Source organism: Psychromarinibacter sp. S121 (genome assembly GCF_049801035.1).
In the GTDB taxonomy this organism is placed as follows: domain Bacteria; phylum Pseudomonadota; class Alphaproteobacteria; order Rhodobacterales; family Rhodobacteraceae; genus Psychromarinibacter.
In genome coordinates, this window is record NZ_JBNAGE010000003.1 from 109895 (window position 1) to 164885 (window position 54991).

A 54991-nucleotide genomic window follows, 5' to 3' on the forward strand; every position below is an offset into this window, starting at 1 on the left:
GATCGACATGGTGCTGGCGGCAGAATAAGTCCGCCGCCAGACAATCGCGCCGGCGTCACTCGATGCCGGTGCGGCGTGCGTCCCAAAGGGTGATGGCGAACAGCACAAGGCCCGCCGCACTCAGCCCGGCGCCCACGTAACCGGAGGCGGGGAAGCCATGGCCGGCGTCCACGGCGCGGGCGGCAAGGAAGGGGCCAAGCGCGTTCGCCGTATTGAACGCCGCGTGATGAAGCGAGGCGGCCAATTGCTGCGCGTCGCCTGCGACATTCATCAGCCGGGTCTGCATCACGGTGGACACGCCGCCGAGGACCCCCATGAACAGGATCACAAGGCCCATCGCCCAGAAGCCGTAGTTCACCGCCAGCGGGAACAGGGTCAAGACGATGATGCCGCCGCCGAACGCGATATAGGCCGTAGCATTCATTGCCTTGTCGGCAAGGTGACCCATCACGAGGTTGAAGATCATCATGCCGAGGCCCGCGATCATCAGCATCAGCGCGACCTCGGTCTCGGACCCGCCCAGCGTCGTTTTCACCGTCGATGCGATGTAGGTGTAAACGGCGAAGAACCCGCCAAAGCCGATGGCGCCGGTCAGCAGCGTCAAAAGCACCTGCCGGTTCTTCAGCGCGCCGAGTTCCTTCAACGGGTCGGCGTTCGGGTCCGCCGGGGTGCGCGGCGCTTTCAGATGAACGGCGACTGCGGTGGCAAGTGACAGCGCGCCCACCAGCACGAAGCCCGCGCGCCATCCGATGTACTGGCTCAGCCAGCTTGCCGCCGGCACGCCCACGGTCGTGGCGATCGTCAGGCCGACGAAGACCTTCGACACCGCCGACGCCCGCTTGTTGCGCGGAACGACGGACGCGGCGACCAAGGCGGCCACGCCGAAGTAGGCGCCATGCGGCAGGCCCGACAGGAAGCGCGAGGCGGTGAACAGGCCAAAGCTGGGCGCCATGGCCGACAGGGTGTTGAACACCGCGAAGGCCAGCATTAGCCAGATCAGCAGCATGCGCTTGCGCATCCGGGCGCCAGCGACGGCCAGAACCGGCGCCCCCACGACGACCCCCAGCGCATAGGCGCTGATCGCGTCGGCGGCGCGCGCTTCGGACACGCCGAGGTCGGCGGCGAAGTTCGGCAAAAGCGCCATCGCGGCGAATTCGGTGGTGCCGATGGCGAAGCCGCCCATCGACAGGGCGAAAAGGACGGCGCGGGGCGAAATGACCCGTTCGACGCCAACCGGTTGCGTGCCGGCGACGGCGACTGTCTGATCGGTCATAGTGACCTGCTTTCCGAGCTTGGGGGACCGGAAGATCCCGTGTTTCGCATCTCCCTGACGAAAGAGCTATCTGGGGCACAGCTTTGGGGCAAGCATGCGATCAGCATGGAAATTGGATGGCCGCCATGCACGGATTGCATGGCGCGCTGACGGGCGTGGGAAGTCAGAGCTTGCGGAACACCATGACCAGTCCCCGGTCGTCCTTGTGCGGGTGGTCCGCGCCCTCGTAGATCGCGATCTCGCGGAAGGTGACGGGCGTGATCGCGCCCTGCGCCACAAGCGTCGCCAGCGCCGAACCGAAGCCCATGCCATCCAGCACCGCCGGGATGGTGCCGCAGGCGAACAGCGCCCCCGCGCGGGTAACGCGCAGCAATTCGGGCAGGCAGACCGGCCCGACGTGGCCATGGGTGAAGGTCCCGCAGGACACCACGCCGCCATAGACCCCGTCCGGCATCTGAAGCGTTTGCGTCAGGTCGCCAAGGATGCGGCGGCGGTAGAGGCCCTTCGCCTCGGCGCGGGCCAACATCTCGGGCGCGATGTCGATGCCGTCTACCGTCAGGTCGCGCAGGTGCTCGGCGACAAGCCCGGTCCCGGCGCCGATGTCCAGAACGGGCTGGTTCTCGCGCATGTCCGACAGGAAGATGTGGGCGATCTCGCGCGGCGCGACATAGCCCCAGCCCTCGCCAAAGCTGTCGTCGTAGCTGGCCGCCCAGTTCCCGTACAGACGCTTTGCATCCTCGGGGCCGTCAATTTCATAGGCTTTGTCTAGGTCGTAGTCGGTTGGCATGGCGACGGTCTCCCTGTGCTGCCATTGGCTTAGCCGCGCCATGTGAAGCTTCTGCGACGGTAGGGGCCCGTACCTGCCGATCTTGCGTCCGTCCGCCACCCGCCTAACATGAGCGCCGAATCCGATGGGTCGTGGAGGCGGTGCGATGAGCGATGAACATGACAAGTTCCAAGGGCGTGTGAGCGGCCCTCAGTTCGAACCGCGCGAGAAGGATGGCCTGTTCATCCGGCTGGTCTTCATGATCCTGATCTGGGTGATGCTGTCGCTGGCCAGCACGGTGCTTGGCGTTGCGACGGTGATCCAGTTCGTCGTGATGGTGATCAACAAGGGCGAGCCGAACCCGCGTCTGGCCGAGTTCGGCGAGTCGCTGGGCATCTGGATCGCCAAGGCCGCGCGCTATCAGACAGCGGCAAGCGACGTGAAGCCCTGGCCCTGGACCGAGTTGGACTGAGACCAGTGGCCGACACGCTGATCGAGGCGCGGGTGACCGGCAAGGTGCAGGGTGTCTGGTTCCGCGCCTGGACACGGGAACAGGCCGTCGCGCTGGGCCTGCGGGGCTGGGTCAGGAACGAGCCCGACGGAGCGGTTCGCGCGCTGCTGGTCGGACCCGAGGCAACCGTCAAAAGAATGGTCGACCTGTTGCACCAAGGCCCGGACCGCGCCCGGGTGGACGCGGTGGAAACCCGCAGCGCCACGATCGCCGCCGACGGAGAGTCCGCCGGCGGTTTCGAGATCCGCCGTTAGTTCCGCTTTTTCGAGCCGCTGTTCTTCGACTGCCCGCCCGTAGAGAACGGATCGTCCGAGAACGGATCGCCGGCCGTTTCATCTTCAAGCCGCGGCGCGACGCGCGATTGCTCGCGCTGGCAGTTCTCGACCTCGTCCCACGCCCGGCGCGATCCGGTCAGCTTCAGATTGTCGATTTCGGCGCCGTTGTAAGAGATAGACATATTCAGCGCGGCCTGGAATTCGTTGATGAATTCCATCTTGGTCGACTGCGCGTGCAGATAGACGGTCTCGCCCGGATTGAACTGAAGCCCGGTGGCCGAAACGTCCCAGACAGGCCGGCTGCCGAACCGGATTTGCAGGTCATACGCCTGTTCGTCCCGCAGCGAGGTCCATTTGTCGTTGCCAATCAGAAAATAGAAATTGTCCTTCTCGGGATTGCGGCCGATGCGAAGCACGGTGCCGCCGTTCCAGGATGCCAATGCGTAGCAGCCATTGCCGATGGTCGCGTCGACCGAGATGTCCCAGTCGCCCACCGACTTCCACAGGGTTCCGTCCTGCGCGTGGGTGGGGCCGGCGAAAGCGGCCAAAGCCAGGCCGAGGGCAAGGGTCAAGTCTTTGACGAACATGGATGAAGCCTCCGAAAATGCACTTGCAGCGATTTTCGCATGACCCTCTGTGTTCAGGCAAGTCAGGTTGTCCGGAATTTGAACGGGATTCGGTATATCCCGGCTCTCTTTATGCGAGTGTCAGGGGCATCGGCGCGGGCTTGATCTGGGTCAACGAAACATTCTTTTCCGTGAATGCATGTTCGCGCCCGAGACTGAAACGCAGGATGGAGGCCAGGATGCTCAGGCTGGCGATGACCTTGTTCTCGATGATCGCGACAACGCTGATGGGGACCTTCGTGGTGGTGGCGCTTGTCACCGGATACGACACGCTTGTTCCGCTGGTCACGGCGGCGGCGCTGGGTCTGGTGGTGTCGGTGCCCGCGTCGTGGCTGATCGCGCGGGGGCTGTCGTCCTAGGCGTCGAACCAAGTGTGCAGGGTTGCCACGAACTCGCGCGGCTTGTCTGCGTGCAGCCAGTGGCCCGCGCCGGGAAGCTTGGCGAAGCGGGCATTGGGGAAGTAGCCCTTGATACGCTCACGATGCTCGGGAAGCACATAGTCGCTTTCGGCGCCGGACAGGAACAATGCGGGGGTTTCCACCTGTCCGTCGATCTGCGGCCAGCCGGTGATGCCCGACATCTCGGCGTCGAGCACGTCGAGATTCAGCCGCCACATCTTCTCTTTCACGTCCAGCGACTGCAGCAGGAACGCGCGGGTGCCCCGGTCGGTAACCTCGGATTGCAGCGCCCGGTCGGCGTCGCTGCGCGTAGAGACGGCTGACAGGTCCACGCCCCGCATCGCGGCGATCAGGTGGCTTTGAGAATGCGTATAGGCCACCGGCGCGATGTCCCCCACCAGCAGCCGGCGCACCAGCTCCGGGCGCGTCAGAGTCAGCACCATCGCCGCCTTGCCGCCCATCGAATGCCCGACGACGTCCGCGTGCCCACCGTGCGCCATGATCACCTCGGCCAGATCGCCCGCCATGTCGTGATAGCTTTGGCTGTCCGCGCGCGGGCTTTGTCCGTGGTTGCGCATGTCGACCGTGATCACCTGTCGCGATTCGGCCATGCGCTTGGCGATCGCGCCCCAGTTCCGCGCCGAGCCGAACAGGCCATGCACGATCAGAAGCGGCGGGTGTTGCGTCGGTGCGCCAGTGAGAACGGTGTTTAGCATGGCCGATCCATAGCGCCGGGGGGCAGGGGTGGAAAGGGCCCGCGGTGGCCGGGTAGTCTTGGGTCTGCTGCACACCGGGGGGTTGGGCAATGAACATGACCGATGGTCTGAACGCGCGGTCCGCCGCGCTGGCGACCTTGTTCGAGAAGAAACTGAAGATCCGTGGCGACGGGCTGGAAGAAAAGCTGCGCCACGGCAAGCGCCGCCTGCCGCACTGGGTGCGGGTCGAGGCGGGCAAGCTTGTGGCGGCGCAGCAGCTCGCCGCGCATCCAAAGCTGGCAGCTCAGGTCGATGCCGACGGGCTGGACGTCGCCGCGACGCGGTGCGAGCGCTGGGCGCGCGGCGTCGACCTGTCGCAACAACGGCGGGACGCGGCGCTGCGGATGGTCGCGGGCATCGCGATGAACCTGCTTATCGTCGCCGGCGCGTTCATCGCGTGGCTGGTCTGGTCCGGCAACCTTTAGGCCCGCGCCCCGTCGTATTCTTCGTCCGTGACGTGCTGTTCCCAGTCGATGTGCTTGCCGTCCAGCGCCTCGTGAATGGCAAGGTGGCACATCGCGGTGTCCGGGCCCGCGCCGTGCCAGTGGCGTTCCCCGGGCGGAATCCAGATCGTGTCGCCGGGGCGGATCACCTGGATCTTCTCGCCTTCGGTCTGAAACAGGCCCGACCCCGACACGACGTGCAGCGTCTGGCCCAGCGGATGCGTGTGCCAAGCGGTGCGGGCGCGCGGTTCGAAGGTGACATAGGCCGCCCGGACGCGGGCCGGTTCCGGCGCGTCTACGATGGGATCCTGCCGCACGCGGCCAGTGAAGTATTCGGCGGGAGGCGTGATCGAGGCGCGGGCGCCGGTGGGGGTGAGTTCCATGGGTGTCTCCTTTGTTGCGGGGCAGGAGAACACGCGCATGGCGGGCTTGCCAAGCCCGCGCGACGTTCAGTCGGGTTGCGTCGCGGTGTCGAGAAGGTCTTCGGGCGTCAGTGCACGGGTCCGCAGATGGTGGCGCAGCGTGTGCGCCACTGACAGCGCATCGTCCAATGCATCGTGGGCACGGCGGCCAGGCACCTCGATGCCGTGCCAATCCGCCAGCTCGTTGCTTTGGGTGGTCGTCACCGCCTCGGGCGGCATTCCCGTCTTCAACAAAAGCTGCGCCGCATTGCCGAAGCGGTTCGCGGGGAACGGCGGGGCGATCCCCGCGACGAAGCAGCTGATGCCGATGGCCGTCAGTTCATCCTTGCCCCACGCCCACATCGGGGCCTCGTGGACGAAACCCGTGAAGCGATGCAGCGCTTCCGTCAGGGGAAGACCTTCGGCGGCGAGGGTCTCGGGCGTGATGCCGGTCAGATCGGTGAAATAGGGGTCGAGGCTGCAAGGCGCGCCAAAGCGGTCCAGCGGCGCCACGAAGACCCTCAGTGTGTCGAGCACCGGAAAGTCGTCATCCAGCCCCAGCCGCACCGCGCCGATCTGCGCCAGCAGCGGGTCGGGATCGTGCGGACCACACCAATTGCGCCGCATGGCGCCTTCTGCCGTCAGGAACTCGCAGTCGTAGATGACGGCCGCGGGGCGGTCCATGGCGGGTCCTCCCCGGAAACGGAAAACCCCCGCGCGTTAGGCGCGGGGGTTCGGAGTGTCAGAGAGTCGGGTAGATCGGGAACTTGCGGCACAGCGCGGTGACTTCTGCCTTCACCTTGTCCTCGACCTCGGCGTTGCCGTCCTCGCCATTCGCGGCCAGCCCGTCGATCACCTCGACGATCCAATCGGCGATCTGGCGGAACTCCGGCTCGCCGAAACCGCGGGTGGTCCCGGCGGGGGTGCCCAGACGGATGCCCGAGGTCACGAAGGGCTTCTCCGGGTCGAAGGGCACGCCGTTCTTGTTGCAGGTGATGTGCGCGCGGCCCAGCGCGGCCTCGGCGGCCTTGCCGGTGACGCCCTTGGGACGCAGGTCGGCCAGCATCAGGTGGTTGTCGGTGCCGCCCGACACGATGTCGATGCCGCCCTTCATCAGCTGGTCGGCCATTGCACGCGCGTTGGCCTTCACCTGCGCGGCATAGTCCTTGAACTCGGGGCGCAGCGCCTCGGCAAAGGCGACGGCCTTGCCCGCGATGGCGTGCATCAGCGGCCCGCCCTGCAGACCGGGGAACACGGCCGAGTTGATCTTCTTCGCGATCGCCTCGTCATTGGTCAGGATCAGGCCGCCGCGCGGACCACGCAGCGATTTGTGCGTGGTCGAGGTGACGACGTGGGCGTGCGGAACCGGCGAGGCATGGACGCCACCGGCCACGAGGCCCGCGATATGCGCCATGTCCACGTGCAGGTAGGCGCCGACCTCGTCCGCGATGGCGCGGAACGCGGCCCAGTCCCACTCGCGCGAATAGGCGGTGCCGCCGGCGAGGATCAGCTTCGGCTTGTGCTCCAGCGCCTTGGCGCGGATCTCGTCCATGTCCAGCAGGTTGTCCTGCTGGCGGACGCCGTAGGACACGACGTTGAACCACTTGCCGGACATGTTGACCGGCGAACCGTGGGTCAGGTGGCCGCCCGAGTTCAGGTCGAGCCCCATGAAGGTGTCGCCCGGCTGAAGCAGCGCCAGGAACACGGCCTGGTTCATCTGCGAACCCGAGTTCGGCTGCACGTTGGCAAAGCCCGCGCCGAACAGTTCCTTGGCGCGCTCGATGGCCAGCGTCTCGGCCACGTCGACATACTGGCAGCCGCCGTAATAGCGCTTGCCCGGATAGCCTTCGGCGTACTTGTTGGTCATGATCGAGCCCTGCGCCTGCAGGACGGCCAGCGAGACGATGTTCTCGGAGGCGATCAGTTCGATCTCGTCCTGCTGACGACCCAGTTCGTCCTGGATGGCGCCGAACAGTTCGGGGTCGCGGTCAGAGAGGTTTTCGGTGAAGAAGCCGGAATCGCGGTGTGGCGCGTTCATGGGTACTTTCCCTTCGGGCAGCCTTGGATTTGCCCGGCCTCTTACCGCACCGCGGCCCCGGTATGAAGCCCCCTAAACGACGCGCCGTGTCGCTTGCGCGGCATCGGGCGGTTTTCCTTGTGTTTTCTTTCCTCGCTTGCAATCTGACCCAAGGAGCGCGCCGATGCAGAAGATCGCCTTCGTGGCAAACGATACCGAGGTCGCCCGGACGGCCCTGACCGAACTGGCGGGGCGCTACGGGTCCGCAAAGCTGGAAGAGGCAGACGTGATCGTCGCGCTGGGCGGCGACGGTTTCATGCTTCAAACCTTGCACGGCACCATGCATCTGGATGTCCCGGTCTACGGAATGAACCGGGGCACCGTGGGCTTTCTGATGAACGGCTACAGCGACGACAACCTGATCGAGCGCTTGGAACAGGCCGAGGAAACCGTGATCCACCCGCTTCACATGAAGGCGGAAACGCCAGAGGGGCGGATTCACGAAGCGCTTGCGATAAACGAGGTATCGCTGCTGCGCGCGGGTCCGCAGGCGGCGAAGCTGCGCATCACCGTCGACACGCGGGTCCGGATGGAAGAACTGGTCTGCGACGGCGCGCTGGTGTCGACCCCGGCCGGTTCGACGGCCTACAACTACTCGGCCCACGGACCCATCCTGCCGATCGGGTCCGACGTGCTGGCGCTGACGGCCATCGCGCCGTTCCGGCCCCGCCGTTGGCGCGGTGCGCTGCTGCCGATGACAGCGGCGGTCCGTTTCGACGTTCTGGAGCCCGAGAAGCGTCCGGTTATGGCCGATGCCGACAGCCGTGCGGTCGAGCGGGTGACCTCGGTCGAGATTCGGGCGGATCGCTCGGTCCGCCACCGGCTGATGTTCGATCCCGGCCACGGACTTGAGGAACGACTGATCAGCGAACAATTCGTCTGACCGTTGGCCGCGCGGCTAACGCAGAGTAAGTTTGTTTCGCCGGTTACTTCAAACATGTAATGTTTCTGCGGCTTTTCTAAGCGGGTTTTGTTTCTGCGGGGCAAGGGATGGTCTGGTTTTCCAGACTTGCCCGCCAGATCAAAGCTTTCGGACCTGTATGCAAATCAGGGGAAGTCCTTGATGTAGTATAAATCTTGATTATTGGTGCGATAAGAAGGAATGAGCGATTTTTCACAGCATTAATTTTAGGTATCGTTGTAAACTGCGAAAGGATCCTCAAGTTTAATTCACAAGATATCAATTTATCGTCAGTTTTTCTGATTTGTTATTTATCTACGTTCGGTTGTTTTTCATCAATTTTTCTGGAAAGTCACAACTTTTGGGTGTGTGATGGCCAAGTAGTACTTGCCGCGTTGTTGTCTTGATAGCGCATACTAGCGTCAATTTTCTGCCATCGGCCCGCAGTAACTTGCTGCTGCCAATGCGCCGGAACTAGGGTAGTCCCAGTAAGGAGTGGCTCATGTTGGAAACACCGGAAAGCCGTACAGTGATGATGCTGTACGAACTTCAGCGGGAAGTGCGCGAGATGCGCCGCGAGATGAAGGTTCGCTTCGATGCGATGGAGGCCCGGCTTGCCGGGGCGGAAGCCCGTCTTGCAGGTCTGACCGGCGACAGCGCCGATCCCCATCCGACAGTGCTTCCGAAAGAACACTGAACCACGCCGGCGCCCCCGGATCGCTCCGGAGGCCGCCGTTGTTCCTTCTTCAGCTGGCGACTGCCAGCGGGTATCCAAGATCGCCGACCGCGACGCGGATCTCGTCCAGGATCGCGGGATCGTCGATGGTGGCGGGCATCTTGAAATCCTGACCGTCCGCGATCTTCACCATCGTCGCCCGCAGGATCTTTCCCGATCGTGTCTTCGGCAGCCGGTCGACCACCGTCACCAGCTTGAACGCGGCCACCGGTCCGATCTTGTCGCGCACCAGCTTAACGCATTCCTTCGCGATCTCGTCATGGGGCCGGTTCACACCGGTGGTCAGGCAGACAAAGCCCATCGGCAGCTGACCTTTCAGCGCATCCGTGACACCGATCACCGCGCATTCCGCGACGTCGGGGTGCGAGGCCAGAACCTCTTCCATTCCGCCCGTCGACAGGCGGTGTCCGGCCACGTTGATCACGTCATCGGTGCGGGCCATGATCCACAGATAGCCGTCCTCGTCCTTCATCCCCGCGTCGCCGGTCTCGTAATAGCCGGGGAAGTGGGACAGGTAGGATTTCTTGAACCGCTCGGGCGCGTTCCACAGGGTCGGAAGCGTGCCCGGCGGCAACGGCAGCTTGACCGCGATGGCGCCCAGAGTGCCCGGCGCGACCTCGTGGCCCTCGTCATCCAGGATGCGGATGTCATATCCCGGCATCGCAACGGTCGGAGAGCCGATCTTGACCGGTAGCGCCTCGATCCCTGCCGGGTTGCCGGCGATGGTCCAGCCGGTCTCGGTCTGCCACCAGTGGTCGTATACCGGCTTGCCGGTCATTTGCTGCGTCCACTCGATCGTGTCGGGATCGGCGCGCTCGCCCGCAAGGTAGATCGCGCGCAGGTGCGACAGGTCGTACTTCTTGATGAACTCGCCCTTCGGGTCCTCGCGTTTCACGGCGCGGAAGGCGGTGGGGGCGGTGAAGAAGCTGCGTACCTTGTGCTCCGAGATCACCCGCCAGAACGTACCGGCGTCAGGGGTGCCGATCGGTTTGCCTTCAAAGACGATAGTGGTGTTGCCGTGGACCAGCGGACCATAGCAGATATAGCTGTGACCCACGACCCAGCCGACGTCGGACGCGGCCCAGAACACGTCACCGGGATCGACGTTGTAGATGTTCTTCATCGTCCAGTTCAAAGCCACAAGGTGCCCGGCGGTCGGTCGGACAACCCCTTTCGGCTGGCCTGTCGTTCCCGAGGTATAGAGGATGTAGGCCGGGTGGTTGCCCTCGACCGGCACGCATTCGGCGGGTTCGACACCGAACTGGAACCCGTGCCAGTTCACGTCACGGCCTTCCTCCAGATGCGCCACTTCCTGCTCGCGCTGGAAGATCACGCAGAACTCCGGCTGGTGCTCGGACAGGGCAAGCGCGCCGTCCAGCAAGGGCTTGTAGTGAACGATCCGCCCCGGCTCGATCCCGCAGGAGGCGGCGATGATGCACTTGGGCTTGCAGTCGTCGACCCGCACCGCAAGCTCGTTCGCGGCAAAGCCGCCGAACACGACCGAATGGACCGCGCCGATCCGCGCGCAGGCCAGCATCGCCTCCAGCGCCTCGGGGATCATCGGCATGTAGATGATGACGCGGTCGCCCTTTTCGACGCCCTTGGCCCGAAGCGCACCCGCCAACTGCGCCACGCGGTTGCGCAGGTTCACGTAGGTGATGCGGCGGGTGACGCCCGAAACGGGGCTGTCTTGGATGATCGCGACCTGATCGCCGCGTCCGGCTTCGACATGACGGTCGACCGCGTTCCAGCAGGCATTGACCTTGGCATCCGCGAACCACTCGTAGAAATGGTCGCCCCGGTCGAACAACGCCTGCTTTGGCGGCTCGACCCAGTCGATGGCCTCGGCCTGTTTCAGCCAGTAGCCCTCTGGGTCATCCTGCCACGACTTGTAGACGTCCGCGTATGCCATTGTATGCATCCTCCTCGCTCCTGACCGGGAAATTACTCGGGGGAAAGGCGTTCGGGCAAGCCGCGTGACTGCGCTATCCGGTCACTGTTGGCGATAACGTGCCCGTGAACAGGCGCATGGCCAATCGGGCGGTCTGATCACGAGTTGTGTTTCAGCGCGGATGTGAATTGCAGACTCGCGGAAAAAGGCGCTGAGATTCTCGCGTGGCGGGCAATTACGCCGCGCCATTCACCAAGGATGAACGCCCATGGGCGACAAGAAACCCGCGCCGAAGAAGGCTGGCGGGACGAAGCCGAAGTAACCCCGAAACAGCGTGAAAAAGGCCCGCGCCGCCCCATCCCGGACGGCGCGGTTTTGTCTCTGGCAACACCGGCAGTCCCGCCCGCACCGTCGGCCCTACGGCATCAGCGGCCAGATCAGCGGAATCAGGGCAGAGGCCAGCAGGCCGACGCTCAGGTTCAGCGGTATGCCCACTTTCAGGAAGTCCGTGAACCGATAGCCGCCGGGGCCGTAGACCATCATGTTGGTCTGATAGCCGATGGGCGTGGCGAAGCTTGCCGAGGCGGCGACCATCACCGCCACCACCAACGGCCGCGCGTCGAAGCCCATGGCGTCGGCCAGAGCGATGGCGATGGGCGTGACGACCACGGCGACCGCGTTGTTCGATACCAATTCAGTCAGCACCGAGGTTAGAAGGTACACCGCCCAGATCACGAAGAACGGCGGCAACTGTGTCAAAGCCGGTGCGATGGCGCGCACGATCAGTTCGACCGCCCCCGTCGCCTCTAGCGCCGCGCCGATGGCCAGCATCGAGAAGATCAGCGCCAGCAACCGCCCGTCGACAAAGCCGAAGGCCTCGTCCGCGTCGATGCATCGGGTGATCAGCACGGTCGCCACGGCGATCACCGCCAACATCAGGATCGGCGCCACGCCAAGGGCGGCCAGCACGACGATCAGCAGCAGCGCACCGACGGCAATGGGGGCATGGCTGCGGCGGAAGCCACGGGCGGCGGGGCGGGTGACATCGACAAGGTCCATGTCCTGCGCCAGCCGCTGAATATCCTCGGCCGCGCCTTCCAGCAGCAGCGTGTCGCCCACGTGGACGACAAGGTCGTCCAGCTGCCGCCCGATGTTCTGGTTCCGGCGATGGACGGCCAGCGGGTACACACCGTAGCGACGCCGCAGGCGCAGGTCGCCCAGACGCCGGCCGACCATGCGGCAGCCCGGCGTGATCAGCACCTCGACCGTCTGCGTCTCGACCGCCGAAATCTGATCAACGCGCTTCAAAGACTTGTTCCGCTGGAGGCTGAGAAGTTCGGTCATCTGCGTCCGCAGGACAACCCGGTCGCCCACCTGCAACTCGACCCCGTCAAGGTTGCGGCGCAGGGACTCGTCGCCGCGGATCACGTCGATCAGACGCACGCCGTCCCGCTTGAACAGTTGGACGCCCAGCACCTCGCGGCCGATCAGGTTGCTGTCGGGCGGGATCACCGCCTCGGTAAAGAACTTCATCCGCGACCGGCCGGTCGACAGCATGTCGGCCATGCTGTCCCGCGCGGGCAGCAGGCGCGGAGCGATGACCCGCAGATACAGCGCGCCCCATGCGACGAGGGCCAGACCCAGCGGCGTCACCTCGAAGATGGTGAAGGGGGCAAGGCCGTAGCTGCGCGCGACACCGTCCACCAGCAGGTTCGTCGAGGTTCCGATCAGCGTCAGCGTCCCGCCAAGGATCGCGCCGTAACTCAGCGGGATCAGCAGTTTCGATGCCGGCATGTCCAGCTTGTGCGCCAGTTGCACGAAGACCGGGATCATGACCACGACGACCGGCGTGTTGTTCACCACCGCCGACGCGGCGACGACGAAGGCCATCAGCATCGCGATGGTGGCCTTGGGATTGGTGGTCACGCGTCTTTGGGCGCTTTGGGTAAACGCCTCCAACGCGCCTGTCCGGACCAGCGCGCCCATCACGATGAACATCGCGGCGATGGTCCACGGGGCAGGGTTGGAAAGCACTTCCAGCCCGCGATCATAGGGCAGAAGGCCCAGCACCAGCATCAGCGCCACGCCCCCGATGGCGACGACTTCGGTCGGAAAGGCCTCGCGGACGAACAGCGCGAACATCAGGGCAACGACGCCTAGCGTCACGAAAGCCTGTGTCTCGGGCGTGAGGAACGGTTGGATCATTCGGCGAGTGTCCGTGTCGGGCCAGTCGGTTGCAAACCGGAACGCATCCTTACGTGCTGCCGCGCCGCGCACAAGCGGCGGCGCCACGATTGCGGGTGTCACTGTGGCTCTGCCGCCGTGGCGTGCAGCCGGTCACCCGGTCGCTCACGCGCTGGGCGTCCCCGGCCCGGACGGGGCAAGGCGGCCGCCCTGGCGCACCATCTCGACCCGTGTGGCCTTGCCAGTCAGGTCGTCGGTCTCGACGTAAAGGCCCGAAACCGTGCCTTCGCCCTCGGCGGGCTTGAAACGGCCACCGGGCATGCCCGTGATGAACCGGCGCAGCGGTTCGGACTTCTCCATCCCTATGACAGAGTTGTAGTCGCCGCACATCCCCGCGTCGGATTGGAAAGCGGTGCCGCCCGGCAGGATCATCGCGTCGCCGGTCGGGACATGGGTATGCGTCCCCACCACGACCGAGGCGCGTCCGTCGCACCAGTGGCCCATCGCCATCTTCTCGGACGTCGCTTCGCAATGGATGTCGACAAGGATCGCCTGCGCCTGACCGCCCAGCGGATGCGCCTTCAGCGTTCTTTCCAGCGCCGAGAACGGATCGTCGAACGGACGCTTCATGAACACCTGTCCCAGCGCCTGCGTCACCAGCACCTTACGGCCGCGTGTCGCTTCGAACACGCGCGCGCCCTGACCCGGAGCGGACTTGGCATAGTTCAACGGGCGGACGATACGCGGCTCGGTCTCGATGAATTGCAGCATGTCGCGCTGGTCGAAGGCATGATCGCCCAGCGTCAGGCAGTCGGCGCCCGCCTCGAGAAGCAGCTTGGCATGCGCGCCGGACAGTCCGACGCCATTGGTCGCGTTCTCGCCGTTGACCACGACGAAATCGAGCGACCACTCGGATCGAAGCCGCGGCAGGTGGGTTGTGATCGCGTCGCGCCCGGAACGGCCCACGACATCGCCAAGGAAGAGAATTCGCATGGGGTGAAGGGGTAGGCCGGGGCGGGGGGCAAGGGCAAGGGGAAAGCGCCGGACAAGGGGCGCCGGTCAGGCGAAGGTCAGCGTCTCTGCCTCGGTCACGATGGCGTCCAGAGGCTGATCCGTTGGTTCCAGCGGCAGGCTGTCGGTTTCCTGCGCGGCCCACGCAAAGCCCACGGCCACAACCGGACCGTTGGCGCGCAGACGTTCCAGCGTCCGGTCGTAAAAGCCGCCGCCATACCCGATCCGCGCGCCGTCACAGGTAAAGGCGACCAGCGGCACGATGACGATCCGGGGGGTCATCGGGCGGGCGTCCGCGGGAACGCGCGCGCCGAAGGGCCCGTCCTGCATCTCGGTCTCGGGTGTCCAAAGGTGAAAGTGCAGCGGCAGGCCCGCGGCCTCGATCACCGGTACGCCGACCTGCGCCGTGCCTGCGTGCAGGGCCATCGCCGGAAGCGGGTCGATCTCGGTCCGCATCGGCATGTAACCGGCCAAGGGCAGGCCCGCGTGCAGAGCGAGATAGGCCGACAGCCGCGCGGCGCCCGCGCTTCGGTCCCCGGTCTCGAAAGCCTGCTTGCGGCGGGCGAATGCGGCTTCGCGCGCCGCGGTTTTCGCCGCCGCAAGATCGCTCACAGCAGGACCACCGCGGCGAGGCCGAGGAAGGCGAAGAAGCCCACCACATCCGTCACCGTCGTCACGAAAGTCCCCGAGGCCAGCGCCGGGTCGATGTTGAGGCGGTCCAGCACCACAGGGATCACCGTCCCGGCCAGCCCTGCGACCACAAGGTTGATCACCATCGCCGCCGCGATGACCGCGCCCAGCAGCGGCGCGTTGAACCACGCCCAGCCGACCACGCCCATGACGACCGCGAAGATCAGCCCGTTCACCGCGCCCACCAGCACCTCGCGCCGGATGACCCGCAGGACGTTCGACCCGGTAAGGTCCTTCGTCGCGATGGCCCGCACCGCGACCGTCAACGACTGGGTGCCCGCGTTGCCGCCCATCGACGCCACGATCGGCATCAGCACCGCCAGCGCCACGTATTGCGCAATGGTGTCCTCGAACAGCGAGATCACCAGCGACGCGATGATCGCCGTCGCGAGGTTCACCGCCAGCCAGGGCGCGCGCCGCCGGGTCGTGGCGACCACCTTGTCCGAAAGGCTCGACTCGTCGCCGACACCGGCGAGACGCAGGATGTCTTCCTGAGCTTCTTCATCCAGAACGATCATCGCATCGTCGATGGTGATCACGCCGACCAGCTTGCCGTCCTCGTCCACCACCGGCGCGGAAATCAGGTGGTACTGGTTGAACGCATAGGCGACGTCGGCCTCTTTCTCGGTGGCCTCGATGGTGCGGAAGGTCTCTTCCGCGATATCCTTCAGCTTCACGTCCCGCTTGTGGGCAAGGATCTTTCCCAGCGTGACGTTGCCCACCGGGTGATAGCGCGGGTCGACCAGCGTCAGGTGATAGAAGTCATCGGGCAGATCGTCGCGCGACCGCAGCCAGTCGATCGCCTCGCCCACGGTCCAGTGCTCGGGGCCGGCCACGACCTCGCGTTGCATCAGACGCCCGGCGGAATATTCCGGGTAGGACAGCGCCTGCTCGACGGCAAGGCGGTCGTTGTCCTCCAGCGCGTCAAGGATCACCTTCTGCTGGTCGTCTTCGAGGTCCTCGATGATATCGACGACGTCGTCCGATTCCAGTTCACGCACCGCCTCGGACAGGACGTCCGGGGACAGAAGTTCCAGCACCTCTTCCCGAATCGACTCGTCGAGTTCCGACAGCGTGTCGCCGTCGATCTCGTGTACGCTCAGGATCGCCGCGCGCTCGCTGCTGTCGACCTGTTCCAGAAGGTCGGCGATGTCGGCGGGGTGCAGCGGCTCCATCAACTCGTTGACGGTTTCCGCATCCTCCGCCTCGGCGGCCTCGAGGATCGCTAGGACCCGCTCTCTGCCCAGACCATAGCGGTCTTCTTCGCGGGGCTCTTCGGTCGCGGTTTCTTCCACCATGGCCTGCCTCTTTTCGCCGTTTCGCCCGTCATATAGAGGGACCGGCGCGGAAAACAGGGGTCAGTTCCGGATTTACGGCGACTGGCGTCACGCCTATCGTCCTCTGCGGCGCGGCGAAGGGGCGAGATATGACGAAACGGCTGATCCTTGGGCAGACCCTGTCTTTCGCGGGCGATCCCTTTCACGAACCTTTGTCCGAAGTCGCGCGGCATGAACGGCGCGGGGCGGTTCTGGTCGAGGATGGCCGGATCGCCGCCATCGGACCGGCGGACGACCTGCGCGCGGCGCATCCGCAGGCCGAAATCACCGACCACGGCGACGCGCTGATCACCGCCGGTTTCGTCGACGCCCATGCGCACTATCCGCAGACCGCGATGATCGCGAGTTGGGGCAAGCGGCTTATCGACTGGCTGAACAGCTACACCTTTCCGGAAGAGATGCGCTTTGCCGACGCGGATTATGCGGCCGAGATCGCCGCGCGCTACTTCGACCTGACGCTGTCCAACGGAACCACCACCGTCTGCAGCTACTGCACCATCCACCCCGAAAGCGTCGATGCCTTCTTTGCCGAGGCCCAACGGCGCGGTCTACGTGCGCTGGCGGGCAAGACCTGCATGGACCGTAACGCGCCCGAAGGCCTGCGTGACACGCCCGCGCGCGCCTATGACGAAAGCAAAGCGCTGCTTAAGACGTGGCACGGCGTTGACCGCCTGAGCTATGTGATCACGCCCCGCTTTTCGCCCACTTCCACCCCCGAACAACTCGAAGCGATGGGCGCGTTGTGGGCAGAGTTCCCGGACTGCCCGATGCAGACCCACCTCAGCGAACAGACCGACGAGATCGCGTGGGTGAAGGACCTGTTCCCCGACGCCCGCGATTACCTCGATACCTACGAGACGTTCGGCCTTTTGGGCGGGCGCGGGCTGTACGGGCACGCCATTCATCTGGAACCGCGCGAACGGGACCGCTTGCGCGAAGTCGATGCAGCGCTGATCCACTGCCCGACATCGAACACCTTCATCGGCTCGGGCATCTTCGACATGGCCGGTTTGATGGCGGCCGGTCAGCGCGTGGGTCTGGCGACGGACACCGGCGGCGGGTCTTCCTTCTCGATGCTGCGGACGATGGCGGCGGCCTACGAGATCGGCCAGCTTAACGGCAGCGCCCTGCATCCGGCACAGCTTTACTGGCTGGCGACGCAAGGCTCGGCGCGCGCGCTGCGGCTGGACGACCGGATCGGCAATCTGGCTCCGGGCATGGACGCCGACCTTGTGGTGCTGGACCTCGCTTCGACCCCCGCCATCGCGCAGCGTGCGGCGCGGGCCGACGACCTGTGGGAGGCGCTGTTCCCGACCATCATGATGGGCGACGACCGTGCGGTTCAGGCGGTCTACGTCGGCGGGGCGCCGGTCGGCACGGCCTGAGCCAAGGGCGCGGCGCATGACCGGCATGCGTGGCCGCCGGCAGGTCGGGCGCTAGGTCCGGGACCGGAAACGGAACCGGAGGCAGACATGGCACGCATTTTCCTGATTGGCGCAACCGGGGGTGTCGGACATCGGCTGGCGCCGATGCTCATCCACGCAGGGCACGAGGTCAGCGGCCTTTACCGCAGTCCCGAGCAGGCGGAGGCGCTGCGCGCCGAAGGCATAGCGCCGGTCGAAGGTGATCTGATGGAGATCGACGCCAAGGCGCTGGGCCGTGCCGTGGCGGGTCATGATGTCATTGTCTTTTCCGCCGGGGCGGCGGGCAGCGGGCTGGACCGAACCGCCGAGATCGACGGGCAGGGTCCGGTCAAGATGATCGAAGCCGCCCGCTCAAACGGCATCCGCCGGCTCTATCTTGTCTCGGCCATGCCCGAAGCCGGGCGCGGGGGCGATGTGAAAGACGGGTTCGAGTTCTACATGCGGACGAAAAAAGAGGCCGACGCCGCGCTGGCGGCCAGCGGGCTCGATTGGGTCATCCTGCGCCCCGGCACGCTGCTGCACGAGGACGGCGACGGCATGGTCTCGCTGGCGCGGGCGGTGACCTATGGCACGGTGAAACGCGGGAACGTGGCGCAGGCGCTGGCCGCGCTGATCGACCGCCCGGAAATCCGGCAAGAGGTGCTGGACCTGACCGACGGCCAAACGCCGCTGGCCGAAGCGGTGGACGCGCTGGTTCGACCGTAGAAGCTGCGGAGACAGGAAAGGGCGACCCTTGCGAGTCGCCCTCCGCGGAACTGCCAGGTTCCTTGTCCGGCTGGCGCCTTTGGCTCCGGCCGGGCTCGCGAGAGGTCAGCCGAACGCCGCGCCGTCCTGACGCCAGACCGAGATCACAGCCGAACGCGGCTTGCCTTCTCCGTCCGGCCACGCGCCGCCCGGGTGCTGGATGCCGACGAACGCCACCTTCAGGTCCGGGCTCCAGGTCAGACCGGTCACCTCGGCGCCGTTCGGGGCGGTCAGGAAGCGGGCGATCTCGCCGGTCTCGGGGTTGCCGACCAGCATCTGGTTGTTGCCCATCCCGGCGAAGTCGCCTTCGTTGCTGTCGTCGCCGTCGGTCTGGATCCACAGCATCCCATCGGTCGAGAAGGCCATGCCGTCGGGCGAGTTGAACATGTTGCCCGGCGTAACGTTCTCGGACCCGCCATAGGCGTTGTCATAGACCTCGGGGTTGCCGGCCATCACGTACAGATCCCACGTGAAGTCGATGGTGCCGTGATCCTCGTTCTCGGGACGCCAACGCACGATCTGGCCGTACTCGTTGGTTTCACGCGGGTTGGCGGCGTTCACTTCCATGCCCTCGTTGCCGCGACGCGAGTTGTTGGTCAGGGCGCAATAGGCTTCGGCCCGCAGCGGGTTGGCAGCGATCCATTCCGGACGGTCCATGCTGGTCGCGCCGACCGCCGAAGCCGCCATGCGCGTGTAAACCAGGATCTCTTCCAGCGGCATGCCGGTGCTTTCCGGCGTCAGGGCCAGCCACTCGCCGGTCATGTCGTCGTTGAACTTCGCGGCGTACAGCGTGCCGTCCGACAGCAGACCTTCGGTCGAGCCGCCTTCGGTCCACGTGCCGTTCGAAACGAACTTGTACATGAACTCGCCACGCTCGTCGTCGCCCATGTAGACCACGATACGGCCGTCGGCGGCCTGCACCATCTCGGCATTCTCGTGCTTGAACCGGCCAAGCGCGGTGTGCTTCACCGGTGTGCTGTCCGGGTCGGTCGGGTCGATCTCGGTCACCCAGCCGTGGCGGTTCGGCTCGTTCGGCTCTTGCGACAGGTCATAGCGCGGGTCGTGGACCTCATAGGCATAGCGGCCCTCGCCGCCGATGCCATAGCGCACGAAATCGGGGCGCTCGTCGTAGGCGCCGGTGGCGCCGAAGTAGCCGTTGAAGTTCTCTTCGCAGGTCAGATACGTGCCCCACAGGGTCTTGCCCGAACCGCAGTTGTTCATCGTGCCCTTGGGCGACATGCCTTCCGGGTCGGCATTGGTCTGCACCAGCGCGGAACCGGCGGCGGGGCCGTCCATGGTCATCAGCGTTTCGTGGGTGATGCGGCGGTTGTAGGGGCTGTCGACCACGACTTCCCAGCCATTGCCCTGATCGGCGATCTCCAGAACCGTGACGCCCTGCATGTTCTTCAGCAGGACAACCTCGTCGGCGTTCTTCGGCATGCCTTCGGAATCGGCGGGCAGGTTGATCTTCGGGTTCACGTATTCCGAGTTGATCGCCAGCAGCACGTGTCCGTCATGGGTGAAGGTTTCCATGCCGTCGGTGTTCTCGCCGAACACCTTGTCCGACATCTCGACCGGCACGCCGGTCTCGGGCGAATAGGCGCCCTCGGCCTCCGAGAACAGCGCGTCACCCCAGCGTACCAGCGGCTTCCATTCGAAACCGGCGGGGACGTGGATGTCGTGGTCGGTGAAGATGCCGATGGGCTCGAAGTTGAAGCCGGCGGCCTGTGCGCGGGCCGAAGTGGCCGAGCCAAGGACGCCCGAGCCGAAGACGGCGGCAGCAGAGCCGAAGGTCAGGGCGCCGCCCAGAAATCCACGGCGGGAGATGGCGCGCTCGACAACGGCGTCGAAATCATTGGTGGCGGGGCGGGGGTCACGGAGTTCGTCGAAATCGTCCCAGGACAGATTGACCGTTTTCCGGATGTCCATGTCGTTCTTCCTCTGGCTGACAGGCTGGATTGGCGCGGCAGGATGGCGCGCGCCGGGCCTGCGTTTCATGCGCCTGTGACGGCCCGGTGACAGCTGCACGACAGCGGAATGAAGTTATGTATGTTATCACATAACGGTGATGGAGGCGGTGGACGGAAGGTGGCAACCTTCCGTCGGCTTCCGTCCGATTCCGGCGGTCCGGTCTGGGTTCAGCCTTCGGCGAGCGCCCGTGCCAGCCGGGTCTGCTTCTCAACAAGGGTCGGCAGGTCGATGGTCACCAGCCCGCCGTCGCGTACGATCTGGCGGCCCTCGACGAACAGGTCCTTCACCCGCGTCGGCCCCGCCAGCAGCAAAGCAGCGGGGTCCCACGAGCCCGCGCTCTCGATGCCCGAAACGTCCCAGACGGCGATGTCGGCGCGATAGCCCTTGCGGATCTGCCCGCATTCGCCGCCGCGCCCCAGCACCTCGGCCCCGCCGCGTGTCGCGATCTCAAGCGCTTCCCGCGCGCTCATCGCGTCCGCTCCGTTCGCCACCCGCTGCAACAGCATCGCGGTGCGCGCTTCGGCCACAAGGTTGCCGCTGTCGTTCGAGGCAGAGCCATCGACCCCCAGACCGACCTTCACGCCCGCATCCCGCATCGCCCGGACCGGCGCGATCCCGGACCCGAGACGGCAATTGGAACAGGGACAATGCGCCACGCCGGTATGGCTGCGCGCGAACAAGTCGATCTCCTTGCCGTCCAGTTTCACGCAATGGGCATGCCACACGTCCGGCCCGGTCCAGCCAAGGTCTTCGGCATACTGCCCCGGACGGCAGCCGAATTTCTCTTCGCTATAGGCAATGTCCTCGACGTTCTCGGCAAGGTGGGTGTGCAGCATCACCTTCTTGTCGCGGGCGAGAATAGCGGTGTCCCGCATCAATTCGCGGCTGACCGAGAAGGGCGAGCAAGGAGCAAGCCCCACGCGCACCATCGACCCGGGCGAGGGGTCGTGGAAGGCGTCCACGACGCGCACCATGTCGGCAAGGATGTTCGGCTCTGCCTCCACCAGCGAATCCGGCGGCAGGCCGCCGAGGCTTTCACCGATCGACATCGCGCCGCGGGTGGGATGGAACCGCATCCCGATCTCCTGCGCGGCGGCGATGGTGTCGTCCAGCCGGGCACCGTTCGGGAACAGGTACAGGTGATCCGAGGTCAGCGTGCAGCCCGAAAGCGCCAGTTCGGCAAGCCCAGCCAGCGCCGAGACGCGCATCTCTTCCGGGCCGAAGCGCGCCCAGATCGGGTACAGCGTTTGCAGCCAGCCGAACAACAGCGCATCCTGCCCGGCGGGAACGGCGCGGGTCAGCGTTTGGTACAGGTGGTGATGCGTGTTCACGAGGCCGGGGGTCACCACGCAGCCCGCCGCCTGCACAAGCTCGCCGTCCGACCGCAGCCCGCTGCCGATCTCGGCAATCACGCCATCGACGATACGAATGTCGCAGTCGGCGAACTCTCCGCGCCGGTCGTCCATGGTCAGGACGGTGCGGGCGTTCTGGATCAGGATTTCCGGCATGCTGGGGTTCCCTTGGACAAGGCGCCCCTCAAAGCTAGCCGATCAGCGCTGCACCTCAACCCCGCGCAGGTACTCCAGCGCCTCGGCGTGGATCTCGCGGTTCGCTGCGGCCAGCACTCGGCCCCCCATGGGGCAGGGGTTGCCGTCCCAGTCTGTGACGATGCCGCCTGCGGCCTCGATCACCGCGATGGGGGCCTGCACGTCGTAGGCGTACAGCCCCGACTCGGCCACCACGTCGATCTGCCCGGCCGCGATCAGCGCATACGCGTAGCAGTCCATGCCATAGCGCGTCAGCCGCGCCGCCTCGCTGAGCTTGTGGAAGGCCGCGCCTTCGGACGGGGTGCCGACTTCGGGGAAGGTGGTGAAAACGATGGCTTCGGACAGCTTCCGCGCCGGGCGGGTCTTCAGCGTGCGGCGCCCCAAGGGCCCGGTCATCCACGCGTCACCCAGCCCGCCCACGAACCGCTCGCCGGTGTAGGGCTGGTCGATCACGCCAAGAACGGGGCCGGACGCGGGGCCGACAGCGATCAGAACGCCCCACGTCGGGGTGCCCGACAGGAAACCGCGCGTGCCGTCGATCGGGTCCAGGACCCACGTCAGCCCGGTCGAGCCTTCCACGGTGCCGTATTCTTCGCCAAGGATGCCGTCATCGGGGCGACGGTCGGCCAGAACGGCGCGCATCGCCTCTTCGGCGGCGCGGTCCGCGACGGTTACAGGGTCGAAACCCACGTCGTCCTTGTTGTCGGCGCCCAGTCCTTCTGCACGAAAATGCGGAAGGATCGCCGCGCGTGCGGCGTCCGCCAGCGCCTCTGCCGTCGCCAGAAGATCGGCACGTAGCGCGCTGTCAGTTATCGTGTCGGGGGCCGTCATGGACTGGATTACCTCGCCGGGGGAATGCCCCCGGCGCGGTAATCGGAATCGAGGCGGGCCGTCAAGCCCGGCTCAGGGCACGTGGCACCTGAAGCTCAGGCGACGTCGCTCATCACACGGGCCAGCTCAAAAAGCCGGCGGCGCTGGTTCTCGGGCATGGCGTAATAGGAGCGCACCAGTTCCAGCGCTTCCTTGTCGGCCAGGATGTCGCCCGGCACGCCGCTTTTCTCTTCGGCGGGCGCATCGACGCTTTCATCGATACCGTCGAAGAAGAAGCGGACATCCACGTCCAGAGCTTCGGCGATGTCCCACAGGCGCGAGGCGCTGATGCGGTTCATGCCCGTCTCGTACTTCTGAATTTGCTGGAACTTGATTCCAACCTTGCTAGCCAGCTGTTGCTGGGTCATGCCGACCAACCAGCGGCGGTGCCGCACGCGCTTGCCGACATGAACATCCACGGGATGCTTCATCGTTGTCTTCCTTACAACTCACAACAGAAACATCAAAATCACGTCGAGCGGGAATCGCACAACCTACCTTTTTGGGTAGTTTGGTCACAAACGATTAGGAAAGCGTGTGAAATGGCTGCAAACATGGGGTGCGCCGGCGCCAGGTTTCAAAACTGTTACGCAATGTGAAGTTGAGGAATCTGCCTGTGGGTATTTCCCGTTTATCAACTGTAGGTTTAGTTACCTAGCGTAAGGTGCGACAGGCTGCCGCAGGGTTAAGTCGATTGGTATCGTTAACGTGGTTAAACGTGCGATAATTTTAGGCAAATGGTCAAACATTACCAGATAAGCGAGTATGGCGGGGTCCCAGGCTTCGCAGAGGGTGAGTCGGGTCAACCTGCGGCGGGCGAGGTGTCGATCCGAATCGCCGCATGCGGACTGAACTTCGCAGATCTCCTGACGATCGAGGGGACTTATCAGGACCGGCCAGAGCCTCCGGTGACGCTTGGCAAGGAATTCTCGGGTACCGTCGAAGCCGCCGGAGAAGGCTGCACGCTTCGGCCCGGAACCCGGGTCGCGGTATATTCGGGGCAGGGCGGTCTGGCCGAGGCAGGCTGTTTTCCCGAAGCGCGCTGCCTTCCGATCCCCGATTTGATGCCCTTCGATGTCGCCGCTGGCTTTCAGGTCGCCTATGGCACCAGCCACGTGGCGCTGGAACGCGCGGCCCTGAAAGCGGGAGAGACGCTGCTGGTCCTTGGCGCGGCGGGGGGCGTGGGCCTGACGGCAGTCGAGATCGGCCGCGCGATGGGCGCCACGGTGATCGCCTGCGCCCGGGGCGCGGACAGGCTGGATGCCGCGCGAGAGGCCGGGGCGCATCACCTCATAGATACCGAAACGCAGGACATCCGAGACACGGTGAAAGGACTTGGCCGGGCGGACGTGGTCTATGACCCGGTCGGCGGCGACCAGTTTCGCGCAGCGTTCCGCGCGGTGAAGCCCGGCGCAAGGATGCTGGCCATCGGTTTCGCCAGCGGCGACGTTCCCCAGATCCCGGCCAACCACCTTATGGTCAAGAACGTCTCGGTGATCGGCGTGAACTGGGGCGGCTTCCTGCAATTCGACCCGAAGACACTGGCCGACAGCCTGCGCACGCTGATCCGCTGGTACGAAGAGGGCAAGCTTCGCCCCAACATCGGCCACCGCCTGCCGTTCGACCAAACGCCGCAAGCGCTGGATCTGCTGCGTGACCGGAAGGCGGTGGGGAAGATTGTCGTCGAAATCGCCTGACGCCTGTCGGCGCCTTACAGCGTGCGATAGCCCTGCCGGATCATCTCCATCAGGTGCCCGACAAAGCCGCCGTTGCTGGCGGTGCCGCCGTACATGTTGATCTTCTGCACGCCCAGTTCGGGAAGCTGCCCGCAGGACGGCAGCTGTTCCAGTTGCTGCGGCTGTGTTCCTTCCAGCATCACCGTCACGGCAAGGTCGGCGGCGACCGTCGCTTCGACAGTACGGTCCGAATCCGACTCCACCGCCTGAATCCAATCGATCTCTGCCGCGTTCAGCCGATCCTGCGTGTCGATGCGGAACGAGCAGTTGCGGCAGTTGGCCAGCGGCAGCGGCGTATGCTTCCACGCCGACCCGCCCGGCGCGCCCATCCAGCGCAACGGCAGTTCCGCCAGCGTCTCGCCGCCGCTGCCCAGGTCCGGCTCGGTCGTCAGGATCACGTCGCACTCCCCGCGCGCGTGCATCCGCTTCAGCCCGGTGGTGAAAAGCGAGATCAGCCGCACTTTCACCCGCGGGTACTCGGCCGAGAAGCGTTGCAGCACCTGCGGGATGACGGGATGGACGATGTCATGCGGCACGCCCAGCGTGACCTCGCCCTCAAAGGCATGATCGGTCAGCCGCGCGAACAGCTCGTCGTTCAGGTCCACCATCCGGCGCGCATAGGCCAGCAGCTGCTCGCCCGCCGCCGTCAGCGAGATCTTCCGGTTCGAGCGGTCCAGCAGTTCCAGCCCCATCAGCTCTTCCAGCCGCTTCAGCTGCATCGACACCGCCGATTGCGTGAGGTTCAAAAACCCGGCGGCGCGGGTGACGCCCCCGGTCTGGGCGACGGCGACGAACGAGCGAAGCACGGAAACGTCGAGGTTGCGCATCATCACAGTCCTTGATGGTTCGGTTCAGAAACATTCGTTTCACTATTGCTTACCCGTCGGCATATATCAAGCTCATGAATGAAAGACGCCGCTGACGCCACAGATATGAAAGGATGCACCCATGACCCAGCATGTCCGCACCCACGCCCACCTGCCCGGACGCACCCGGTTCGCCCGCGCCCGCCATCGTTCGCTTTTGCGCACTGTCCTCGACCTGGCCGCGTTGCGCCGCCAGCGGCTAGAGCTTGGCCGGATGGACGCGCACATGCTTGAAGATATCGGCGTCAGCCGGGAACAGGCGGCGTCCGAAGCCAGCCGCCCTGTCTGGGATGCGCCCGGCTATTGGACGACCTGAGGCAACAATGCTGTGAACGCCATGCCTCCAGACCGGAAAAGCTTGAAAACCCTCGCGACCTTCCCGATATTCCCTTGGAAAGGCGGCCGCGAGGGCCGCTTGCTTTATCCATCTAGGAGGAATTGATGGCTGATTTCCGGACGGCGCGTGGTGTTGCAGGCGTTCGCACCGCCCAGATCGACGAGGGACTGCGCGCCCACATGAACAAGGTCTACGGCACGATGTCCGTTGGCCTTCTGGTTACGGCCGGCGTTGCCTGGGCCGTCGGGTCGAGCGACGCTCTGCTGTCGATCTTCCGGGATCCCGCGACGCTGCAGCCCAACATCCTGGGCTGGGTGGCGATGTTCCTGCCGCTGATCATGGTTTTTGCCTTCGGCGCGATGATCAACCGTCTTTCGGCGGCTGGCGCGCAGCTGTTCTTCTACGTGTTCGCCGCGGCCATGGGCCTGTCGATCGCATGGATCTTCGCCGCCTTCACCGGCATCTCGATCGCGCAGACGTTCCTTGTGACCTCGATCTCCTTCGCGGGCCTGTCCCTATGGGGCTACACCACGAAGAAGGACATCTCGGGCTGGGGGTCGTTCCTGATCATGGGCCTGATCGGCCTGATCGTCGCGTCCATCGTGAACATCTTCCTGGCATCGCCGGCGATCCACTTCGCGATCTCCATCATCGGCGTGCTGATCTTCGCTGCGCTGACGGCGTATGACACGCAGAAGATCAAGAACGACTACATCCAGCACGCACATGCGATGGATCAGGAATGGCTCGGCAAGTCGGCGATCATGGGGGCTCTGAACCTCTATCTCGACTTCATCAACCTGTTCATGTTCCTGCTGCAGTTCCTCGGCAATCGCGAGTAACGCGCGGAACATTCCAGATCGAAGGGCCGGCCATTGCGCCGGCCCTTTTGTTTTCGGGGGAACGGGCAGTGCGTATCCGACGTCCGACACCAGACGCGCGCAAGGCGGTGGGGCGGCGCTTTGGGGCGGTCGGCTAAAGCGTCCGTCGCATCTCGATCGCGGGGAAGGTGATGCCGGGGCGAAGTTCCAGCAGGTATTCGCGGTCGCCGGTGAACCCCAGCGCGCGGTAGAACGGCACGGCGGTCCGCGTCGCGGCGCAATCGAGATGCGCCAGCCCGGCCTCGCGCGCCGTCGTGATGGTCTTCTCAAGGATCGCGCGCCCGATGCCGCGCCGCGTGTGGCGGTCGCTGGTCACGACGTGCCGCACCTCGCCGCTGTGGCGATATCGTTTCCGGGTCCAGCCCCCGGCGCCGACAAGCGCGCCCTCGGCATCCTCGGCGACATAGTAGGTGCCGCAATACAGAAGCTCTGGATTCGCGCGCGCGATCAGCGGCAGGGCGGTGACCATGGTCGACGGCGGATAGTCCCGCGACAGCAGGCGCGGATAGGCGCGCGCCAGCAGCGCGTCCAACGCGCCAAGGTCGCCGGGATGAGCCGGCCGGACGGTCAGGGTCAGGTCCATGACTTCAACATGGGGGCTTTCTGCCAAAAGAAAAAGCCGCGCTTGTGGCGCGGCCTTCATCTGTCGTCAATTGGGGGCAGATTACTTGATCTTGCCTTCCTTGTACTCGACATGCGCACGCGCGACCGGGTCGTATTTCCGCACGGTCATTTTCTCGGTCATGGTGCGCGCGTTTTTCTTGGTCACGTAGAAGTGGCCGGTGCCGGCGGTCGAGTTCAGCCGGATCTTGATCGTGGTGGGCTTTGCCATTTCGTCTTGCTCCGTCGCACGGGCGGTGCATCGCCCGGAGAAAATCTTGAAGCCCGCCTTTTACTGTTTAATCGCCCCGAGTCAACCGGTTTCCCCAGAAGGAAACGCGGCGAAACGGCGGGCGGGCGGTTCTGTATGCGCGGACGGCCTGTAAGCCGGATTCTGTCGTCGGCAGGCGGACCTGCCGGAGATGACCATTCATCTGGAACGCGCGTCGCCGCGCGCCTTCAGCTGCCTACCCGGATCTCTGGGGCAAGGCGCCCTGTCCCCGTTGCCGGGGCGCGAGATCCCTATTCGGCATTGCTCCCGGTGGGGCTTGCCGTGCCGGTCCGGTTGCCCGTCCCGCGGTGGGCTCTTACCCCACCGTTTCACCCTGGCCGCCGGCACGCCGGCGGTGGTCTGTTTTCTGTGGCGCTTTCCCTCGGGTTGCCCCGGCCGGGCGTTACCCGGCACCGTCGCCTTGTGGAGTCCGGACTTTCCTCGACCCCGAAGGGCCGCGGCCATCCGGCCATCCGCGCGGATCGGCACCTAAGCGGCGCCGGGGCCGCCGTCAACAGGGAAGCGGTGCGCAAGGTCGGCCATCGCGCGGCTGTCCTCGGGCGTCAGCGGCCCCTCGGCCCATGGCCGGAACCGCAGTCGGAAGGCGGCAAGCCGCGCCTCGGGGCTCAGGTCAGGCGCATATCCGAAGCTGGTCGCAGCGTCCGTGAAGTCGCCCTCGGCGCCTTCTGCGGGCCAGACCGACAGTCCACCCCGCGCCAGACGCCGCCAGTCGAATCGCGGGCCGGGATCTCCCTTGCGCAGGGGCGCCATGTCGGAATGCCCGATCACCCGCTCGGGCGGGATGCGCCAACGGTCGAGGATGCCGCCCAGCAGCGCCTCAAGCGCCTGCATCTGGGGTTCGGAAAACGGATGCGCGCCGGTGTTGTCCAGCTCGATCCCGATCGAGCGCGAGTTCACGTCCGTCACGTCGCCCCAGCGCCCCGCGCCCGCATGCCAGGCGCGCATGGCCTCGTCGACCAACTGCAGGACCGCGCCATCGTTGCCGATCAGGTAGTGTGCAGAGACCTCGAACTGCGGGTCGCACAGCCGGTCGCGCGCGGCCTTGCAGCTGTCCATGGCGGTGAAATGGATCACCACCATGTCAGGTGTTGCGCCCCCACGCCGGGGGCCGAAATTCGGGGAGGGGTGGTCGATCACCCTGCGGCGCGACGGAACACCGAGGGATCCCAGCCGCAGGCGTAGCCGTCGCCGTCGGGATCGAGGCCCAGCTTGTCCTTCTCCGGCCCGCCATTGGCAAGGAAGTCACGCTGCGCGATGTCGGCCGAAACGTAACCGGCGCAGGCGTTTTCCTTCTTGCCCGAGAACAGCGTGGTGCGGCGATAGACCTGCGTGCCGACCGGGTGCTTGGTCGACAGCGCGTAGGTCACGACGTTCGGCCCCTCGGTCCCGGTGCGGGTCGGCAGAGCGGTCGGGCGCGCGGCTTCGTATTCGGACGCCAGCGCGGCCATGCGGGCTGCGTCGCCTTCGATGCTCACGCGTTCGGACACGGCTGCGAAGTTCTGCTCGTCCGAGATCCCGCCCGACGTGGGCGCCGTGACCGGAGACGCAGGCAGTTCGGACGGGTCGATGACCACGGCGGTGTTGCGCGGCGGCGAAGCGGGCGTCGTGGCGGCAGGCGCCGACGGCGCGCTGTCGGGCGCGCGCGTGTAGGTGTTGTAGTCGCTATAGTCGCCGAAGCCGACACCACGCTTGGGTGTGTCCGGGTTCGAGTCGGGCGTCTCTGCACAGGCCCCGAGAAGGGCCAGTGCTGCCACCGCCAAAAGCGTCTTCTTCATGTCCGTTAGTCCTGCCCGGATCTGTTTGGGCAGGCTTCTACCACCATTTGCCGGGCTTGGAAACATAGCCCGCAGCGCTTTCCAAGGCGTAGGCCGTGTTCAGCAGGTCGGCTTCCTCCCACGGACGGCCGATAAGCTGAAGCCCCAGCGGCAGACCCTGCTTGTCCAGACCGGCGGGCACAGAGATGCCCGGCAGGCCGGCAAGGTTGACGGTCACGGTGAACACGTCGTTCAGGTACATCTGCACCGGATCGGCCTCGGACATCTCGCCCAGCCCGAACGCGGCGGACGGGGTCGCGGGGGTCAGGATCGCGTCGATGCCCTGTGCGAAGACGTCGTCGAAGTCCTTCTTGATCAGCGCGCGGACCTTGCGGGCCCGGTTGTAATAGGCGTCATAGAAGCCCGCCGACAGCACGTAGGTGCCGACCATCACGCGGCGCTGCACCTCGTGGCCGAAGCCCTCGGCGCGGGTCTTCTCGTACATCTCGGTCACGCCGTCGCCCTGCGCCAGCTTGGCGCGGCGGCCAAAGCGGACGCCGTCATAGCGGGCAAGGTTCGAAGACGCCTCGGCGGGCGCGATGACGTAATAGGCGGGCAGCGCGTACTTGGTGTGCGGCAACGAGATGTCGACGATCTCGGCGCCCGCGTCCTTCATCATGGCGGTGCCGTCGGCCCAGAGCTTTTCGATCTCGGCGGGCATGCCCTCCATGCGGTATTCCTTTGGGATACCGATCTTCTTGCCCTTGATGTCGCCGGTCAGCGCCGCCTCGAAGTCGGGCACGGCCAGATCGGCCGAGGTCGAATCCTTGGGGTCGTGGCCGCACATCGCCTGCAGCATGATCGCCGCGTCGCGCACGTCCTTGGTCATCGGGCCGGCCTGATCCAGCGACGAGGCGAAGGCGACGATGCCCCAGCGCGAGCAGCGGCCATAGGTCGGCTTGATTCCGGTGATGCCGGTGAAAGCGGCGGGCTGGCGGATCGAGCCGCCGGTATCGGTGCCGGTCGCGCCAAGGCACAGGTCGGCAGCCACCGCAGCCGCAGAGCCGCCGGACGAGCCGCCGGGGGTCAGCGGCGTGTCGTCATTGCCGCGCCGCCACGGGTTCACCGCATTGCCATAGACAGAGGTTTCGTTCGACGAGCCCATCGCGAACTCGTCCATGTTCAGCTTGCCCAGCATGACCGCGCCCGCGTCGAACAGCTTGTGCGACACGGTGGATTCGTACTCGGGGCGGAAGCCTTCAAGGATGCGGCTCGCCGCCTGGCTGGGAACGCCACGGGTGCAGAACAGGTCCTTGATGCCCAGGGGGATGCCGCACATGGCGGGCGCGTCGCCGCCGCTGATGCGGGCGTCGGCCTTGCGGGCTTGTTCCAGCGCGATCTCGGGCGTCTTGTGGACGAACGCATTCAGCGCGTCCGCCGCCTCGATCTCGGAGATGCAGGCTTCGGTCAGTTCGACCGAGGTCACGTCGCCCGCGCGCAGCTTGTCGCGGGCTTCGGCGATGGTGAGTTTCGTCAGATCGGACATGGCGTTACTCCACCACCTTCGGCACCGCAAAGAACCCCTCGCGCGCGTCGGGCGCGTTGGCGAGCACTTCATCCTGGATGTTGCCGTCGGTCACGACGTCCTCGCGGCGCTTCAGCCGCATCGGCGTGACCGAGACCATGGGCTCGACGCCCTCGACGTCCACCTCGTTCAGCTGTTCGATGAAGCCGAGGATGGTGTTGAATTCCTGCGCGAGCGCGGGAAGCGCGTCGTCTTCCACCTTGATGCGGGCGAGCTTCGCCACGTGGGCCGCCGTAGCCTTGTCGATGGACATGGATCTCTCCGGGATGTGCGTTCGAGACACGCGTTTAGCGTCCGCATGGGCGGGCTGCAAGGGAAGGGCGTGCGTTCGCGCGCCGGGCGGGGCGTTCCGGTGCGAAACATCGGCCTTCCGCGGTGCGGCACTGGCCCCTCGCGGCATCCCGTTCTAGGGTCCGCCGGGGTGCCGCCCGGCCGCCCGCATTCCCCGGAGTCCCGCATGTCGCTTGCCCTGACCATACTTCCGATCGCGCTTGCCATCGCGCTGGGCTGGGCGGCGCGGGCGTCGGGGCTGATCAAGGCGGATCTCTGGCCGGGGATCGAGGCGCTGAGCTTCAAGCTGCTGATCCCGGCGATCCTGATCAACTCTATCGCCAAGACCGACCTGTCGCCCTCGCGGATCGGCGCCTTCGCGATGGCGCTGCTGCTGACCATCGGCATCGCCGGGGTTCTGGTGCTGGTGGCGGGGCGGGTGCTGACCGTGCCGGGGCCGACGCGGTCGACCTATTTTCAGGGGACGATCCGGTACAACGGGTTCATCGGGCTGGCGGCGGCGGACCTGATCATCGGACCCGCCGGCCTGTCGCTGATCGCGGTGTCGATGGCGGTGCTGATCCCCGTCATCAACGTCGCGGTGATCATCGCGATGGCGATCCTTTGCGGTGGCTCGACCGGCCCGCGCAGGCTGCTGCGGTCGGTGCTGACCAATCCGCTGGTTCTTGGCTCTTGCGGCGGTGTCGCGATCAACCTGCTGTTCGGCGGGTTGCCGGTCTGGCTGGACGATCTGACCGAGATCGTCGGTCGCGCCGCGCTGGGCGTCGGACTGCTGGCCGTGGGGGCGGGGATGAGCCTGAACCGGATGATGCACGTATCCGCAAGGGTCGTGGTGGCCTGCCTGCTGCGTCCCTTCGTGGTGACGGCGATCTTCCTGGTCATCGCTGTCGCCCTTGGCCTGTCCTTGAACGAGATGCTGGGCGGCATCCTCGTCTTCTCGGTCCCGGCGGCTGCGAACGGTTACATCGTGGCCCGGCTGATGGGCGGCGACGCCGACACCTACGCGGACATGCTGGCGTGGCAGACGATCCTGTGCCTGTTCGCGATCCCGTTCTACGCCGCCCTGGTGACGTGACGGCGGTAGGTCTCGATCATCCAGCCCAGCATCGCGGCATTCAGGACATGCCACAGGAAATGCGTACCGTGCGGCCACGCGCTGCACACTGCATTGTCAAGGCTGCGCAGGGTGATCGAAACGGCCAGAACGCCCGCGCCAAGACCCAGCCTGCGGGCGGTGACGGGGCTGCGGCCCGCCACCGCCAGCGCGTACAGCGCGATCAACAGCGCGACGGGCCAATACATCGCCGACAGTCGCAAGAACGGCAGTTGCGCGAAGACCCACGTGCCGGCGGCGGCGAAGGGCAGAAACAGCAGCACGCCGAACAGCGAGGCGCCGACGCCGAGGCCCCAGAAACTGCGGTTGGCGGCATAGAGATAGATCAGCACGAAGACGGCGATGGACAGGCTGTCCGCCATGCCGCTCCATGCGGTCGCCAGTATATGCCACGCGCCGGACGACAGGCCGATTGCGGCAAGCACCAAAACCATCAGCCGTGCCGCGGGCATGCGGTCGCGTCCCAGCCGCACCCACATGATCGCGGCCGCCAGCAGGAAGGCGAGGTTCGTGACGGCGTTCAGCGGTTCCGACCACAGGCCGAAATCGGTTCGCTCGCAATAGGCGATGATACGGTCGGTCCAGTTCATACCCTGCCAGCGACGCCCGAAACGCGACGCGGACAGCGCGTCGCAAATTGATCCCCAGACCTACTGTGTGTTTCGCGCGCGAAACATTCAATGGATACCATCGCCTCGACGGCCCGGCGCGCTACCCTGTCGGACGACACGAATCGTCCGCGCACGACGCGTCAGACACACAAGGGAGACGACGATGAAGATCACCTGGCTCGGCCACTCCGGCTTTCGCATCGAGATCGGCAAGCAGATCCTGCTGATCGACCCGTGGTTCGACGGCAACCCCGCGTTCCCGGAGGACAAGAAGGAAGAGGCGATCGTCGGCGCCAGTCACGTGCTGCTGAGCCACGGTCACGGCGACCACTCGGCCAACGCGGTCGGGATCGCGTCCGATCTTGGCATTCCGGTGGTCGGCATGTTCGACCTGATGAGTTTTTGGGAAGCCCGCCACGGCATCCAGACCGTCGGTTTCAACAAGGGCGGCACGGTGGACCTTGGTGACGTGAAGGTCACGATGGTGAACGCGGTGCATTCCTCGTCCATCTCGTCGGACAACGGCCCGATCTATACCGGGTCCGAGGCCGGGTTCATGATCGAAGGCGAAGGCCACGTGATCTATTTCTCGGGCGACACCGACGTGATGGCGGACATGAAGGTCTTCAACGATCTCCACAAACCCGACATCGGCATCCTCGCCTGCGGTGGCCATTTCACCATGGACATGCGCCGGGCGGCCTATGCGGCGCGCGAGTTCTTCGACTTCAAGACGGTGATCCCCTGCCACTACAAGACTTTCCCGCTGTTGGCGCAGTCCGCCGACCCGCTGGTCGAGGCGTTGCCGGGCGTCGATGTGAAGGTGCCGGAAGTGATGGAGTCGATCACCTTCTGATCCCGCCCCGCCGATGGTCCGGTGCGGCATTTCGGTGCCGCCGCCCCTATGGCCGGATGTCCGGCAGGCCCCCGTGCATGGCGCGGGGGCTTGAACGCAAGGGCCCGCAGGGATAGAAGCCAGCGCCAGACCCCGGGACATTACCAAGAGGCATACATGGCCGGCCATTCAAAATGGGCGAACATCCAGCACCGCAAGGGCCGTCAGGACGCCTTGCGGTCGAAGCTGTTTTCCAAGCTGTCGAAAGAGATCACCGTCGCCGCCAAGATGGGCGACCCCGATCCCGACAAGAACCCGCGTCTGCGCCTTGCCGTGAAACAGGCGAAATCGCAGTCGATGCCGAACGACAACATCGACCGCGCGATCAAGAAGGCCGTCGCTGGCGAGGGCGAGGGCTTTGAAGAGATCCGGTACGAGGGCTACGGGCCCGGCGGCGTCGCCGTCATCGTCGAGGCGATGACCGACAACCGCAACCGCACGGCGTCCACAGTCCGGTCGACCTTCGGCAAGAACGGTGGCAACCTTGGCGAGACCGGGTCGGTCGGCTTCATGTTCGAGCGCAAGGGCGAGGTGACCTATCCCGCGTCCGTGGGCGATGCGGACACCGTGATGATGGCCGCGATCGAGGCGGGCGCGGAAGACGTGGAAAGCTCGGACGAGGGCCACATCATCTATTGCGCCGACACCGACCTGAACGAGGTCGCCACCGCGCTTGAGGCCGAGCTTGGGGAATCGGAAGAGACCAAGCTGATCTGGAAGCCCACCACGACCACCGAACTTGACCTTGAGCAGATGCAAAAGCTGATGCGGCTGATCGAGGCGCTGGAAGACGACGATGACGTCCAGCGCGTCACCGCGAACTTCGAGGTCTCGGACGAGGTGATGGAGCAACTCGACGCCTGACCGGCATCCGATTGCGCGAGACTAGAGAGGCGGGCCAGTGGCCCGCCTTTTTCGTTTGCGCAGGCGTGGGCCTGTGTGGGGGCTCTGCCCCCGCCGCTGCGCGGCTCCCCCGAGGTATTTCGAAAGAGAAGAAGCGGGGAAGGGGCGGCGGGCCCGAATAATTCAAAGCACCGATTTTTGGGCAGTTGCGGGCAGGTATCACGGCTTCTCGCATGGCTTGGAAGAAAGGCTTTGACAGAATCGTGACGCTGCGGTCTCAATTAATTCAAATCAAATGACCGGTCAGATCGCATGACTTAATAATCCGGTCCAACAGGGAAACTTTGCGCGCATGGCGCTTTCGGGAACCAATCAGGGGCAGGCCCGCCTGCTGAACCGGCGCACGGTGCTGGAGGCGATCCGCCAGCATGGCCCGATCAGCCGGGCCGAGATCGCGCGGGCGGTGGGTCTGACGACCCAGACCGTCTCGACGATCACGTCCGAGCTGCACGAGCGCGGTTTCCTGATCGAGCGGCCGGGCAAGCCCAAGGGACGCGGGTTCCCGGCGCCCTCGTTCGAGATCGCGCCGGACGGCGGCTTTGCGATCGGTGTCTCGATCTCGCCGCGCGGGCTGGAGGCGGGGCTGATGAACGTTGCCGGCGATCTGGTGACCCGGAAAACCGTCGACGCGCCGCGCCTGACCGCGACCGAGGCCTTCGGGAAGATCACCGACCTGGTGGCGGGGATCGCCAAGGGGCGCGACGAGGACAAGATCCTTGGTGTCGGCATGTCGCTTCCCGGCCCCTTCGGTGTCGACGGGATGAGCTTTGTCGGGTCCACCACGATGGAAGGCTGGACCGAGACCGACATCCGGGACGGGCTGCGGGAGTGCGTGCCTTTCACCGCTTTCGTCGACGGCGACATGTCCGCCGCGGCGCATGGCGAACGGCTGTACGGGCGGGGCACCGAGTTTCGCGATTTTTTCTATCTTTACATGGGCGTCGGCCTTGGCGGCGCGATGATCTTCAACAACCAGGTCATGCGCGGCGCGAACGGCAACGCCTCGGAGGTCGGGCATATCCCGATCGTGCTGAACGGCGAGCCATGTTTCTGCGGCAACCGCGGCTGCCTGGAGCGCTACTTCTCGATGGAAGCCTACGACCGCCGCTCTGCCGAGATCGGCGAGGACGCGTGGCTGGAAGAGGTCGCGCCGATCTTCCGCGCGGCGATCGTCACCATCGAGAACCTTTACGATCCCGAAACCATCGTGCTGGGCGGTCAGGCGCCCGCCGCGCTGCAGGCGCACATCCTGAAGCTGGCCGAGGATCTGCCGGGCTCGCTGGGCGCGCGGTCCGACCGGGTGGTGCCGCGCATCGTGCCGTCGCGGGCGGGCGCGGACGCGGTGATCCGGGGCGCGGCGTCGCTAGCCGTGAGCCGCGTCTTCGCGCCCTCGGGCGACACGCCGACGCCGGCGGGCGGCCAGCCCGCGCCCGACCTTTTCGCCCGCCGCCTCGAGAAAGTGACCCAATGACCGAACCGCTGCTGAAACTCACGGACATCACCCGCCATTTCGGCGCCATCCAGGCGCTGCGCGGCATCGACATGGAGGTCCGGCCGGGCGAGGTCGTGGCTTTGCTGGGCGACAACGGCGCGGGCAAGTCGACGCTGGTCAAGATCATCTCGGGCGGGCTGAAGCCATCGTCGGGGACCGTGTTCTTCGACGGGCAGGAACGGCATTTCGGGTCGCCGTCCGAGGCGAAGGCGGCGGGGATCGAGACGGTTTATCAGGACCTGTCGCTGTGCGTGAACGCCGACGTCGTGGCGAATTTCTTCATGGGCCGCGAGATCACGAAGAAATTCCTCGGCATCCCCGTCCTTCAGGAGAAGGAGATGGAGGCGATCACCGCGAAGGCGATCAAGGAGGCGGGCACCAAGATCCCCTCGCTGCGCACCAATGTCGAACATCTGTCCGGGGGCCAGCGGCAGGCCATCGAGCTGAACCGTTTCGTCCACTTCGGCGGCAAGCTGGTGCTGCTGGACGAGCCCTTCGCGGCGCTGGGCGTCGAACAGACCGCCAAGGGGCTGGAGATGATCCGCAAGGTCGCCGAACGCGGCGTGGGCGTGATCGTCATCACCCACATCATGGCACAGGCCTTCCAGGTCGCCGACCGCATTGTCGTCATCCGCCAGGGCAAGGTGGCGGGCGATATCGAAACCGAAAAAACCACCCCGGAACAGGCTGTCGAGCTGATTACCGGGGGCACCCTGTCTATCGCCGGAGCGGGCAGGGGACACGCATCGACCGATCCGGTTCAACAGGGAAAAGGAAGCTGAGAAGATGAAACTGACACGTCGTTTGTTCCTTGGCGCGACCACGGCCATGGCCTTGGCAAGCAGCGCCTACGCACAGGACAAGGGCACCATCTATTACATGGTCCCGACGCTGCTGGACGAGTTCCAGACCACCTCGGTCGACGCGATCGAAAAGTTCATGGGCGAGGTCGGCTATGAGGTCGTCACGCTGAACGCGGACAACAAGACCGACCTGCAGCAAAGCCAGATGGCCGACACGATCCTGCTGGATCCCGAGGCCATCGTGATCGCTCCGGTCGATTTCAACGCGCTGGTCCCGGCCATCGAGGAAGCCCGCGCCGCGGGCATTCCGGTGATGATCTTCGACCGGCAGATCACCGAGACGATGATCGACTTCACCTCGGTCGCGGGCACCATCGAGATCGGCCACGTCGCCGCGGGCGAGATCAAGCGTCTGCTGACCGAGAAGAACGGCTCTGTCACCGGCACGGTGCTGCAGGTGCTGGGCGATCCGGGCGATCCCTACACGCTGGACATCCAGAAGGGCTTTGAAGAGCTGATGGCCGGTGAGGATGTCGAGATCATCACCCATCCGGCGATGCAGTGGGAAGCCTCGAACGCGGGCACCATCGTGGCCGACGAGCTGCTGGCGACCCCGGACATCGACCTGATCTTCGTCCACGCCGCGCACCTTTCGGTGGCTGCCGTCGCCTCGCTTGAGGCTGCGGGCAAGGCGCCGGGCGATGTCATGGTCGTGTCGTCGAACGGCGCGCCGGTGGGTCTGGACCTGATCCGTCAGGGCTGGCAGCAGGTCGAGGTCGAACAGCCGCTGTTCGCGCAGGCCGCCGCGCTGGCGATGTTCGCCGACAAGATCGTTGCGGGCGAAGAGATCGAGCCGGGCACCTATGACGTGCTGGGTCTGGAATCCACCGTGACGATCGAGGACTGGGGTCCCAACATCAAGATCCCGGGCGCCGCGATCACGCCGGAAAACGTGGACGACCCGACCTTCTGGGGCAACCTTCAGGCTCCTGACGATCCCATCACGCCGGTCGAATAAGCCGGCCTGATGGCACGTGCGCCGGGCCGCGTCTCCCTTCCGCGGCCCGGCGCCTTCCCTTACACGATTTCCGATCCGAAAGGCCGCCCGCGATGACACCCGCGCGACGACGCATGCTCGAGTTCCTGCTCGACAACCTTGTGTGGCTGATGCTGATCGCCGTTCTGGTGATCTTCTCGCTTACCGTTCCCCGCTATTTCCAGTTCGGCATCTTCGCCAATATCCTCGAGCAGTCGACCTACGTCGGTGTGATGGCCATCGGCCTTGCCATCGTGATCATCTCGGGCAACCTCGACCTGTCGGTCGAATCCACGGCCGCCTTGGCGGCGATGATCACGGGGCTATTGTTCGCCTCGTCGGGGATCGGGATGGGGCTGACGCTGGGCCCGTCCTTCATCGCCATTCCGCTGTCGATGCTGATCGCCATGGCGGTGGGGGTCGTCATCGGCTTCATAAACGGCTTCTTCGTGATCAAGGTCGGGATGTCCGCCTTTATCGTGACGCTCGCCTCGTTCATCTGGGTGCGCGGCCTGGTCGTCGCGATCTCGGGCGGGCGTTCGGCGCAATCGCTGGACCCTGCGATCCGCGTGCTGGGGGTCGAGCGTCTGTTCGGCGTGCCGTTGCTGGCGTGGTTCGCGGTGCTGTGTTTCGTGATCTTCTCGCTGATCATGGCGAAAACACCGTTCGGGCGGTACATCACGCTGGTCGGCGGCAACGAGGTCGCGACCTACCGCGCCGGTATCCCGGCGAACAAGATCCTGTGGATGTCCTTCGTGATCGCGGGCGCGCTGGCGGGGCTGGCCGGCTGGCTGCTGGCGATCCGGACTTCGGGCGCGACGGCGAACCTTGGCACGGGGATGCTGTTCAACGCCTTCGCAGCGGTGGTCATCGGGGGCGTGTCGTTGAAGGGCGGCATCGGCAAGCTGCCGGGCGTCTACGCTGGGGTGTTGCTGATCTACTCGATCCACACCGCGATCAACCTGATGCGGCTGCCGGCGCACTGGACGCAGGTGATCCTTGGCCTTCTGGTGCTGGCCGCCGTACTTCTGGATACGCTGAAACTGCGACTGAGGGAGAAGCTGCTATGACGGGCAGGCTGGAGGGACGCGCCGCGCTGGTGATCGGCGGCGCACGCGGGATCGGCGGCGGCATCGCCACCCGGTTCGCGGCAGAGGGTGCGCGGGTGGCCATCGCGGATCTGGAAGATACCGAGGGAGAGGCGCTGGCCGCCGAACTGGGCGGGTTCTACCGGCACACGGACATCTCTGACGCGGACGAGGCGGATGCCGCCGTGGCCGAGGTGGTGGACCGGTTCGGTAAGATCGACATCCTTGTGCAGAACGCGGGGATCTATCCGTGGACGCTGATCGAGGACACCAGCGCAGAGGAATGGCACAAGGTTCTTGGCGTGAACCTTGGCGGCTGCTTTCTGGCGACCAAGGCGGCGGTGAAGCACATGAAGACGCAAGGCTACGGGCGGATCGTGCTGACGTCGTCGATCACCGGGCCGCGCGTGACTTCGCCCGGACACGGCCATTACTCGGCCTCGAAGGCAGGAATCAACGGGTTCATCCGCTCCGCCGCTATCGAGTTCGCGGGCTACGGCGTGACGGTCAACGGGATCGAGCCGGGCAACATCCTGACCGAGGGGATGAAGGCGCACCGCTCGGCCGAGTTCATCAAGGACATGGAAAGCGCCATTCCCGTTGGGCGCATGGGCACCCCCGCCGACATTGCGGCGGCGGCGCTGTTTCTTGCCTCGGAAGAGGCGGAGTTCATCACCGGGACGACCATCGTGGTGGATGGCGGGCAGATCCTGCCCGAGGGCAATGACTTTCGGATGCCGGTGGGGTGACCCTTCCCGGCCAGATCATCAACGCCGCAGGTACGCTGACACGCCTTTCGGGCGCGCCCCTTGCGCCGGGCGTGGCCGAGGCGATGGTGGCCGCCGATGCGGTTTCGGTCGACATGGTGGCCTTTCACGCCTACGCGGGTGAAAAGATCGCGGCGGCGACGGGGGCCGAAAGCGGACTGGCCACGGCGGGTGCGTCAGCGGGGCTGCTGCTGGCCGCCGCCGCCTGTCTGGCGCGGGATGATATCGCCCGCATGAACGCTTTGCCGGGTGGGCGTGGGCCAAGCGAGATCGTCGTCGCGCGGTCGCATCGCAACAGCTATGACCATGCCGCACGGGTGGCCGGGGCCACGCTTGTCGAGGTGGGGCTGCCCGATCCAACGGCCGAGGCCGGGCGCCGCGACGTGGAGCCTTGGGAAGTGGCGGCGGCGCTGGGCCCCGATACGGCGGCCGTCTACTTCACCGCGACGCGCGCGACCTACGACCTGCTGCCCGCCGTGGTCGAGGTGGCGCATGCGCAGGCCGTTCCCGTCATCGTCGATGCGGCGGCCGAATTGCCGCCCGCCGCCAACCTGCACCGTTTCATCGCGGATGGCGCCGACCTTGTGGCGTTCTCGGGCGGCAAGGTGCTGGGCGGACCGGCGGGGACGGGGATGCTGGCGGGACGGCGCGACCTGATCGCCTCGGCGGCGCTGCAGTGCCTTGACCTGGACGTCCACGCTAGCGATTTCGCGCCGCCGCCGGACTTCATCGACATGACCCGCTATGCCGGGCTGCCCCGCCACGGCGTTGGGCGGTCGGCAAAGCTGGGCAAGCACGAGATCGCGGGGCTGCTGGCTGCGCTGGATTGCTTCCTGTCCGAACCGGATGCGGATCGCCACGCGCGGTGGCTGACCGTCTGCGAACGGGTGGCCGGCGCTCTGGGCGGCGCAACCATCGCCCATGCCGACGATACGGACCGCATCCCGGTGGTAGAGCTTGCCTTTCCGGATGCGGCTGCGGCCCGCGTGCGTGACGCGGCACTGAGGGCGCGCGCGCTGCCGGTTCACCTTGGCACCGATCCGTTCCGGCCCTCGGTCCTGTCGATCAACCCGGTCTGTCTGCGCGAGGCGGACATCGGGCCATTGCTGGCGGCGTTGACGGACTGACCGCACCTCAGCCGTAGGCCGCCAGCATCTCTTTCAGATCCTCCAGCGTGTTCGCCTCGCCCACCGGCTTGTCCTCGCGCCAGCGGGACATGCGGGGAAACCGCAGCGCGACGCCAGACTTGTGGCGCGGGCTTTCCTGAATGCCCTCGAAATGGATCTCGAACACGTGGTGCGGTTTCACCGCGCGCACCGGGCCATAGCGTTCCAGCGTATTCTTGCGGACCCAGGCGGTGATGCGGCGGAATTCGGCGTCGGTCAGCCCGGAATAGGCCTTGGTGAAGGGCACCAGCTGGTCGCCGTCCCAGACCGCGAAGGTGAAGTCGGTGAACAGGTTGGCGCGGCGGCCATGACCCTGCTGGGCGTAGATCATCACCGCATCGATCGACAGCGGATCAACCTTCCACTTCCACCAGTCGCCCTTCTTCCGCCCCACCTGATAGGCAGAGGACATGCGTTTCAGCATCAATCCCTCGGCCCCGATCTCGCGCGAGCCTTCGCGGGTGGCGGCCATCGCCGTCCAGTCGGGAACGTCGATGCGGGGCGACAGGCGGATGGGCGCGTCGGCGGGAAGGCCGGCAACAAGGGTTTCCAGCAAGGCGCGGCGGTCGGCCAGAGGACGCTCGCGGATGTCCTCGCCCTGCCATTCCAGCAGGTCGTAGGCTTTCAGGATCACCGGCGCCTCGGTCAACAGCTTCTTCGGCACCGTCTTGCGGCCGATGCGCTTTTGCAGCCGCGCGAAGGGCAGGGGGGCGTCACCTTCCCACGCAAGGATCTCGCCGTCGATCACGGTGCCCTCGGGTACGAAGTCGCGGGCGGCGGCGAGTTCGGGGAAGCGGTCGGTCATCAGTTCCTCGCCCCGCGACCAGACGTGGTGCTGGCCGCCGCGCAGGACAAGCTGGCCCCGGATGCCGTCCCACTTGTGCTCGGCCAGCCAGTCGGTGACGGGGCCAAGGTCTTCGGGCGCGTCCTCCAGCTGGTAGGCGAGGAAAAACGGATAGGGGCGCGACAGGTCCTCGTCCGGGTCGGGTTCCAGCACCAGGCGGCGGTAAGTGGTGCTGTCGGGGGTCCAGTCGCCCATCAGCCGCAGGGCAAGGTCGGGCTCGTCGATGCCGGTCGCCTTCGACAGCGCGCGGGTCATCAGCTTGGCCGATACCCCGACCCGGAAACCACCGGTCAGAAGCTTGTTGAACAGGAACCGCTCGGTCGCGTCGAGCCGATCCCAGGCGTCGCGGACAAGGGCTTTGCGCTCGGGCTCGTCCAGTGTAGGAAGACGGCGGATTTCAGTGATCCAGTGGGTCAGTGAATGGTCCGACTTCTGCCGGTTCGGCGGCAGGACAAGGGCGATGGTCTCGGCAAGGTCGCCGACGATCGGATAAGACTCTTCGAACAACCACAGCGGTATTTTTGCGGACTCTGCCGCCCATTCTCGCAGTATTGTGGCATTCACCGCACGTTTCGGGCGGCGGCCCGACAGCAGCGCAACGGTCCACAGACGGTCGTCCTCGGGGGCTTCGCCGAAGTAATCGGCCAGCGCCTCGACCTTCGCAGTGGTCCGGGTCGTCTGGTCCAGACGGGTGAAAAGGCCGGCGAAACGCTTCATGGCCGGAGTGTCAGAATTGCGGGCGGCATCATGCCTCTTCCTCCTCGGCCCGGTCGAGGCTTTCGCCCTCGAACTCGGTCTCGACCACGGCGGCATCGTAACCCTGTTCCTCCAGCCAGCGGCGGAACACCGAGGTGTAGCCGTGGGTGACGAACACACGCTCGGCCCCGGTTTCGCGGATCGCGGCGTTCAGCCCGTCCCAGTCGGCGTGGTCCGACATCACGAACCCCCGGTCCGCGGCCCGCCGACGGCGCACGCCGCGCAGCCGCATCCAGCCCGAGGCGAAAGCGGTCGATACCGTGCCGAACCTGCGCAGCCACGGTGTGCCCAGTCCCGAGGGTGTCGACAGCACCAGCGCGCCGGGGTGGTCTTTCGGGTTCACCTCTGGCGTCACGCGAATCGTGTCTGGCAGCGCAAGGCCCTGCCCACGCAGCACCTCGTTCACGTTCTCGACCGCGCCATGCGTCAGGATGGGTCCGATAGAGGTGTCGAGCCCCGCCAGGATGCGCTGCGCCTTTCCCAGCGCGTAGGCCGCCAGCACCGGGGTGCGGCCATCCGCGACGGTCGACGCCCACCATCGGTTGATCTCGTCCTCGGTCGTGGCCTGCGGCGCCCATGTGAACACGGGAAGCCCGAAGGTGCATTCGGTGATGAAGGCGTGGCAGCGCACGGGTTCGAACGGCTCGGACAGCCCGTCGGGTTCGGTCTTGTAGTCGCCGGACACGACCCAGACCTCGCCGTCGACCTCGATCCGGATCTGCGCCGAGCCGGGGACATGCCCCGCAGGGTGGAACGACACCTTGGCACCGCCGATGGTCCGCGTCTCTCCGTAACGGATGGTGTCCAGCGTGATCTCGCCCAGCCGGTGCCGGATCACCGGGGCGGCAGCCTCGGTCGCCAGATAGCGGGCGTGGCCGGGGCGGGCGTGGTCAGAGTGGCCATGGGTGATCAGCGCGCGGTCCACGGGACGCCACGGATCGACGTGAAAGTCGCCAGCGGGACAGTAAATGCCCTGAGGGGTGAAGGTCAGCACGGCCATGAAGCGATGATAGCGCGGGCCGCCCGGCTGGCGAGTGCCGGGAAAACGGGACACCTGTAAACCAAATTACACGCAGTTGCCGCAGGTTGCCCCTTTCCTGTGGACAGTTCGCCGGGTCACGGTATGTCAGAGGGAAAGGGGACAGGCGGCGGTATCGAGGATTGCCCGGCTGAAAGGCAATTCCACGCAGCCAAAACGACAGCCACGACGCGCCCCCTTGCGCATCGTGCGAGGGATTGGGAAGGTAAAGCCATGAGTAAGGCCGCTGAACCACGCTATTTCAACGAGATGGAAGCCGGAGGCGCCGTGCGCGGCCCCTATGCCGGTATCCAGGACTGGGTCAACGAGATGCCGGCCGAGCTTCGGTCGCTCAAGCAGCACGAAGCGGAAAACCTGTTCAGGCGCATCGGCATCACCTTCGCGGTCTATGGCGAGGGCGGCGATCCGGACCGCCTGATCCCCTTCGACATGTTCCCCCGGGTCTTCGCGGCGGACGAGTGGCGCAAGCTGGAACGCGGTATCAAACAGCGGGCGCGGGCGCTGAATGCCTTCCTCGGCGATGTTTACGGGCGCGGCGAGATCGTGCGCGCGGGCAAGATCCCCGAGCGGCTGGTCTATACCAACGAGGCCTACGAGAAGGCCGTGGTGGGCATCGTGCCGCCGAAAGGCGTCTACAGTCATATCGTGGGCATCGACCTTGTGCGCGTTGGGCCGGACGAGTTCTACGTGCTGGAGGACAACTGCCGGACGCCATCGGGCGTGTCCTACATGCTGGAAAACCGCGAAATCATGATGCGGATGTTCCCGCAGTTGTTCCAACAGAACCGCATCGCGCCGGTCGATGGCTATGGTCGTGCGCTGAAACGCACGCTGGCTAGCGTCGCGCCCAAGAAATGCGACGGCGACCCGCGCTGCGTGATCCTGACGCCGGGCCATTTCAACAGTGCCTATTACGAGCACTCGTTCCTTGCCGACACGATGGGGCTGGACCTTGTCGAGGGGCAGGATCTGTTCGTCGACGGCGATTTCGTCTGGATGAAGACGACAGAAGGCCCGCAGAAGGTGGACGTGATCTATCGCCGGATCGACGACGCCTTCCTTGATCCGCTGTGCTTCAAACCGGACTCGATGCTGGGTATTCCGGGCCTGATGAACGTGTATCGCTCGGGCGGCGTGACGATCTGCTCGGCACCGGGCGCGGGCGTGGCGGACGACAAGGCGATCTATACCTTCGTGCCCGAGATGGTCCGCTTTTATCTTGGCGAAGAGCCGATCCTGCAGAACGTGCCCACGTGGCAATGCGGCAAGGCGGACGAGTGCAAATACGTGCTTGAGAACCTCAAGGAGCTGGTGGTCAAGGAAGTCCACGGTTCTGGCGGCTATGGCATGCTGGTGGGACCGAAGTCGACCGAAGCCCAGATCGAGGCGTTCCGCGCCAAGATCGAGGCCGACCCCGACAACTATATCGCGCAGCCGACGCTGGCGCTGTCGACCTGTCCGACCTTCGTGGAGGAAGGCGTCGCGCCGCGGCATGTCGATCTGCGGCCCTATTGCCTTGTGGGCGAGGATATCGAGCTTGTGCCCGGCGGTCTGACGCGGGTGGCTTTGACGGAAGGTTCGCTTGTCGTGAACTCCAGCCAGGGTGGCGGGGTGAAGGACACGTGGGTGTTGGCGGAATGATGGGGCGCGCGACCCCCTCCCTGACCCTCTCCCTGGACGGGGGAGGAGAGTGCGTTTCGCCCTGTTGCGCGCGTGTTTCTCTTGAACTTTTGACGACCAACTCGGAGCCCTTCCCATGCTGAGCCGGACCGCGGAAAACCTTTTCTGGATCGGGCGTTACATGGAACGGGCCGAGGCGTCTGCGCGGCTTTTGGACGTGGGCGCGCGCAATGCGCTGCTGCCGAACATCGGCGGCGGTTACCGCAACGAGTGGGAGTCGATCCTAGAGGCCAGCGGCACCCTGCCGGCCTTCAAGGAGAAGTACGGCGACCCGGTGCAGCGCAACGTCGAAAGCCACATGTTCTTCGACAAGGACAACCCGTCCTCGATCCTGTCCTGCATCACCGCCGCGCGCGAGAACGGGCGCATCGTGCGGACCGCGATCACCGGTCAGGTGTGGGACGCGCTGAACACCGCGTTCCAGGAAATCCGCGAGATGCAGCGGACCGAGCGCAGCCAGCTGCCGCTGGCGGATCTTACGGAATGGACGATGCGTACGGCCGCTTTGGTGCGCGGGGCCGCCTCGGTCACGATGCTGCGGAACGACGGCTTTCACTTCATGAAGACCGGCTACGCGCTGGAGCGGGCCGATAACACCGCGCGTTTTCTTGACGTGAAGTACTACGTTCTGTTGCCGGGCGTCAGCTATGTCGGCTCGGGCATCGACAACTACCAGTGGTCGACGCTGCTGCGTGCGCTGAGTTCCTATCGCGCCTTCGGTTTTGCCTATGGCGGCGAGGTGACCGCCGACAAGATCGCGGATTTCCTGATCCTGAACACGCAATGCGCCCGGTCCCTGTTGTCCTGCACGCTGGAGATCAACGACAGCCTCGATTTCCTGGCGCGCGCCTATCACCGCGCCACCGGCGCGCAGCAGGTCGCGCGCGGAATGATGGGCGAGTTGGCGGAAGCACGGGTCGAGGACATCTTCCAGGAAGGGCTGCACGAGTTCCTGACCCGGATCATCGAAGAGATCAACGGGCTTAGCGCTGCGATCCACGCGAGCTATCTGACGGGGAGGGTGGAATGAGACTGAGCGTTTCGCACCGGACGCATTATTCCTTCGGCGAACCGATCGCCGGGGTCGTCCAGAGCCACCGCCTTCAGCCGGCGGATTGCGAGAACCAGCGGATCCTGAACTGGTCGGTGACCGTCGAGGGCGGGTTGGCCGGCGCGGGCTTTCGCGACGGCGCCGGTGACTGGGTCCAGACCGTGACGCTGCGCCGTGCTGTGGCCGGGGTGTCGATCCTTGTGGAGGGACTGGTCGAGACGCAGGACCTGAACGGCGTGCTGACCGGACATTCCGAGAAGGTGCACCCGTCGGTCTATCTGCGCGACACGCGGGCCACCATGCCCAGCATCGCGATCCGCCGCATGGCCGAGGAACTGGCCGCGTCCGAGACCTCGCCGCTGGATCTCGCGCACGGTCTGTCGCGCAAGGTGTCCGAGTTGATCGAGTACCGTCCGGGCGAAACCGACGCCAGCACCTCGGCGACCGAGGCGCTGGAGCTTGGCTATGGCGTCTGCCAGGACCACGCACACGTTCTGATCGCCGCCGCGATCTCGGTCGGGATTCCGGCGCGCTATGTCGCGGGCTACCTGTATTCCGAGGCCGGCGACGAAATGGCCGAGGCCAGCCACGCATGGGCGGAACTGCACCTCGAGGGGCTGGGCTGGGTCGGTTTCGACGCGGCGAACGAATGCTGCCCCGATGGCCGCTATATCCGCCTTGGGTCCGGGTTCGACGCGCTTGACGCTGCGCCCATTCGGGGCGTGGCGCACGGTGAGACGACAGAGCATCTTGACGTGGAAGTGAGCGTCGGCCAAGTGCAGCAGTAGGGTGCGGTCGTCACGGGCGTCCGCCGCGGGGATGTGGAGTTCGGGCGTCTGTCATGACCTATTGCGTAGGGCTGCTTCTGGATGCCGGCATGGTGCTGCTGTCTGACACGCGCACGAATGCCGGGCTGGACAACATCTCGACATATCGAAAGATGTTCACCTTCGAGGAACCGGGCGAACGGGTCGTCGTGATCCTGACCGCCGGGTCTTTGAGCGTCACCCAGACGACGATGGCGCGTCTTCAGGAAGCGGCGGAAGATACCTCGCCCGACGCGCCGCCGTCGATCATGACCGCCGACACGATCCTTCAGGTGGCCTCTGTCGTGGGGGACACGCTGGCCGCCGTCAGTAAGGACATCTCGTCCCGGATGACCCAGAACGCGGATGGCGCGACGGCCAGCATGCTGGTGGCGGGACAGCGCAAGGGCGGCGAGATGCGGCTGTTCCTGATCTATCCCGAAGGAAACTTCATTGAGGCCACGGCCGACACCCCGTTCCTGCAGATCGGCGAGCACAAATACGGCAAGCCGATCCTCGACCGGGTCGTGCGTCCGGAGACCACGCTGTCAGATGCCCGCAAGGCGGTGCTGCTGAGCATGGACTCGACCCTGCGCTCGAACCTGTCGGTCGGGATGCCACTGGACCTCGCGGTGATCGAAAAGGACGACTGCCGCGTCAGCAGCTATCGCCGGATCGAGGCGCAGGACGAAGGCTTTCAGGAAATGTCCAACGCCTGGAGTCAGGCGCTGCGCGACAGTTTCCAGCGGATCGAAATCTGACCCCGCGGACCCCGTTTCGTCAGGGCCCGGTTATCTCGTAGACGATGGTGACGCTCGCGGTGGTGTCGACCTCGCCGGCGGCGATCGGCACGGCAGAGGCGATGGCGGCCTCGCGCATCATGATCGGCCCGCCGCCGCCACCCGATTCGCTAAGCTCGAGAACGTTGCCCAAAGTGACGCCTGCGGCCTCGGCATAGGTCTCGGCCCGCGCACGCGCGTCGGCGACCGCAAGGCGGCGCGCCTCGTCCAGCGCTGGGGCCGGATTCTGCAATGCGAAGCGCAGTTCGCGGAACTCGTTGGCGCCCGCTCCGATGGCGGCGTCCAGAACTTCGCCCATGCCGTCGAGGTCACGGATGCGGACGGTGACCGTGTTCGACGCGCGGAACCCCGTGATCTCGTCGCCGCCGCCCGATACGCTGTTGCGGTTCGACCAGACCGGCGAAAGTGACAGGTCCGACGTCTGCATATCGGTGTCGGCGACACCCGTTTCGGCCAGCAGGGCAAGGACATCTGCGGTCGCGGCGCTGGTTGCGTCCATCGCCTCGGCGGAGGTGTCGCCACGGCTGGTGACGCCAAGCGTCAGCACCGCAAGGTCGGGGATGCCGGACACGACACCGGTGCCAGTCACGGTCAGCCGGTTCGGGGCCGCGTCCTGTGCCATGGCGGCGGTCGCGATGGGAAGGGCGAGGCACAGTGCGGCCACGGCAAGACGGGGCGCGGCAAAGACGGATCGCATTGATAAATTCCTCCCGGTAATTTGACCGGGAAACTGAGCCCCGGGCAGGCCGCGGGCAAGCCCCCGGACGGGTGTTTTACTTCCACTCGGCGGTTTGTTGCTATACATAACCCACTGAAAGGGAGCGCGACTCCCATGCGCTCCCCCGACATATTATAGACTGAAGCATGAAACCCAGTTTCGCCCTGAACCTTACCCATGACGGAATTAGCCTTCTCCACCGCGCGCAGGCGGGATGGCTGAACGTGGGTGACGTGTCTTTGGACGCGCCCGATCTGGTCGATGAGCTGGTCGTCCTTCGGCGCACCGCCTCGGACCTCGAGGCGGCCGGGCTGAGCACGAAGCTTGTGATCCCGAACTCGCAGATCCTGTATCTGGAGGTCGATGCGCCGGGGCCAACGAAGGCGGAGCGCCAGTCGCAGATCCGCGAGGCGCTGGTGGGCGTGACGCCCTACGACGTGCGCGATCTGAACTTCGACTGGCGGATCAAGAAGGGTAAGGCGCAGGTCGCCGTTGTCGCGCGCGAGACCCTGCTGGAGGCAGAGACCTTCGCGACCCAGTACCGGTTCAATCCGATGTCCTTCGTCGCGATGCCCAGCCCTTCGGAATTCGATGGCGAGCCGTTCTTCGGCCCGACCCGCCATGCCGAGCGTGTGCTGAACGGCGGCGAGTCCGTCGAGCCGGACAAGAAGCGCATCCAGGTTCTTGGCAAGCTGGGCGAAGTGTCCGATGCGGAACCGGAGCCCGAGCGCAAGAAAAAGCGCAAGGCTGAGGCGAAGACCGATGCGAAGACCGAGGTAGAGCCCGAGGGCGCGCCGGAAGCGGTTGCCGCCTCTGAGCCTGCCGAAGCGACATCCGAGGCTGAGGCCGCGAAGGCGGTCAACGACACCGCGTCCGGGGACGTGGCCCCGGATGTCACATCGTCCGACAGCGAACCTGCGATTCCGGCAGATGAGCCGCTTGCCGACCCGTTGCCGCCTGCGAATGACCGGCTTCTGGATCACGTGGCGGACCGCTTTGCGTCACCGGCCACTGGCAAGCCTGACACCATGGGCGACACGCCTGACGCACCCGAGCCTGCCCGGTCGTCCTCTGCCGACCGCAGGTGGCCGCAAGAGCAGTCCGCAGGTGAGCTTGCTGCCGCCTTGCTGGCGCTTCCCGATGGCGACGACGACGAGCCGAATTCTTCGCCTTTCTCCTTTACATCGCGCCGTCCCCGCTCGACGGCCCGTGTGAACGGCGAGGCGCTGCCGCCTGTCACGCCCGAGCCGCAGACGGAATCCACGTCTACGCCGGCCAAGAGCGGCCCGGTCATCGACGATCTGCCGCCGCTGTCGAACCCGCGCAGCGCGCCGGTCCACGCGCCGACCCGCCCGACGGCGCTGCAGGACGATGCGCCCTCGAAGGACGACGCGGGCTCTGCCGATGCATGGGACACGGTCGTGCCAAGCGGCCGCGCGGTTCTGCCGGTTTCCCCCGCTTCGGACACATCCGGGCTGGACGCTTCGGATGGCGACAATGCGGCTGCCCGCTCGGCGATGGTGGACCCCGCCGCGCCCGAACTTGCGCCGAAGACCGATCCCGTGCTGGCCGCGGCGCTTGCGCCGGGGGCTGCCGCGACCGACGAGGCGAAGAAGCCTCGGGGAAGCAAGCTGGCCGAGACGCTGATGCGCATGGGCCGGCCGAAAGAGCAGAAGAAGGCCGAGGTCGAGGATATGGCCGCCGCGCTGCGCCAGCCGCTGCCGACCAGCGCGCCGCTGAAGCGTGGCCCTTCCGCGCTGCCGAAACCGCTGCCGGCGGGCATGCCGACATCGGCGCGTGGCCCGGTTCCGGTGCCGCCGACACCGCCCCGGGCCGGCCGGTCGAGCGAAGCCGACGCGATGACCGTCTTCGGCGCGCGTGGCCAGACGCCGCCACGCGAGCGACCGAAGTTTCTTGGCGCGGCGATTGCGCTGGGCCTTCTGCTGGCGCTGGTCGCAGTCGTGCTGTGGTCCACCTATGTCATGAACGACGTGGCCTCTGGCTGGTTCGGTCTTGGCGGCGACCCCGAGATCGCCGAGGTCGAAGAACCCGCGCCGGTCATCCTGCCCGAAGCGCTTGATACGCCGTCCGCCGAGACTGCGCCGGAGAGCATTCCAGAGGCCGCGCCCGAAGCTGTCGTCGAAACCGCGCCCGACCCGGAACCCGCCCCGGAAGAGGCCGAGCCGTCGGTGCCGCTGCCGGGCATCGAGGTCACCGATCTTCAGCCCGAGCCCGAGCAAGCTGCGCCCGCTGCCCCCGAAACGCCGCTGGACGGCGAAGAATTCGCCGGTCTATCCGCCGAGAACCAGCCCGCCGCCGATGAGCCGCCGGCATCCGCCGAGACCTCTGGCGAGACGCCGGAACTGGTCGAGGAACCCGGCCCGGTGGTCGACACGCCGGACATCGACATGGCCGCCGTTGCCCCGCCGCCCGCGCTAAGCGACATGCCGCGTGGGCCGGAACTGGACGACGGTCCCGCCCCCGACATCGCGACCATTGCGCCGTCGCAGCCCGATGGCACCGAGACGCCCGCCGACGAAAGCGCCGCGCCCGCCGGTGGTGGCGAGGCTCCGGGCACTCTGGAGATCGTGCGCCTCGAAGAGCCGCCGGTCGCCGAAGACGCGCCGCAGGCCGAGGTATCGGCTCCCGCGCCCAGCCGTGTGCCCGCGCCCTCGGTTGCCGAGGCGGATGCGATTTACGAAAGCACCGGCATTTCCGTCCTCGCGCCGCCCGCCATCGAAAGCCCCGGTATCGACCGGCTGGACGGGACGGTCTTGTCCTCCACAGACGTCGCGCTGGCCGATCCCTCGCCGCGCGCGCTGCCGACCGAGGAAGACCTGACCGCCTCTGACACGCCCCCGATCGTGGGCCTGCCGCCGTTCCCGCTGGTGACCGAGTTTGATCTGGACGAGCGCGGCCTTGTGCGCGCAACGGAAGAGGGCGCGATCTCTCCGCAGGGCACTTTGGTGATCCGTGGCACTCCGCCGGTCGTTCCGCCGGTCCGCCCGGGCACCGAGCCGCCGGAAGAGGAAACGCTTCTGGAAGAACCTGCCGCCGACGTGCAGGACGCCGAGCTTGAAGCCGAGATCGCGGCGCTTGCCCCGGACGAGGACGATGCACTGGCGGGTCTGCTGTCCGAGGAGGATCTGGCCGAGGTCGACGAGCGTGCGCAGTTCGGCGGGCTGACCCGCGAGGAACTGTCCGAGATCCGGCCGTCCCTGCGCCCGGGCGATGCGCCGGCTGCCGAGGTCGACGCCGCAGCGGCCCCCGAGACACCCGACACGCCCGATACGGATGTGGCCGGGGCCGATGAAGAAGCTGTTGCCGAAGAGGTCGCCGACGCCGCCGAAGAGGTGGTTCTGGAGCTTGAGGCGGAAACCGCCGCGACGGACGACGCGGCGCCCGACGAAGAGGTTGCCGCCGCCGACGAGACCCCGGAAGAAGAGACCGCACCCGATCCGCTGATCGACTTTGCCGACGTGGTTCCGCCGCTGCGCCCTGGTACCGTGCTGGCCTCTGCAGACGCGACCACGGAGGGCGAGGCGACCGACAATGTTCAAAGCCCGTCGCTGGCTGCCGCGCTTCTGGAAGCACCCGAAGCCGAGGTTGAAACCGCCGAAGTGGAAGAGACCTTCGACGGCGCGACCGAACTGGCCGTGGACGCGTCGCTGACCCCGCCGACGCGGCCTGCGGGCTTCGCCTCGATCGTGCAGGCTGCGTTGGAAGAGGCCGCCGCCGCGCCGCCGGCTCCGCCTGCCGAAACCGCGCAGCCCGACCCGACGCCCGTCGTGAATGCTCCGGTCCGCGCGCCCGAAATCCCGACCAGCGCAAGCGTCGCAGCGACGGCGACCGACGAGAACGCGCTGCGCCTGAACCGCGTGAACCTGATCGGGGTCTACGGCTCTGCCAGCAACCGCCGCGCTTTGGTGCGGCTGTCGTCCGGGCGCTACGTGAAGGTTCAGGTGGGCGATACCGTCGATGGCGGCAAGGTCGCCGCGATCGGTGACGGCCAGCTTGTCTATACCAAGGGCGGCCGCACCATCACGCTGGAGATGCCCAGCGGCTGATCCGGCGCTTCAAGGCATATCCGCCCTTGATGCGCACCCCTGAAACGGTTCGGGGGCGGCCCCTTCCGGAACCACCCCCGTCCTCCCTGCCGGACCTTCCTCCCAGAACGGCCTCCCAGAATGGCCTCCGCGAAGGCCTCCCTGCCGGAGTGGTCGGCTTATTCAGCGGCGGTGTTCAACTCGCCGCTGTCGATTTGCTCTTGCTCGATCGACTCGAACAGGGCCTTGAAGTTCCCCTCGCCAAAGCCGTCGTCGCCCTTGCGCTGGATGAACTCGAAGAAGATCGGCCCGATGACCGTTTTCGAGAAAATCTGCAGCAGGATCTTCGTTTCGCCCCCGTCCACGACGCCTTCGCCGTCGATCAGGATGCCGTGTTTCTTCATCCGGTCGATCGGTTCGTCATGGCCCGCCACGCGGTCCTTCGACATCGCGTAATAGGCGTCCGGCGGACCCGGCATGAACTTGACGCCCATGTCCGCGATGGCATCGGTCGAGGCATAGATGTCATCGCTGCCGACAGCGATGTGTTGGATGCCCTCGCCGTTGTATTTCTTGAGGTAGGACACGATCTGCCCCGTCTCGCCCCGGTCCTCGTTGATCGGGATGCGGATGCGGCCGCAGGGCGAGGTCAGCGCGCGGCTGAACAGGCCGGTGTACTTGCCCTGAATGTCGAAGAACCGGATCTCACGGAAGTTGAACAGGTCGCCGTAAAATCGGAACCACGTGTCCATGTTGCCCTTGAACACGTTGTGGGTCAGGTGGTCGAGGTAGAAGAACCCGACGCCCTTCGGCTTCGACTGGGCGATCCAGTCGAATTCGCCGTTGTAGGGCGAGCTTTCGTAATAGTCCTCGATGAAATAGATCAGCGAACCGCCGATGCCGACGATGGCGGGGACGTCCATCGTCTTGCCGTCGCCTTCATAGGGCGTGGCGCCTTTCGCGACCGCATGGTCGAAGGCGTGCCGGGCATCCACCACGCGCCAAGCCATCGACGGCGCGCAGGGGCCATGCTCTTCGACGAAGGTGCGGGCGTGGCTGCCCGGTTCGTCGTTCAGCACATAGGTGATGTCACCCTGCTGCCAAAGCTCGATCGCCTTGGTCTTGTGGTTCGCGACATGCTCGTACCCCATCCGGGTGAACAATTCGCGAAGCTGTTCCGGCTCGGGATGGGCGAATTCCACGAACTCGAACCCGTCGGTGCCGGCGGGGTTTTCCTTGGTGATCTCGGATTTCGGGGCGTCATGCGGGAAGGGTCCCATGGCGGGTCTCCTTTGTTCGGGCGTTTCGCACAGTGTGACTCGGTTCGCGTGCCGTGTTTGCGCGAAGTGGGGGGCGGATTGCTGTCTGCATGCGGGGAATTGATGCCGTGAGGTGAAATGGTGCATGGTTCCCGCATGGATATTGACGAGACGGACAAGCGCCTGCTGGCGGCCCTGCAAAAGGACGCGACGCTGACGGCCGAGGCGCTGGGCGCCGCGCTGAACCTGTCGGCCAGTCAGGCGGGGCGCCGGCGGCAGCGGTTGGAGCAGGCGGGCTTTATCGAGCGTTACTCGGCCCGGCTGGATGCCGCGCGGCTGGGGCTGGCTGTGCAGGCCTTCGTGCAGGTGCAGATGGCAACCCACGAGCCCGAGAAGGTGAAGGGCTTCACACGAATCGTGCGCAATCGCCCGGAGATCGTCAGCGCATGGACGCTGACCGGCGAGGCGGACTATTTGCTGCGCGTCTACTGCGCCGATCTCGCCGGGCTCAACGTTTTGATCCATCAGGTACTTCTGCCCCACCCGGCGGTGGCGAGGGTGCAAAGCCAGATCGTCATGGATCAGTTCAAGGCCGACGCGCCGCTGCCGACCTGACGGCTTAAGGCAAACGTAAGGACTGCGAGGGTATGGAGGCTGAGACCCCCGCGGCCGATGCCCGCCCATGTCCGGAGCGTACCTGATGAGCCTTGACCAAACGCAAGACCAAGACCTGCTGGATGCCGAAACGGACGAGGCGGGCCATCCGGACGGGCCGGGTTTCGTCGAACGCCGGCGCGAGGCGCGACCATCCAGCGGCGAGGCGCCCTTTCACCTGAACGAGGTGTTCTTTTCGCGCACCGACGCGCGCGGTGTCATTCAGGCCGGGAACTACGTGTTCCGACGCGTCGCCGACTACGAATGGTCGGACATGCTGGGCGCGCCGC

56 protein-coding genes and 1 other RNA gene (2 of these 57 cut by a window edge) are annotated in these 54991 nt (G+C 65.9%); 28 read left to right on the top strand and 29 right to left on the bottom strand.

Annotated elements, in window-relative coordinates; translation table 11 throughout:
• Positions 1–28, top strand: partial view of a Gfo/Idh/MocA family protein gene (locus tag ACP156_RS14260; RefSeq protein WP_425052025.1) — the final stretch only. The gene continues 938 nt to the left of window position 1, outside the view; 28 of the gene's 966 nt are visible here — the last part of the coding sequence; its start codon lies beyond the left edge, outside the window; its stop codon occupies positions 26–28.
• Between the two features lie 27 nt (positions 29–55).
• On the opposite strand, the gene ACP156_RS14265 is transcribed toward ACP156_RS14260, so the two are convergent.
• A complete protein-coding gene (locus ACP156_RS14265) occupies positions 56–1273 on the bottom strand; it encodes an MFS transporter (protein ID WP_425052026.1) in 1218 nt (405 codons plus the stop codon).
• 163 nt (positions 1274–1436) lie between these two features.
• Positions 1437–2060, bottom strand: a complete 624-nt coding sequence (locus tag ACP156_RS14270) for a class I SAM-dependent DNA methyltransferase (protein ID WP_425052027.1) — start codon at positions 2058–2060, stop codon at positions 1437–1439.
• A gap of 145 nt (positions 2061–2205) precedes the next feature.
• Here ACP156_RS14270 and ACP156_RS14275 point away from each other — a divergent pair, with 145 nt between their 5' ends.
• Positions 2206–2511, top strand: coding sequence for a DUF4389 domain-containing protein (locus ACP156_RS14275; protein ID WP_425052028.1), 306 nt, complete (start codon positions 2206–2208; stop codon positions 2509–2511).
• A 5-nt stretch (positions 2512–2516) separates the two neighbouring features.
• The gene (locus tag ACP156_RS14280; RefSeq protein ID WP_425052029.1) at positions 2517–2804 is read left to right on the top strand and encodes an acylphosphatase; all 288 of its coding nucleotides are present in this window, start codon (positions 2517–2519) and stop codon (positions 2802–2804) included.
• Here the strand turns inward: ACP156_RS14280 and ACP156_RS14285 are convergent.
• The gene (locus ACP156_RS14285; protein ID WP_425052030.1) at positions 2801–3412 is read right to left on the bottom strand and encodes a hypothetical protein; all 612 of its coding nucleotides are present in this window, start codon (positions 3410–3412) and stop codon (positions 2801–2803) included. The genes ACP156_RS14280 and ACP156_RS14285 overlap by 4 nt on opposite strands.
• A gap of 206 nt (positions 3413–3618) precedes the next feature.
• Here ACP156_RS14285 and ACP156_RS14290 point away from each other — a divergent pair, with 206 nt between their 5' ends.
• Positions 3619–3810, top strand: coding sequence for a CTP synthetase (locus tag ACP156_RS14290; RefSeq protein ID WP_425052031.1), 192 nt, complete (start codon positions 3619–3621; stop codon positions 3808–3810).
• Here ACP156_RS14290 and ACP156_RS14295 read toward each other — a convergent pair.
• Entirely contained in the window at positions 3807–4565 is a 759-nt protein-coding gene (locus ACP156_RS14295) for an alpha/beta fold hydrolase (protein WP_425052032.1), read from the bottom strand. The genes ACP156_RS14290 and ACP156_RS14295 overlap by 4 nt on opposite strands.
• A gap of 89 nt (positions 4566–4654) precedes the next feature.
• On the opposite strand from ACP156_RS14295, the gene ACP156_RS14300 reads away from it, so the two are divergent.
• Positions 4655–5029 carry a hypothetical protein gene (locus ACP156_RS14300; RefSeq protein WP_425052033.1) on the top strand — a complete coding sequence of 125 codons (375 nt, stop codon included), beginning with the start codon at positions 4655–4657 and terminating at the stop codon, positions 5027–5029.
• Here ACP156_RS14300 and ACP156_RS14305 read toward each other — a convergent pair.
• From ACP156_RS14305 to glyA, 3 genes are all read right to left on the bottom strand, one after another.
• Positions 5026–5430 carry a (R)-mandelonitrile lyase gene (locus ACP156_RS14305; RefSeq protein ID WP_425052034.1) on the bottom strand — a complete coding sequence of 135 codons (405 nt, stop codon included), beginning with the start codon at positions 5428–5430 and terminating at the stop codon, positions 5026–5028. The two genes, ACP156_RS14300 and ACP156_RS14305, sit on opposite strands and share 4 nt — an antisense overlap.
• Positions 5431–5496: 66 nt before the next feature.
• A complete protein-coding gene (locus tag ACP156_RS14310) occupies positions 5497–6132 on the bottom strand; it encodes an exonuclease (protein WP_425052035.1) in 636 nt (211 codons plus the stop codon).
• Positions 6133–6190: 58 nt separating this feature from the next.
• The gene (gene glyA, locus ACP156_RS14315; RefSeq protein WP_425052036.1) at positions 6191–7486 is read right to left on the bottom strand and encodes a serine hydroxymethyltransferase; all 1296 of its coding nucleotides are present in this window, start codon (positions 7484–7486) and stop codon (positions 6191–6193) included.
• A gap of 163 nt (positions 7487–7649) precedes the next feature.
• Here glyA and ACP156_RS14320 point away from each other — a divergent pair, with 163 nt between their 5' ends.
• Positions 7650–8408: an NAD kinase gene (locus ACP156_RS14320; RefSeq protein WP_425052037.1), complete on the top strand. Its 759-nt coding sequence runs from the start codon at positions 7650–7652 to the stop codon at positions 8406–8408.
• A 520-nt stretch (positions 8409–8928) separates the two neighbouring features.
• Entirely contained in the window at positions 8929–9123 is a 195-nt protein-coding gene (locus ACP156_RS14325) for a hypothetical protein (protein WP_425052038.1), read from the top strand.
• A gap of 49 nt (positions 9124–9172) precedes the next feature.
• On the opposite strand, the gene prpE is transcribed toward ACP156_RS14325, so the two are convergent.
• The 5 genes from prpE to mgtE form a co-directional block, all read right to left on the bottom strand.
• Positions 9173–11074, bottom strand: coding sequence for a propionate-CoA ligase PrpE (prpE, locus tag ACP156_RS14330; protein WP_425052039.1), 1902 nt, complete (start codon positions 11072–11074; stop codon positions 9173–9175).
• Positions 11075–11470: 396 nt separating this feature from the next.
• Positions 11471–13258 carry an SLC13 family permease gene (locus ACP156_RS14335; RefSeq protein ID WP_425052040.1) on the bottom strand — a complete coding sequence of 596 codons (1788 nt, stop codon included), beginning with the start codon at positions 13256–13258 and terminating at the stop codon, positions 11471–11473.
• A 144-nt stretch (positions 13259–13402) separates the two neighbouring features.
• Positions 13403–14230: a TIGR00282 family metallophosphoesterase gene (locus tag ACP156_RS14340; protein WP_425052041.1), complete on the bottom strand. Its 828-nt coding sequence runs from the start codon at positions 14228–14230 to the stop codon at positions 13403–13405.
• 66 nt (positions 14231–14296) lie between these two features.
• A complete protein-coding gene (locus ACP156_RS14345) occupies positions 14297–14860 on the bottom strand; it encodes a 5-formyltetrahydrofolate cyclo-ligase (protein WP_425052042.1) in 564 nt (187 codons plus the stop codon).
• Complete coding sequence (gene mgtE / locus ACP156_RS14350; protein WP_425052043.1) at positions 14857–16236, bottom strand: magnesium transporter; 1380 nt, start codon at positions 16234–16236, stop codon at positions 14857–14859. Before mgtE ends, ACP156_RS14345 begins: the two co-directional genes overlap by 4 nt.
• Positions 16237–16364: 128 nt before the next feature.
• Here mgtE and guaD point away from each other — a divergent pair, with 128 nt between their 5' ends.
• Positions 16365–17660: a guanine deaminase gene (gene guaD / locus ACP156_RS14355; protein ID WP_425052044.1), complete on the top strand. Its 1296-nt coding sequence runs from the start codon at positions 16365–16367 to the stop codon at positions 17658–17660.
• An 87-nt stretch (positions 17661–17747) separates the two neighbouring features.
• Positions 17748–18404, top strand: coding sequence for an NAD(P)H-binding protein (locus tag ACP156_RS14360; protein WP_425052045.1), 657 nt, complete (start codon positions 17748–17750; stop codon positions 18402–18404).
• Between the two features lie 105 nt (positions 18405–18509).
• On the opposite strand, the gene ACP156_RS14365 is transcribed toward ACP156_RS14360, so the two are convergent.
• The 4 genes from ACP156_RS14365 to ACP156_RS14380 all read right to left on the bottom strand — a co-directional run bounded on the left by ACP156_RS14365 (position 18510) and on the right by ACP156_RS14380 (position 23262).
• Complete coding sequence (locus tag ACP156_RS14365) at positions 18510–20372, bottom strand: PhoX family protein (RefSeq protein ID WP_425052046.1); 1863 nt, start codon at positions 20370–20372, stop codon at positions 18510–18512.
• 209 nt (positions 20373–20581) lie between these two features.
• Positions 20582–21922 (bottom strand): 8-oxoguanine deaminase, encoded by a 1341-nt coding sequence (locus ACP156_RS14370; protein WP_425052047.1) that lies wholly within the window; start codon positions 21920–21922, stop codon positions 20582–20584.
• Between the two features lie 42 nt (positions 21923–21964).
• Entirely contained in the window at positions 21965–22792 is an 828-nt protein-coding gene (hisN, locus tag ACP156_RS14375; protein ID WP_425052048.1) for a histidinol-phosphatase, read from the bottom strand.
• Positions 22793–22887: 95 nt separating this feature from the next.
• Positions 22888–23262 carry a helix-turn-helix domain-containing protein gene (locus ACP156_RS14380; protein WP_425052049.1) on the bottom strand — a complete coding sequence of 125 codons (375 nt, stop codon included), beginning with the start codon at positions 23260–23262 and terminating at the stop codon, positions 22888–22890.
• Between the two features lie 306 nt (positions 23263–23568).
• Between ACP156_RS14380 and ACP156_RS14385 the strand changes: the two genes are divergently transcribed.
• Positions 23569–24528: an NADPH:quinone oxidoreductase family protein gene (locus ACP156_RS14385; RefSeq protein ID WP_425052050.1), complete on the top strand. Its 960-nt coding sequence runs from the start codon at positions 23569–23571 to the stop codon at positions 24526–24528.
• 14 nt (positions 24529–24542) lie between these two features.
• Here ACP156_RS14385 and ACP156_RS14390 read toward each other — a convergent pair whose 3' ends face one another.
• Entirely contained in the window at positions 24543–25397 is an 855-nt protein-coding gene (locus ACP156_RS14390; protein WP_425052051.1) for a LysR family transcriptional regulator, read from the bottom strand.
• Between the two features lie 118 nt (positions 25398–25515).
• On the opposite strand from ACP156_RS14390, the gene ACP156_RS14395 reads away from it, so the two are divergent.
• Entirely contained in the window at positions 25516–25749 is a 234-nt protein-coding gene (locus tag ACP156_RS14395; protein WP_425052052.1) for a DUF1127 domain-containing protein, read from the top strand.
• 125 nt (positions 25750–25874) lie between these two features.
• Positions 25875–26612 (top strand): Bax inhibitor-1/YccA family protein, encoded by a 738-nt coding sequence (locus ACP156_RS14400; protein WP_425052053.1) that lies wholly within the window; start codon positions 25875–25877, stop codon positions 26610–26612.
• Between the two features lie 133 nt (positions 26613–26745).
• Here ACP156_RS14400 and ACP156_RS14405 read toward each other — a convergent pair whose 3' ends face one another.
• The 7 genes from ACP156_RS14405 to gatC all read right to left on the bottom strand — a co-directional run bounded on the left by ACP156_RS14405 (position 26746) and on the right by gatC (position 31135).
• Positions 26746–27234 (bottom strand): GNAT family N-acetyltransferase, encoded by a 489-nt coding sequence (locus ACP156_RS14405; protein ID WP_425052054.1) that lies wholly within the window; start codon positions 27232–27234, stop codon positions 26746–26748.
• 81 nt (positions 27235–27315) lie between these two features.
• Entirely contained in the window at positions 27316–27483 is a 168-nt protein-coding gene (rpmG, locus tag ACP156_RS14410) for a 50S ribosomal protein L33 (RefSeq protein WP_425052055.1), read from the bottom strand.
• Between the two features lie 135 nt (positions 27484–27618).
• Positions 27619–27999: RNase P RNA component class A (gene rnpB / locus ACP156_RS14415), an RNA gene on the bottom strand.
• Positions 28000–28011: 12 nt separating this feature from the next.
• Complete coding sequence (locus tag ACP156_RS14420; RefSeq protein ID WP_425052056.1) at positions 28012–28623, bottom strand: N-acetylmuramoyl-L-alanine amidase; 612 nt, start codon at positions 28621–28623, stop codon at positions 28012–28014.
• 53 nt (positions 28624–28676) lie between these two features.
• Entirely contained in the window at positions 28677–29318 is a 642-nt protein-coding gene (locus tag ACP156_RS14425) for a hypothetical protein (protein WP_425052057.1), read from the bottom strand.
• A gap of 37 nt (positions 29319–29355) precedes the next feature.
• A complete protein-coding gene (gatA, locus tag ACP156_RS14430; protein ID WP_425052058.1) occupies positions 29356–30843 on the bottom strand; it encodes an Asp-tRNA(Asn)/Glu-tRNA(Gln) amidotransferase subunit GatA in 1488 nt (495 codons plus the stop codon).
• A 4-nt stretch (positions 30844–30847) separates the two neighbouring features.
• Positions 30848–31135: an Asp-tRNA(Asn)/Glu-tRNA(Gln) amidotransferase subunit GatC gene (gatC, locus tag ACP156_RS14435; RefSeq protein ID WP_425052059.1), complete on the bottom strand. Its 288-nt coding sequence runs from the start codon at positions 31133–31135 to the stop codon at positions 30848–30850.
• 204 nt (positions 31136–31339) lie between these two features.
• Between gatC and ACP156_RS14440 the strand changes: the two genes are divergently transcribed.
• Positions 31340–32248 carry an AEC family transporter gene (locus tag ACP156_RS14440; protein ID WP_425052060.1) on the top strand — a complete coding sequence of 303 codons (909 nt, stop codon included), beginning with the start codon at positions 31340–31342 and terminating at the stop codon, positions 32246–32248.
• Here the strand turns inward: ACP156_RS14440 and ACP156_RS14445 are convergent.
• Positions 32227–32877, bottom strand: coding sequence for a ceramidase domain-containing protein (locus tag ACP156_RS14445; protein WP_425052061.1), 651 nt, complete (start codon positions 32875–32877; stop codon positions 32227–32229). The two genes, ACP156_RS14440 and ACP156_RS14445, sit on opposite strands and share 22 nt — an antisense overlap.
• A 184-nt stretch (positions 32878–33061) precedes the next feature.
• Between ACP156_RS14445 and ACP156_RS14450 the strand changes: the two genes are divergently transcribed.
• From ACP156_RS14450 to ACP156_RS14485, 8 genes are all read left to right on the top strand, one after another.
• Positions 33062–33754, top strand: a complete 693-nt coding sequence (locus ACP156_RS14450) for a metal-dependent hydrolase (protein WP_425052062.1) — start codon at positions 33062–33064, stop codon at positions 33752–33754.
• A gap of 156 nt (positions 33755–33910) precedes the next feature.
• Positions 33911–34657 carry a YebC/PmpR family DNA-binding transcriptional regulator gene (locus ACP156_RS14455; protein ID WP_425052063.1) on the top strand — a complete coding sequence of 249 codons (747 nt, stop codon included), beginning with the start codon at positions 33911–33913 and terminating at the stop codon, positions 34655–34657.
• 331 nt (positions 34658–34988) lie between these two features.
• Positions 34989–36167, top strand: coding sequence for an ROK family transcriptional regulator (locus ACP156_RS14460; protein ID WP_425052064.1), 1179 nt, complete (start codon positions 34989–34991; stop codon positions 36165–36167).
• A complete protein-coding gene (locus ACP156_RS14465) occupies positions 36164–36970 on the top strand; it encodes an ATP-binding cassette domain-containing protein (RefSeq protein WP_425052065.1) in 807 nt (268 codons plus the stop codon). The genes ACP156_RS14460 and ACP156_RS14465 overlap by 4 nt, the downstream gene beginning before the upstream one ends.
• A 4-nt stretch (positions 36971–36974) precedes the next feature.
• Positions 36975–38009, top strand: coding sequence for a sugar ABC transporter substrate-binding protein (locus ACP156_RS14470; RefSeq protein ID WP_425052066.1), 1035 nt, complete (start codon positions 36975–36977; stop codon positions 38007–38009).
• Between the two features lie 113 nt (positions 38010–38122).
• Positions 38123–39097 carry an ABC transporter permease gene (locus ACP156_RS14475; protein ID WP_425052067.1) on the top strand — a complete coding sequence of 325 codons (975 nt, stop codon included), beginning with the start codon at positions 38123–38125 and terminating at the stop codon, positions 39095–39097.
• Positions 39094–39864 (top strand): SDR family oxidoreductase, encoded by a 771-nt coding sequence (locus ACP156_RS14480; RefSeq protein WP_425052068.1) that lies wholly within the window; start codon positions 39094–39096, stop codon positions 39862–39864. Before ACP156_RS14475 ends, ACP156_RS14480 begins: the two co-directional genes overlap by 4 nt.
• Positions 39861–41009, top strand: a complete 1149-nt coding sequence (locus ACP156_RS14485; RefSeq protein ID WP_425052069.1) for an aminotransferase class V-fold PLP-dependent enzyme — start codon at positions 39861–39863, stop codon at positions 41007–41009. Before ACP156_RS14480 ends, ACP156_RS14485 begins: the two co-directional genes overlap by 4 nt.
• Positions 41010–41016: 7 nt before the next feature.
• On the opposite strand, the gene ACP156_RS14490 is transcribed toward ACP156_RS14485, so the two are convergent.
• Both ACP156_RS14490 and ACP156_RS14495 read right to left on the bottom strand, forming a co-directional pair.
• Positions 41017–42609 (bottom strand): ATP-dependent DNA ligase, encoded by a 1593-nt coding sequence (locus ACP156_RS14490; protein WP_425052070.1) that lies wholly within the window; start codon positions 42607–42609, stop codon positions 41017–41019.
• Positions 42610–42637: 28 nt separating this feature from the next.
• Positions 42638–43648: a ligase-associated DNA damage response exonuclease gene (locus tag ACP156_RS14495; RefSeq protein ID WP_425052839.1), complete on the bottom strand. Its 1011-nt coding sequence runs from the start codon at positions 43646–43648 to the stop codon at positions 42638–42640.
• 252 nt (positions 43649–43900) lie between these two features.
• On the opposite strand from ACP156_RS14495, the gene ACP156_RS14500 reads away from it, so the two are divergent.
• The 4 genes from ACP156_RS14500 (at position 43901) to ACP156_RS14515 (ending at position 47985) form a co-directional block, all read left to right on the top strand.
• The gene (locus ACP156_RS14500) at positions 43901–45328 is read left to right on the top strand and encodes a circularly permuted type 2 ATP-grasp protein (protein WP_425052071.1); all 1428 of its coding nucleotides are present in this window, start codon (positions 43901–43903) and stop codon (positions 45326–45328) included.
• A 115-nt stretch (positions 45329–45443) separates the two neighbouring features.
• The gene (locus tag ACP156_RS14505) at positions 45444–46397 is read left to right on the top strand and encodes an alpha-E domain-containing protein (RefSeq protein WP_425052072.1); all 954 of its coding nucleotides are present in this window, start codon (positions 45444–45446) and stop codon (positions 46395–46397) included.
• On the top strand, positions 46394–47206 hold the full coding sequence (locus ACP156_RS14510) for a transglutaminase family protein (RefSeq protein ID WP_425052073.1): 813 nt from the start codon (positions 46394–46396) through the stop codon (positions 47204–47206). Before ACP156_RS14505 ends, ACP156_RS14510 begins: the two co-directional genes overlap by 4 nt.
• Before the next feature lie 53 nt (positions 47207–47259).
• Positions 47260–47985, top strand: a complete 726-nt coding sequence (locus ACP156_RS14515; protein WP_425052074.1) for a peptidase — start codon at positions 47260–47262, stop codon at positions 47983–47985.
• 19 nt (positions 47986–48004) lie between these two features.
• Here ACP156_RS14515 and ACP156_RS14520 read toward each other — a convergent pair whose 3' ends face one another.
• Positions 48005–48721 carry an SIMPL domain-containing protein gene (locus ACP156_RS14520; RefSeq protein ID WP_425052075.1) on the bottom strand — a complete coding sequence of 239 codons (717 nt, stop codon included), beginning with the start codon at positions 48719–48721 and terminating at the stop codon, positions 48005–48007.
• Between the two features lie 167 nt (positions 48722–48888).
• On the opposite strand from ACP156_RS14520, the gene ACP156_RS14525 reads away from it, so the two are divergent.
• Positions 48889–52809 (top strand): hypothetical protein, encoded by a 3921-nt coding sequence (locus ACP156_RS14525; protein ID WP_425052076.1) that lies wholly within the window; start codon positions 48889–48891, stop codon positions 52807–52809.
• A 158-nt stretch (positions 52810–52967) separates the two neighbouring features.
• On the opposite strand, the gene hppD is transcribed toward ACP156_RS14525, so the two are convergent.
• A complete protein-coding gene (hppD, locus tag ACP156_RS14530; RefSeq protein WP_425052077.1) occupies positions 52968–54068 on the bottom strand; it encodes a 4-hydroxyphenylpyruvate dioxygenase in 1101 nt (366 codons plus the stop codon).
• A 135-nt stretch (positions 54069–54203) separates the two neighbouring features.
• Between hppD and ACP156_RS14535 the strand changes: the two genes are divergently transcribed.
• Both ACP156_RS14535 and ACP156_RS14540 read left to right on the top strand, forming a co-directional pair.
• Positions 54204–54662, top strand: coding sequence for an Lrp/AsnC family transcriptional regulator (locus ACP156_RS14535; RefSeq protein ID WP_425052078.1), 459 nt, complete (start codon positions 54204–54206; stop codon positions 54660–54662).
• An 85-nt stretch (positions 54663–54747) separates the two neighbouring features.
• Positions 54748–54991, top strand: partial view of a PAS domain-containing protein gene (locus ACP156_RS14540; protein WP_425052079.1) — the beginning only. The gene runs 1049 nt beyond the window's last position; 244 of the gene's 1293 nt are visible here — the first part of the coding sequence; its start codon is at positions 54748–54750; its stop codon lies off the right edge, out of view.

Bases quoted from the DNA above. Each gene is read 5' to 3' on its own strand.
- ACP156_RS14265 (WP_425052026.1), bottom strand. From the start codon at position 1,273: ATGACCGATCAGACAGTCGCCGTCGCCGGCACGCAACCGGTTGGCGTC.
- ACP156_RS14270 (WP_425052027.1), bottom strand. From the start codon at position 2,060: ATGCCAACCGACTACGACCTAGACAAAGCCTATGAAATTGACGGCCCC.
- ACP156_RS14275 (WP_425052028.1), top strand. From the start codon at position 2,206: ATGAGCGATGAACATGACAAGTTCCAAGGGCGTGTGAGCGGCCCTCAG.
- ACP156_RS14285 (WP_425052030.1), bottom strand. From the start codon at position 3,412: ATGTTCGTCAAAGACTTGACCCTTGCCCTCGGCCTGGCTTTGGCCGCT.
- ACP156_RS14290 (WP_425052031.1), top strand. From the start codon at position 3,619: ATGGAGGCCAGGATGCTCAGGCTGGCGATGACCTTGTTCTCGATGATC.
- ACP156_RS14295 (WP_425052032.1), bottom strand. From the start codon at position 4,565: ATGCTAAACACCGTTCTCACTGGCGCACCGACGCAACACCCGCCGCTT.
- ACP156_RS14300 (WP_425052033.1), top strand. From the start codon at position 4,655: ATGAACATGACCGATGGTCTGAACGCGCGGTCCGCCGCGCTGGCGACC.
- ACP156_RS14305 (WP_425052034.1), bottom strand. From the start codon at position 5,430: ATGGAACTCACCCCCACCGGCGCCCGCGCCTCGATCACGCCTCCCGCC.
- ACP156_RS14310 (WP_425052035.1), bottom strand. From the start codon at position 6,132: ATGGACCGCCCCGCGGCCGTCATCTACGACTGCGAGTTCCTGACGGCA.
- glyA (WP_425052036.1), bottom strand. From the start codon at position 7,486: ATGAACGCGCCACACCGCGATTCCGGCTTCTTCACCGAAAACCTCTCT.
- ACP156_RS14320 (WP_425052037.1), top strand. From the start codon at position 7,650: ATGCAGAAGATCGCCTTCGTGGCAAACGATACCGAGGTCGCCCGGACG.
- ACP156_RS14325 (WP_425052038.1), top strand. From the start codon at position 8,929: ATGTTGGAAACACCGGAAAGCCGTACAGTGATGATGCTGTACGAACTT.
- prpE (WP_425052039.1), bottom strand. From the start codon at position 11,074: ATGGCATACGCGGACGTCTACAAGTCGTGGCAGGATGACCCAGAGGGC.
- ACP156_RS14335 (WP_425052040.1), bottom strand. From the start codon at position 13,258: ATGATCCAACCGTTCCTCACGCCCGAGACACAGGCTTTCGTGACGCTA.
- ACP156_RS14340 (WP_425052041.1), bottom strand. From the start codon at position 14,230: ATGCGAATTCTCTTCCTTGGCGATGTCGTGGGCCGTTCCGGGCGCGAC.
- mgtE (WP_425052043.1), bottom strand. From the start codon at position 16,236: ATGGTGGAAGAAACCGCGACCGAAGAGCCCCGCGAAGAAGACCGCTAT.
- guaD (WP_425052044.1), top strand. From the start codon at position 16,365: ATGACGAAACGGCTGATCCTTGGGCAGACCCTGTCTTTCGCGGGCGAT.
- ACP156_RS14360 (WP_425052045.1), top strand. From the start codon at position 17,748: ATGGCACGCATTTTCCTGATTGGCGCAACCGGGGGTGTCGGACATCGG.
- ACP156_RS14365 (WP_425052046.1), bottom strand. From the start codon at position 20,372: ATGGACATCCGGAAAACGGTCAATCTGTCCTGGGACGATTTCGACGAA.
- ACP156_RS14370 (WP_425052047.1), bottom strand. From the start codon at position 21,922: ATGCCGGAAATCCTGATCCAGAACGCCCGCACCGTCCTGACCATGGAC.
- hisN (WP_425052048.1), bottom strand. From the start codon at position 22,792: ATGACGGCCCCCGACACGATAACTGACAGCGCGCTACGTGCCGATCTT.
- ACP156_RS14380 (WP_425052049.1), bottom strand. From the start codon at position 23,262: ATGAAGCATCCCGTGGATGTTCATGTCGGCAAGCGCGTGCGGCACCGC.
- ACP156_RS14385 (WP_425052050.1), top strand. From the start codon at position 23,569: ATGGTCAAACATTACCAGATAAGCGAGTATGGCGGGGTCCCAGGCTTC.
- ACP156_RS14390 (WP_425052051.1), bottom strand. From the start codon at position 25,397: ATGATGCGCAACCTCGACGTTTCCGTGCTTCGCTCGTTCGTCGCCGTC.
- ACP156_RS14395 (WP_425052052.1), top strand. From the start codon at position 25,516: ATGACCCAGCATGTCCGCACCCACGCCCACCTGCCCGGACGCACCCGG.
- ACP156_RS14400 (WP_425052053.1), top strand. From the start codon at position 25,875: ATGGCTGATTTCCGGACGGCGCGTGGTGTTGCAGGCGTTCGCACCGCC.
- ACP156_RS14405 (WP_425052054.1), bottom strand. From the start codon at position 27,234: ATGGACCTGACCCTGACCGTCCGGCCGGCTCATCCCGGCGACCTTGGC.
- rpmG (WP_425052055.1), bottom strand. From the start codon at position 27,483: ATGGCAAAGCCCACCACGATCAAGATCCGGCTGAACTCGACCGCCGGC.
- ACP156_RS14420 (WP_425052056.1), bottom strand. From the start codon at position 28,623: ATGGTGGTGATCCATTTCACCGCCATGGACAGCTGCAAGGCCGCGCGC.
- ACP156_RS14425 (WP_425052057.1), bottom strand. From the start codon at position 29,318: ATGAAGAAGACGCTTTTGGCGGTGGCAGCACTGGCCCTTCTCGGGGCC.
- gatA (WP_425052058.1), bottom strand. From the start codon at position 30,843: ATGTCCGATCTGACGAAACTCACCATCGCCGAAGCCCGCGACAAGCTG.
- gatC (WP_425052059.1), bottom strand. From the start codon at position 31,135: ATGTCCATCGACAAGGCTACGGCGGCCCACGTGGCGAAGCTCGCCCGC.
- ACP156_RS14440 (WP_425052060.1), top strand. From the start codon at position 31,340: ATGTCGCTTGCCCTGACCATACTTCCGATCGCGCTTGCCATCGCGCTG.
- ACP156_RS14445 (WP_425052061.1), bottom strand. From the start codon at position 32,877: ATGAACTGGACCGACCGTATCATCGCCTATTGCGAGCGAACCGATTTC.
- ACP156_RS14450 (WP_425052062.1), top strand. From the start codon at position 33,062: ATGAAGATCACCTGGCTCGGCCACTCCGGCTTTCGCATCGAGATCGGC.
- ACP156_RS14455 (WP_425052063.1), top strand. From the start codon at position 33,911: ATGGCCGGCCATTCAAAATGGGCGAACATCCAGCACCGCAAGGGCCGT.
- ACP156_RS14460 (WP_425052064.1), top strand. From the start codon at position 34,989: ATGGCGCTTTCGGGAACCAATCAGGGGCAGGCCCGCCTGCTGAACCGG.
- ACP156_RS14465 (WP_425052065.1), top strand. From the start codon at position 36,164: ATGACCGAACCGCTGCTGAAACTCACGGACATCACCCGCCATTTCGGC.
- ACP156_RS14470 (WP_425052066.1), top strand. From the start codon at position 36,975: ATGAAACTGACACGTCGTTTGTTCCTTGGCGCGACCACGGCCATGGCC.
- ACP156_RS14475 (WP_425052067.1), top strand. From the start codon at position 38,123: ATGCTCGAGTTCCTGCTCGACAACCTTGTGTGGCTGATGCTGATCGCC.
- ACP156_RS14480 (WP_425052068.1), top strand. From the start codon at position 39,094: ATGACGGGCAGGCTGGAGGGACGCGCCGCGCTGGTGATCGGCGGCGCA.
- ACP156_RS14490 (WP_425052070.1), bottom strand. From the start codon at position 42,609: ATGAAGCGTTTCGCCGGCCTTTTCACCCGTCTGGACCAGACGACCCGG.
- ACP156_RS14495 (WP_425052839.1), bottom strand. From the start codon at position 43,648: ATGGCCGTGCTGACCTTCACCCCTCAGGGCATTTACTGTCCCGCTGGC.
- ACP156_RS14500 (WP_425052071.1), top strand. From the start codon at position 43,901: ATGAGTAAGGCCGCTGAACCACGCTATTTCAACGAGATGGAAGCCGGA.
- ACP156_RS14505 (WP_425052072.1), top strand. From the start codon at position 45,444: ATGCTGAGCCGGACCGCGGAAAACCTTTTCTGGATCGGGCGTTACATG.
- ACP156_RS14510 (WP_425052073.1), top strand. From the start codon at position 46,394: ATGAGACTGAGCGTTTCGCACCGGACGCATTATTCCTTCGGCGAACCG.
- ACP156_RS14515 (WP_425052074.1), top strand. From the start codon at position 47,260: ATGACCTATTGCGTAGGGCTGCTTCTGGATGCCGGCATGGTGCTGCTG.
- ACP156_RS14520 (WP_425052075.1), bottom strand. From the start codon at position 48,721: ATGCGATCCGTCTTTGCCGCGCCCCGTCTTGCCGTGGCCGCACTGTGC.
- ACP156_RS14525 (WP_425052076.1), top strand. From the start codon at position 48,889: ATGAAACCCAGTTTCGCCCTGAACCTTACCCATGACGGAATTAGCCTT.
- hppD (WP_425052077.1), bottom strand. From the start codon at position 54,068: ATGGGACCCTTCCCGCATGACGCCCCGAAATCCGAGATCACCAAGGAA.
- ACP156_RS14535 (WP_425052078.1), top strand. From the start codon at position 54,204: ATGGATATTGACGAGACGGACAAGCGCCTGCTGGCGGCCCTGCAAAAG.